Here is a 55748-nt window from a genome sequence, read left to right as displayed (position 1 = left end):
CGTCACGTTGACGACTCGCGCACCGTGCGCGGCCCGCAGCGCAGGAAGGAGCGCCAGGGTGAGCTGGAAGTTGCCGAGGTGGTTGGTCGCGAACTGCGACTCGTACCCGCGCGCGCCGCGCACCAGCGGACCCGCTCCGACGGTGACTGCCGCGCCGGCTTTGCTGAGTGCGCGCGTGGTCTCCAGTCCGATCCCGGCGTGGCCGCCGGTGACGACGACATTCGTGCCGGACAGGTCTATCCCGCGGACGACTTCGTCAGCCGTGGACGCGGCGGTGAACCCCGAGCCGAGGGGGTGTTGTTTCTGGGTCATGCCGCCAGTCTGCTCGGCGCGGTCCGGACTCTGAATAGTTGTCAGTTCGGATTTTTTGCGCGAGAGTACGGAGGTGGCGACGGATCAGCTGTCCGAGGTGTTCGACCTCGTCGAGGTGCGCGGCCTGATGTCGGGTGGCTTCGCGATGCGCGGTTCCTGGGTGACGCGCGGCCTGTTCAGCGAGCCGTTCAAGTTCATCGCGATCGTGTCCGGCCGAGCCCGCCTCAGCTCCGACGGCATCGAACCGATCGAGCTCGAGCCGGGTGACGTCGCCATCCTGAACAGCCGGTCCTGGCTGGAGCTCGAAGGCGGCGCCGGCGACGGACCGCGCCGCGAGATCGAGCCCGAACCTGGCTTTCCCTCGCCGCACCTGATCGGCGCCGACAGCGAGATCGACGACATCGTCATCGGCGGCCGCATCGAGCTCAACCCGGCCGGTCAGGCGTTGCTCTCGCAGGCACTGCCGCCGGTGGGGCACGTGCGCGGATCCGCCTCCTCGACGGCCAACCTGCGCGGGAGCCTGTACCGCCTGTACGACGAAGTGACGTCGAACCGACTGGGTTCCGCCTTCGCGATCCGGCAACACAGCCAACTCGTGCTGCTCGAGGTGTTGCGCGCATACCTTGACCAGGCCGACTTGCCGCCAGGCGGGCTCAGGGTGCTCACCGACGTACGGCTGAGGCCGGCGCTCAGCCTCATGCATGACGAGCCCGGGAAGTCCTGGGGGCTCGAGGAACTGGCGCGCGCCGCGGCGATGTCGCGGACGTCGTTCGCCGAACGGTTCCGGACCGTGGCCGGCGTACCGCCGCTGACCTATCTCAACCGCTGGCGGATGTTGCTGGCTCAGCGCGCGCTGCGGGACGACGACGTTCGCGTCGGCTCGCTCGCGTCCGACCTGGGATATGCGTCGGAGAGTGCGTTCAGTACGGCGTTCAAGCGCGAGGTCGGCGAATCCCCGTTGCGTTACCGGCATCGCGTGCGCAACGAGGTGCCGGAAGACTCGCCCGTGGAGTCAGCGATCTAAGGCGTCAGCGTCGGCGCCGCCAGCTCCAAGGTGGGCGTCGTCCCGCGGTAGGACTCCAGCCAACTGCGGAGCAGCTCGACGCGCGCGGCGTACTCCTCGTTGCCCTTGACTACCGGCGCCTGGTTGTACGGCATGGTGTCCGAGCTGCGCCGGAGCTTGACGTAGAGGCGGGACGACGAGAGCGCGTAGCGTTCCATGTCGTCCTGCAGAGCGCCGATGACCGTGATGTTGCGGTCGCGGCCGATCTGCTCGAACAGGGCGACGGCCTCGCGGCGGTGTTGGGACCCCAGGTTCCGGCCGAGCTCGTCGAGGATCAGCAGCAGCGGACGGTCCGAGCCACCGGCGAGCGCCGCGGCGCACACCAGCTTGACGGCCTTCTCGTCCATCTGGGCGGTGTTGCCCTTCACGTTGAACGCGGAGAACGGGCCGCCTTCGGAACGCCGCCACTTCGGCGTGACCGTCCAGCGCCACGGCTTGTCGGGCTCGGCAGGCGGGTCGGGCTCGGGGAACTCCAGCTTTGCGCCGTACCCGCCGTACTGCTGGTCGAGGCGGTCGAACTCCTGCGACACCAGGCGAAGTCGCGCTTTGATGCCGTCGGCAAGGGATGCGCGGTGCGCGCGGGCGGTGCTCTCGGCCTCGCCGAGTCCCTCGCGGGCGCGTTCGAGGGCGGCGTTGCGCTCGGCGCGCTGGCTGGCGATCTGCTGTTGCTGCAGGCTGTCGAAAGTCTCGTGCTGCGCGAGGTGGCTGCTCAGCGTCCGGTGCAGCGCCGGGACCAGGCCGACGCGGACGCCGAGCGTGCCGTTCGTCCAGCCGTCCGGGCCGTTCAGGATCTCCCACAGCTCGGTCGGGATCTCCTCGCGCGAGCGCGCGTTCGGGAAGCAGCGGCGGATGACGTCGTCGATCTGCGTGCAGGCCTGGTGGTTCCAGTCGGCCGTCGTACGGCGTTGTGCGTCGTCGGCCAGTCCGAGGATGAATTCCTCGGCCTCTGCCGGCGTGGATCCCCACGCGGTGGTGCGGGTCGCGAGGTCGAGTGACGTCTGCTCTTCGAGGAGCGTGAGCCGCCGGGCCATCAAGTCGTCGAGCAGGCGCTCGTGGTCGCGACGGGTGGCCTCGAGGTTCTTGAGCCGTTCGTCGCGGACGAGTTGCTGACCGGCTGCCGCCTCGGCGGACTCCTTCGCGGCCTGCAGTTGGGGCGCGAGCGAGTCGCGATCGGTCTCGTGTCGGTCGATCGACTCGCGCAGCGCAAGGATCTGCTCTTGCACCGACTCGGCGTCGGCGAGTGCGCGGGCGGCCGCCGTACGGCGCTCTGCCTGCTCGACTCGGGCACGCGCCTGTTCGAGGGCTGCGGCCGCGACGGCACGGGCCTCGACTGCGGCTTCGACGCGGCGGCGGGCAGCCTCGATCCGCGCCGTGCGGCCGGTCAGCGGCTCGTCGAACTGGCCGACGGCCACGACTCCGGCGACGTCGTCGATGTTCTCCTTGGTCGCACGCTCACCGATCGCCGCGAAGAACCCGTCCAGGTTGAACCGCTTGTCGGCCGACTTCGGTCCACCCTTGCCCTTGCGAGCCGCGCCGGGCCGATTCGCGAGCACCAGCAGGAATCCGGCGTACCCGGCGTCCGCCAACGCGGCCGACGCAACCGCGGCATCACCGAAGTCGATGACAACGGCCTCCCGGTACGGCGCGAGCCGCGGCTCCCACTCGGCACGCTCGGCTGTCGACAGCTCCGTGATGTCGGTGAGCGCACCACACTCGAGGCCTGCGTTCTCCAGCACCTGTTGCTGCGGGGCCGACACCGTCTGACCGCTCTCGGCCTCCCGCAGCTCAGCGGTCGCGAAGTCGACGGCGGACCGAGCCGCGTGGTCGCGCCCGATGTGCTCCTCGAGTACGGCGCGGGCCTCGTCCTGCTCCTCGCCGGCGGCAGCGAGATCGCGCCCGTCCGCCGAACGCCCCGCATCGAGGAGACGGCGGTGCTCCTGTCCCAGCCGCTCGAGCTGCTCGCGCACCGACCGTTGGGCCAGGTCGAGCTCACGGTCCCGCGCGTCCAGTTTGTCTCGCTCCTGACGGGTCAGCTGGACGTCCCGCAGTAGCACCTCCTCGTTGCCAAAGGCATCGATCTCGGCGTCGACCGCCTCCCGGCGCGCTTCCTGCTCGGCGATCCGTTCGTCCAGTACGGCGAGCTCCTGCAGGATGTCGCTGTTCCGCGCGTCGCCGTCGATCAGGTGCCGGGCGCATCGGGCCTGCCAGGACTCCTTCGCCGCAGCGAGCGCGTCCCGGGCAGCCGCGCGCTGCAGGATGCCGGCCTCGACTGCGGCCATCTCCTGCTCCCACCGCTGCAGATCGGCCGTCGCCTGCTTGGTCGCCTCGCGCTGAGTGTGCTCGGCGGACCGGTGTGCCTGCTCCTGCTCGAGCTCGTGGTCGAGGCCGGTGAGGGTCGCGATCGCGTTGAAGATGCGGGCCGGGCCGAGCTCGTTCAGCGGCTCGGCCAACAGGTTGGCGGTCGGGCTCGAACGGACCGACGTCGACAGGAACGACACGCAGCGGACCTGGCCGCCGTAAAGAACTGTGGACAGCTTGTTGGCGTGGAAGTCGGTGCGGCCGTTCGAGTGCGGCAAGGCGGCCCAGAGCGCGTCGGCGCCGGCGGCCCGCTCGGCCTCGGTGGCGCCGTACGGCACGTGCAGGCCGTTCTTCCAGCGCAGGTCGATGTACGACGCCTTGCGGTTGATCCGGATCCACACGGTGATCGCGGCGGCCTCGATCTCGGCGAGGTCGGTGAGGTCGGGCTCGGAGAACACGCCGACGATGTAGCCGCGGTCGACGTTCGACCAGTTGCCCTCCTGACCTGCGGCCTCGGCGGTGAACAGCAACTCGGCAGCACCGGGCGCACCGCTGGTCAGGCGCCATTGGTCGTCGGCGTGCAGCAGGCTGAGCGCCGCGATCCAGGACGACTTGCCCGCGCCGTTCGAGTCGGTCGGACCCTGGCCGGCCACTGTGACGAGCCCTTGGCCGACCATGGGAATCGGGTGCGTCGACAGGCGCGACAGGTCGACCACCTGTACGCCGAGCAACACCTTCGACCCGAGAATGTCGAACGGGCCGTCCTCCACCGGAGTGCTCATGCCATCCCTTCCCCGGTACGGCCGTCAGCCGCCTGCTCAGTCGGTGTCGTGCTGCTGGTTACTTCATCGGCCGGCTTCGTCCAGGTGCCGTTGCGGGCTCGGATGGCTTCGGCGATAGGGCTGGCTGGGGCCGCGGCCAGGATGAGATGGTCCTGGAGACGGCGGCGGGCTGCTGGTGTCATGCGCTGGAGTTGTGGGCCGGGAATGTAGCTGGGCCCGCCTGAGTGGTCGCCTGACAGTTGGATCAGCCCAGCTGCGCGGAGGCGCTGGAGGGCGAGGCGGCGTTCCTCGCTGCTGATCTTGGTGGTGCGCAGCTCGTCGACGGTGGTCGGGCGGGCCGACTTCCAGCTGTCGCCGGTCAGGATCCCTTCGCTGCGGGGGATCGCGACGGAGTGGATCAGTACGAGGACCAGTACTGCGCGGTCGACGACCGACAGCGGTTGCCAGCCTTGTGCGGTCAGCGTTGCCGCGATGTCGTCGGCGTAGCCGGAGGTCCAGTGGGTGCCGTCGACGTGGACCAGCGTCCGGCCGATGAGCTTGAGCATGCGTGAGACATGTCGACGTAGCGTCACGTCGCGCAGGGCGGGCAGTTGCACCTCGGCCACCGGGTGCGCGGCGTACTGGACTGCGCTGAAGGCAGCCAGCACCTCATCGCGGGCTCGATCGCTCAGGTCCTGCAGCAGCGGATCGAACAACGCATGCTGCTCACTCATCAGCAGCCTCCGACTCGGTAGCCGGCAGTGGGTCGCGTTCCGGCTCGGGAGGTGGTGCGTCGGTGAGGACTGCAGGTGGCGGATCGGGGAGGTGGCGGCAGAGGTCTCGGAGGGTGGAGAGGTCGGTCGCGGTCCAGGTGATGGTGCGAGGACCGAGGCGGACTTCGGCGGCCTTCTCGTTCCAGAGCAGCCAGTGGGTGGCGTGCAGGCGGCGGAGGCTTCCGATGATGAGGGTGAGGTCGCTGGACTGTTCCGGGCGGCCGCGCATTCCGGCGTACACGGACCTCACCTGCGCGAGCGTGCCGACGGAGCCCGGCCAGGCGGGACCGCTGCGGTCCGTCCAGCAGCAGGCGACGCAGATGGAGAGGACACGAGCCGTCTCGTTCGGTTGCTCGACGGCGACCGGGGGAGTGCCCAACTCCTCCAGCACCGTGTGACCGGCTCCCGACGGCAGCGTCGGCACGAGCCACACCGTGGAGCCGTCCGGCGACGCGGCGCGGGTTAGCCCGGCGACCGCGGGTGTGTCCGGTTCAACCTCCAGCGGGCCTGCCGACTGCACCTTCGCCCACCACAACGCGTTGAAGAGTCGGCGCTCCACGGCCTCCGAAGATGGCGTGCTCATCGCGTTACCCGCCGGAACACGCCCTCGGTCGCCCACGGTGTCCCCGCGCTCGGGTCGATCCGCATGCCGTCCGACCACACGAGCTCGTACTCGAGCTCGTCGTGCAGGTGCGCCGCCGTCAGCTCGGCCAGCACGCGGCGAGCCGTGATCCAGTCGCCGGCCTGGTCGACCACCTCGACGATGTCGACCGACGGGCGCCCGGCGAGCACGCGCTCGGCCTCGGCCCGCAGCTCTTCGCGATCCGTGGCCGCCGCTGACTCCGGGGCGACCGTGTCCTCGGTCGGCCGCGGCGGCGCCATCCGGGCGGACCCGGTACGGCGGCCCGTCTCGACGGCCTCCACCATTGTCTGCGGCGAGAAGTCCGGCGCAGCCGCGTCGAACAGCAGTCCGTCGAGGACACTCGCCAGTACGTCGGGCTCGCTGGTGCGCGTGAACGTGAGCCACGTCTCGATCGGCAGTAGTCCGAGTGCACGCGTCGTACCGGCTCGCTCGACCAGGCGGCCGGCGGCGAATTGTACTGCGTCGGCGTACGCGGCCAGCGCCATCCGGAGCGACGTACAGGCGCGGTGCAGGGCGGGCCAGCGCTCCAGGACGATCCGGTGGACCTTCTCGGCCTGCTCGATCAGGCGTTCGTTGCCCCAGGCGAGCTGTGCGTTCTCCCGCAGCTGGGCAGTGGTGCTGGTCGACACGAGGATCGCGAGCTCGTTGCCCAGCAGGCGGAACACCTTCGTGAGGCGCTCGATGGACGCCTGCCCGTCGTCCTCGGTCGCGCTGGGGTCGCTGACGCTGTGCGCCTCCAGGGTGAGCAGCTGGTGCAGCTCCGCCTGGCCGCCCTGCACGGACATCCGGCGCAGGAACATCAGCATCACGTACGGCGCGAACGCGGCGCGGTGCCGGAGCTCGTTCGGACGGTCGACGAGTTTGGTGATGGCGCCGTACTGCCTCAAGACGTCGAAGCGGCGGACGATCACGTCGTGCGGGTAGGAGCGGCAAGCGAGGGCGGCCTGCTCGACGGTGAGGCCGTCGCTGCCGGCCTCGGCGAAGGCGTCGAGGATGGCCTGGTCGACGTCGAGGAGGTCGGGGTCGACGATCATCGCGCCGGCTTCGCGGGCGAGTACGGCGAAGACCTGACGGTAGACGCGCAGTACAGCCGCCTCGGCCTCGGCGTCCAGCAAGGTCGCGTCCATCAGTACTCCTCCCGTGTGTGTGGCCCCGCGCGAGCGGAATCGGCAACAGGAGAAGGACTCTAACCACCGCCGGGGACAGACCAAAACTGGGTTGGGCGGCACCTGTGGACAAACGGAAAGACAGAGGGAGTGGGGTGTGCACCGACAGACCAAAACCGGGTTGGGCGGGGGTTGTGGACAAGTTGGGGTGTGGAAAAGCGGGTGACTGGGTGTGCGGGGGATGCCTACCATCCGAGCGTGAAGAGAATCCTTGGCTGAGCGGTCCAGGCAGACCGCGCTCAGACCACGGCGCCTTCGGGCGTTCGCCACGCCGGCGCGGACCCGCGACAGGGTCCCCGGCGCGCTTGCTGATTCTCTCCTCACGGAGCTGGCACATGACTGTGCACCGCATTGTCCCCGCGGCGCGCCCCATCGGCGCGCATCACCCCCGAGTCCGCGACCTGCTCGCCGTGCGCAAGGACGGCGTACCCGGCCGGATCATGATCGAAGGCACCTGGGAACACGACCGCCTGCTGACCACCAAGACCCCGATCGACACCTTCTTCTGGTGCCCCGAGACCGGTACGACGGCCGCCGCCGAGCGGATCGCCGAACGCGCGACCGAGGTGTACCGCATCTCGGAGAAGCTGCTCACCCGGCTGTCCCGCAAGACCCGGTCCGACGGCCTGATCTCGATCGTCCGGCTGCCCACCTGGCGACCGGAGACGTTCGAGTTCACCGGCTCCTCGCTCGTCCTGGTCGCCGACGGCGTCGAGTACGCCGGCAACCTCGGCACCCTGATCCGTACCGTCGACGCAGCCAACGCCGACTGCCTCGTCCTCACCCGCCGCCGGGCGCGGCCGAGCCACCCCGCGGTGTACTCGGCCAGCCGCGGGACCATCCTGTCGACCCCGGTCCTCGAGTTCGACGACATCGCCCAAGCGGCCGACTGGCTGTACGGCCACGGCTTCCGCATCCATCTGGCCGACCCGGCGGCGGCCGGCAGCTACCGCGGCGGCGCGTACGACGGCCCGACCGCGTTCGTCGTCGGCTCGGAAGGCAACGGCCTGTCGAGGGCCTGGCACGAGCAGGGCTGCGAGGCGGTGTCGATCCCGATGCTCGGTCAGGCGGACTCGCTGAACGTCGCGCTGTCCGCCGGCATCCTGCTGTTCGAAGCGCGGGCTCGGAAGGACGGGTGGTGACCGGCCAGGCACAATTGCACCGCCACCCGCCATCCGGAGACTGAGGAGTGACACGTGACGTTCGAGCCTGGAGAGGTCGTCGCCCCGGGAGACCCCCGCATCGTCCTGGAAGGCCAGTGGGGACACCAGCCGGGGCTGGCGATCACCGTCAACTCCGGCTCGCGGATCTCGTTCTCCTTCGCCGGCGAGCGGCTGCAGCTGCTCTTCGACACCGCCGGCCTTACCGTCGCGCCGCACCTGTGGATCACGGTCGACGACGGTGATCCGGAGCTGCACGTCGTGGACGGCCCGGTGATCGAGCTGTCCGCGCCCGACGGCCGGCACCAGGTCGAGATCGTGGTCAAGGACGTCAACGAGCACGTCAACCGGTGGAACCCCCCGTTCGACTGCGCGGTCGTGTTCGCCGGGCTGGTGCTCGACGTGAACGCGCGGCTGCGGCTGAGCGGTCGTCCGGGCGGTCCGCGGCTGGAGTTCTACGGCGACTCGATCACGCAGGGCGTGCTCGCGCTGAGCACTCATCCGGAGTCGGAGGGCGCCGACGGTACGGCGTCGTACGCCTATCTGACCGCGCGGGCGTTCGGCGCCACGTCGTACCAGGTCGGTTTCGGGCGGCAGGGGATCCTCCGGCCGGGCAACGGCGACGTGCCGCCCGGAGTGGAGTCGTTCGGCTGGAACTTCGCGGGCTCGCCGGCCGAACGGGTGGAGCCGTCTGACGTGGTCGTGGTCAACCTCGGTGTGAACGACGAGACGTTGGAGGCGGAGGAGTACGCCGGCTTCGTACGGCGGGTGCGGACGGCGTACCCGGAGACGACGATCGTGTCGGTGACCCCGTTCAACGGCAAGCACGCTGACGTGATCCAGGCCGCGATCAAGTCGCTCGACGACGCCAACGCGGTACTGGTCGACTCGACCGGCTGGATCACCGACGCCGACACGACCGACGGTGTCCACCCGTCCGTGGCCGGACACGCGAAGATCGCCGAGCACCTCGTCGCCGCTCTCGAGACCCACACCTCGCTGCGCCGCCGCTCCTGAGGGGCTTGCACGCCGGAACCGCTCTCCGCACGATGGCGGGTATGGCGGAGAACAAGTTCGCGAACGTGGACGAGTACATCGCGTCGTTCCCCCGCGACGTCCAGGAGGTGCTGGAGGAGGTACGGCGTACCATCCGCTCGGTCGTCCCGGACGCGGGGGAGAAGATCAGCTACCAGATGCCGACGGTCACGGTGGACGGGAAGGCGCTGATGTACTTCGGCGGCTGGAAGGGGCACGTGTCTGTGTACCCGATCCCGCCGGTCGACGACGAGCTCGCCGCGCGGATCGCGCCGTACCGCTCGGGGAAGGGGACGCTCAAGTTCCCGCTGAAGGAGCCGATCCCGTACGACGTCATCGCGCGCTTGACGGAGGCCTTCGTCGCGGCGCGGGCGCAGTAGTCAGCGGAGGAGCTCCTGTGGGTCGGGGGAGGGCGGGCGAGCCAGGGTCCAGTCGCTGAACTGTTGGTCGAAGCGGTACCAGAGGCCGTCGGGGCCCAGACGGAGCTGGATGCGCCCGGCGGTGACGCGATTGCCCTCGACGGTGCCGCCCAGCGCGTCGACTCCTTCGGCGAGGGCCTGCGGGTCGAGGTCGACGGGCATGTCGATGGTGGCAGCGAGCCCGCCAGGTCCGCCTTCGCGCCAGGCGACCGCCCAGCTGGTCAGTTGGCGCGCGGACACACCGGCTCGATGCGCGAGGTCGGCCAGCTCTGGGGTGCCGAGCAGACCGGCGGCCCGGCGGGCGAGATCCTGATCGGAGCTCAGCCGAAGCCCGCCGTCCCCGTCACCCGACGCAAACTCCCAGGCCCGCCGCGCCGCATCAGTTGCCAGCACCACCAGATCCCGCACATCCACACCAGCCGCCCGAGGCGGATCCAAAGCCTGCACCGCCGCCGGCACCCCCGCAGCCCCCATCGGCCGCGGAACGGCAGGTGGGGTGGCGGTGGGGTGTTTGGGGGCGAAGGCTTGCTTGGCGGGGAGGCCTGGGGGTGGGGGTTGGCGGACGGGGGTCGTTGAGGTTGTTGTGGAGCGGCGGGTGCGGAGGGTGGTGAGGAGGTCGTCCCGCGGGCGGCCTCGGAGGAGGAGCAGGGCGAAGGGGTCGTCGTCCAGGGCGTCGGCGATGAGGTAGCAGACGGCGGCTGAGTGTTTGCAGGGGACGGCGAAGTCGGGGCAGCTGCAGTTCGTGTGGACCTCGCCGGCGCCGGGGAGGAGGTCGAGGCCGGCGGCGTGGACGTCGTCGACGACCTCGGGCGGCAATTCGCCGTCGAGGAGGGCTGCTACTCGGCCGATCTGGGACGAGACCACGTCGAGTACGGCGTCCCACTCGGCGGCCGTGAAGGCGCGGATCCGGACCGTCACCTGGTACGGCGTGACGCGGCTGCCCTGCACCACGGCCTCGACCTCACCGGGTGAGACCGTCAGCTCGAGCACACTGCCGCGACGCGCGTACGAGCGGCCACGGGACAGCCGGTTCGGATCGAGCCGGGCCCGTTGCTCCAAGGCCTCTAACCACGCCCGCCCCCACCACGTCGCCCCGAACGGTCGTCGGCTCCCCGGCCCCTTGGCCGCCGGCAACCCCGCATCCTCACCCTTCCGCCGCCACCCCTGCCACGGCACCCGCTCATTCATCATCATCACCAACCACCACAGAACCCGTTGGGGGAGGTGATTTGCCTATTGCGGACGGGTTGTAGGCGCTGGCGGAGCCGGACTTTGCTGGGGTGGTCGAGAGTTCTACGAGTTCGGTGAGCTCGGCGTCCGACAGCTCGCTCAGCCAGGCCTCGCCGGAGCCGACGACCGCGTCGGCCAGGTTGCGTTTGGCGGCGATGACGGTGGAGATGCGGTCTTCGAGGGTGTTCTCGGTGACCAGGCGGTGGACCTGGACCGGCCGGTCCTGGCCGATGCGATAGGCGCGGTCCGTTGCCTGGTCCTCAACCGCCGGGTTCCACCACCGGTCGTAGTGGACCACGTGCGTGGCCTGGGTGAGCGTCAGGCCGACCCCACCCGCCTTCAGCGACAGCAGGAAGACCTGCGCCTCGCCGGACTGGAACTCCGCCACCAGCTGCTCGCGCTTCCGCACCCCGATGCCGCCGTGCAGGAACAACGACTTGATCTGCCGCGCCGCCAAGTGCGCCTCGATCAGCCGGCACATCTCGACGTACTGGCTGAAGATCAGGACCGACTCGCCCTCGGCCAGGATGACGTCGAGCAGCTCGTCGAGCGCGGCCAGCTTTCCGGAGCGGCGCTCCAGCGGACCCGGCTCGTGCAGGAACTGCGCCGGGTGGTTGCACACCTGCTTCAACTGCGTCAGCAGACTCAGCACCAGCCCGCGCCGCGCGATCCCCTCCGCCGACTCGATCTTGGCCAGCGTCTCCTTCGCAACGGCCTGGTACAGCGTGGCCTGCTCCACCGTGAGCGGTACGACGACGTCGTGCTCGGTCTTCTGCGGAAGCTCCGGCGCGATCCCGGGATCGCTCTTCCGCCGCCGCAGCAGGAACGGTCGCGTCACCCGCGCGAGCCGAGCCGTCGCCTCCTCGTCGTGGTACCGCTCGACCGGTACGGCGACATCGTGCCGGAACCGGTCGAGGGTGCCGAGCAACCCCGGCGCCGCCCAGTCCAGGATCGACCACAGCTCGGACAACCGGTTCTCCACCGGCGTCCCGGTCAGCGCGATCCTGGTTGCCGACGGCAACGTCCGCAGCGCGCGCGCCGTCCGGGACAACGGGTTCTTCGCATGCTGCGCCTCGTCCGCGACCGCGAGCCCCCAGAACACCTCGCCGATCACGCGGTGGTCCTGCCGCACGACGCCGTACGTGGTCAGGACCACCTCGTCCGGCGCGAGGTCGCTCAGCGTGCGGCCGGCGCCGTGGTACCGCCGGGTCGGGACGTCGGGCGCGAACCGCGCGAACTCCCGCTCCCACGTCCCGAGCAGGGTCGACGGGCAGACCACCAACGTGGGTCCGCGGCCGGGCAACGCCAGGTGCAGCGCGATCACCTGGATCGTCTTGCCAAGACCCATGTCGTCGGCGAGACAACCACCGAGCCCCAAGTCCGCGAGCTGAGCCATCCACGCGACACCGCGCCGCTGGTAGTCGCGCAAGGTCGCGTTCAGCCCGGTCGGCTGCGCGAGCGGCGCAGGCTCCTCGGAAGCCCGCAGCCGGGCGAGCATCGACGCCAGCGACCCGTTCGGATCGAACGCGACCAGCTCGCCATCGACCTCGATCGTCCCGGTCAGCGCGGCACCGAGCGCCTCCGCGCCGGTCAGCTTCCGCGTGCCGCCCCGCCGCAGCTTCCGCACCAGGTCGTGATCGACCCGCACCCAGCGCCCGCGCATCCGGATCATCGGACGCTTCGCCTCCGCGAGGGCTGCGACCTCCTGCTCGGTCAGCTCCTGCCCGTCCAGCGTCGGCCGCCAACGGAACGCCACGAGTTCGTTGAGGTTGAAGTCTGGCCCGGTCACCGCGCCCGGGGTCGGCGTCGCGACCGTGCCACGCACAGCCAGCTCGCCCGCGAACAACTCGGTCGGCCACAGCACTTCGATCCCAGCGCCCTCCAACGCAGTGCTGCCCTCGGCCAGCTCCTCGAGCGCCTCGTCGTCGACCTCGACCTTCGACGGCGCCGCATCACGCAACGCCGCCCCCAGCGGCGGCCAGACCCGAGCCCCACGCCGCAAGGCGAGCAGCAGATCGGTCTCCGCCCGCTCACCCAGCGCAGACAGTACGGCGGCAGGTGCATTCCACACGTCCTCGACGTCCACCAGCAGGCTCGGATCCATACCGCTCCGGAGCTGCAACACTGCCCGGAAGTCGGTGTCGTCCTCCGGCGGCTCGATCCGCAACACCAACCGCGAGCCGGCCTCCTCGCTCTGCGCCGTCTCCTCGAGCCAACCAGTCGGCCCGGTCACCTCGACCGGATCAACCGACGCGAAGGCAGCCGCACCAGCCCGTACGGCGCCCGCAGCCGCCGACGTTCGCACCAAGGTGTCCGCGAGAGCATCCCAGAACGCCCGCACCAACTGCTCCGGATCGACCAGCCGCACCGGTCGCGTCCCGTCGATCGGCAGCGCATGCGCGTACGGCGGCATCGATGCGCCCAGATTTTTCAACCAGCCGCGGTCCAGCGGATCCAGGGGCGCCACTCGCCAAGCGCCGTACCCACTCGGGCTGCGGTCCGGCACCAGCCGTCCCCGCGCGATCAACCCCAGCCCCGCCAACGCCGCAGTCCGCCAGACCTCCCAGCTCGCCGAGCCGCCGTCGGACCAGGTTACCGAGCCGCGGTCGGACCAGCTCGGTGAGCCGCGGTCCGAGCCGTCCCGCACCCGGTCAAGCACTTGCTCGATGGTCAGCAAGCGCGCCGGCACCGTCGTCCGCCGCACCTGCGACCCCTTCGGCAGCACCAGCGAGACCGTCCCGTCCGCGACCTCACCCACCGCCGCTAGATCGCCGTACAACGCCAGCCGGCCCGCGCGCGGCGGGTCGGCGGGGACGAAAACGGCGTCGAACATGCCCTGCACAGTACGCCGGACCACCGACAGATTCCCGCCCGTCACCCAGCCCCTGTGGACAACCCCGGACTTGACCTCAACACAAGTTCAGGTTGCAGCCTCGGAGATCCACAGCAAAGGGAGAAACCATGCGAGCAGCGATAGTCACCGAGTTCGGCAGCGCGGACGTCATCGAGACCCAGGACTGGCCGGACCCCGTCCCCGGCCCCGGTGAGGCACTCGTCGAGGTCGCGGTCGCCGACGTCATCTTCGTCGAGACCGCCATCCGCCAAGGCCACCACAGCCAGTACTTCGACGTGAAAACGCCTTACGTGCCAGGCAGTTCACTCGCCGGCACCGTTCGTGACGTCGGACCGGACGTACCGGAGAGCTGGATCGGCAAGACCGTCCTGGGCCGTGCCTCCGGCTTCGGCGCCCACGCCGAGCTTGCAGTGGCCACCGGCTTGATCGAGGTGCCACCAGAGCTCAACCTGGAGACCGCGATCGCAGTCGTCGGCGACGGTCAGACCGCACTCATGCTGGAGGACCTCGCGCCGCCGATGCAGGGCAAGGAGGTGCTCGTCACCGCCTCCGCCGGCGGCATGGGCCTGCTCCTGATCCAGCTCGCACACCGGGCCGGCGCACACGTCATCGCCGCCGCGCGCGGCCAGGCCAAACTCGACCTCAGCAAGGCCCAGGGCGCCGACGTAGTGATCGACTACTCCAAGCCCGGCTGGGAGAAGCTGGTGCTCGAGGCAACGAACAACCAGGGCGCGGACATCGTCTTCGAGGGCGCCGGCGGTCAGCTCGGCGCGACCGCGTTCACCGTGGTCAAGGACGGCGGCTGGTTCTCTGCCCACGGCGCCCCGAGCGGAGGCTTCGCCGCCTACGACCCCGACGAGGCAGTACGGCGCAACGTCACTGTGAAGGGCATCAACGACCTCAGAGCCGACACGACCACGACGACGATCACAAGCGCCGACGTGATCGCCAGAGCCGTAGCCGGCGACCTCAAGCCTGTGGTGGACAAGGTCTACGACCTGGACCACGTGGCTGACGCCCACAGGGCCTTGGAGCGGCGCACGCTACTCGGCAAGGCCCTGATCAGGGTCAGGAGCTAGTCGCCGACCGGCTGGTCGGAGTGGTCGGTGACAGCAGGCGGGGTCGGGCGGGCTGCGACGATGCGGTTGCGCCCGTCCCGCTTCGCACTGAGCAGTGCGTTGTCCGCCGCCAGCACCAGCTGGTCCATGGTGTCCGCGACATCCGGGTAGACCGCGGCGCCGAACGACGCCGGTACGCCGGTGATCACCGCAGTAGAAGCCGTGACCGTGTCCACTGACACGCTCAGCGTGCTGAGCCGGTCGCGGATTCGCTCGGCGACTTCGAGCACCTCAGTCTCCGAGGCACCCGGCAGCAGCACCGCCAGCTCGTCTCCGCCGACCCGTGCGACCAGGTCGCCCTGCCGGACTTCGGCACGCACGCTCTCACCGACCGCACGCAGTGCCTGGTCCCCAGCCGGGTGGCCGTAGGTGTCGTTGATCTCCTTGAACTTGTCCAAGTCGAGCATCAGCAGGCCCACCGAGCTGCGCAGCGTCTCCGCACGCGCCAGCTCAGCCGGTACGGCGCTGGCCCAGTACGCCGGAGTCGCCAGACCGGTCTTCACGTCCGTGCCGGCGGCCCGCTGGAACTGCGGCAGCAGCAAGTCGCGGTGCAGCGCGAGCACCGTCACCATCAGGATCGGCACCACCCACGGGTACGACGCCTGCAGCGCGGCAACCGCCACACCGAGTCCAAGACCGGCCACCACGACGAGCTGGTCGGCGAGGTCGCCCAGCGCGCCACGGGCGGTGGCGTCGGGGGAGGACAGCAGGATCGCGCCGATCACCAGCGCGAAGTTCACCAGCCACCAGGTCGCGGCCGCACCGATCACGACCAACAGCGTCCACGGCCCGGTCGGCACCCGCGGCTCGGTCAGCAGACCGCCTCCGCGCAGCACACCGGCGGCGGCAGCGCTGGCCAGGATGAACGTGCTCGCCGAGAACACCTTGCGGTGCGCGATGGTCCGCCCGTAGACCCGGATCCAGGAGTAGCCGTAGGACACGACGATCAGCGCGACCACCAGGCTGAGCGGGAGCAGCAGCAGGCCCGCGAAGACCCACAGGCTCTTCAGATTGGTGTACGGCGAAGTGTTCGCCGCCATCTCGCGTCGGCGCTCGATTCCGCGGGCAGACTCCAGGTGTAGCACCGAGGCGGCCGCCAGCACGGCGAAGGCGACCCACTCGGTCGGCCTGACGCCGGTTCGGGCGCCGGAGATCGTCGAGGCCAGAGCCAAGGCGGTGATCGTGACTGCAATCGCGTCCACGCCGAGCACATAGCTCAGCGCAGGACGGGGCAACGACCAGAGCTTCCATCGGCGGGGTGGCACCCAATTGCTCCGACCGATCAGAATCATGGTGGCCTCACACGGATCGACCTGAACGGTTATTCCGTAATAGTAACTGCCTGTTCACGCGAGGTCATCCCCAGGCCCGCGGAAATCCATCTGACGATGGCGACGGAAGGATCCAGCACCATGTCGAAGATCAGCACCGGCAACGAGTGGTTCAACGGCGGCAACGAGTGGTTCACCGGCCCCGGCAACGAGTGGTTCCACGGTGGGAACGAGTGGTTCCACGGCGGGAACGAGTGGTTCACGCAGAGTGGCAACGAGTGGCTGCGGCAGTCGGGTCGATCCGGTAACGAGTGGTTCACCACCGGTAACGAGTGGTGATCTGACGCTCATTGCCGAAATTTCTTTACCGACATTTTACGAAGCCCGTCCGGGGATATTCCCTGAATCTCCGGACAGCTCGTCCGGCGCCAATGTGGCGGCGCCGGTCCCGGGCCGGCGGGCCCGTGTCCAGGCGATGCCCGCCGCCAGGGCCGCCAGCGCGCCGACGGCGCCCATGACACCCAGCGCGAACGACGGCGAGTACTGGTCCGCGATCAGTCCGGCCAGCAGGATGCCGAGGCCCTGACTGCCCTTCAGCGCCATGCTGGCGACTCCGAAGGCCTGCCCGCGCTGGCCGTCCGGCACTGCCTGCACGAAGGCTGCGCTGGTCGGTAGGTGGTAAGCCGACGCCATGCCGGACAGGGCCCACAGTGCCACCGTCGGCAGCAGCCCTGGCGCGAAGAACGACGCGATCAGCGGCGCACAGGCCAGCACGGCCAGCGGGCCGAGGAATCCCATCCGTTTCTCCGGCGGCCACAACGTGATCAGCCACATGCCGGCCACAGCCCCGGCTGGGCTTGCTGCCAGCAGCAGACCCGCAGCCTCCGGCCCTCCACCGATCTCATGCGCGTAGGGGACGGCCAAGCCCTCTACGGTCACGTAGAACCCGGCGATCGTCGCCAGCACGATCAGCGCACGCAGCTTCGGCGTACGGACGACCAGGGTGAAGCCGGCGGTGAGGTCCTTGAAGTAGCTGCTCTGTGGCGCATTTGTGCCACGAGCTGGCACCGGGCGGCTCTTTACGCCAAAGGCGATGAGAGCTGCGGACAGCAGGAAGGTCGCGGAGTCCAGCAGGAGGCCGCCGGACGTGCCCACTGCGACCACGATCACGCCGCCGGTCCCGAAGCCCAGCACCTGGCTGAACTGGACGACCATGTCGTTCGCAGCCTTGCCCAGCACGTAGTGGTCGCCAGGCAGTACGGCGGGGAGCGTCGCGGCCCGTGCGGCGTTGAAGGGCGACCCGAACGCCTGCAGTCCGAGCAGGAGCACGATGACTACGAGCAGCGGCAGCGCCTGAATCGCCATGGCTGCAACGAGAACTGCCCGCGCCAGGTCGGTGACGATCATCACAGCGCGGCGGGGGTAGCGGTCGGCGAACCCGGCCAGCAACGGCCCGAACAGCAGGTCGGGCACGTAGGTCAGCGCATAGGTCAGTGCGGTGAGGCCGGCGGAGTTGGTGCGGTCGAAGACCAGCACGGACAGCGCGACCCGGGCCAGCTGGTCGCCCGCGACGGACAACACACCGGCCAGGAACAGCGCACGGAACTCCGCATGGCCGAAGACATCGCGCCAGCGGGCACGCTCGATCACCCCACCCTCCATACCAAGACCTTAACCACAATCCGTGTCCTGACACCTCCCGCCTGTAACTGAAAGGGTTTCCCTCCGCGGGATTCCGGCTGGTTCAAAGGTTTGTTCGCGGCGGATCAGTGCCAGATCGTGAACCCGGTGGCGCCCCGTTTGGATGAACGTTCTACTCTGGAGATCTCCGGTACCGGGGTCTGGGCGGGGCGGCCCCGACCCTGGTACCGGAGCTCTTCATGTCCGGCCCCTGCGGCGACCGAAAACTGTCGGTGGCGCCCGGTAGCGTTCTTCTTGCCAGGGGCGGCTCCTGGACGTGCTTCCTTCTCCTTCACCAGGCCAAGTAGCGCGTCCGCTCTCCGCCCCTGGCGCGTTCATCCACGAGCCCTGCCGGGAGGAGCCGTCATGCCGGACGAACACCCGCACGCCGCCGTACTGCTGCGCCGCCGCCGCATGGTCGACCCGGCCGGCCTGACTCCTCCAGTGCGGCGTTCTGCGTGGCAGTGGCTGCGTCGTCCGCTGACCATCCAGTCGGGGCTGTCCGCGCTGCAGGCTGACCTGGTCCAGCGCGGCTTCCTGCTGTCGGTCGGGCTGTACCGGCACTGTTCCGGCCTGTCTGCGCCCGCGCTCGCCGGGTTCGGTCGCGCGCTGCTCGACCTGCTCGACGCAGAGTCCGGCCACGACCAGCAGCACGTGCCGCTGTTCCGAGGCTTCCCGGAGAGCGTGCCGGGCAACACCGAGGCCTTCTACATCAACAGGATCTTCGCGCGGTTGCTGCAGGAGCCCGAGCAGCCCTGCGTGCTCTGCGGCGACGCCAAGTCGGTCCACGCGGTCTCACCCTGCGCCCACCTGGTCTGCCGGACGTGCTGGGACGGGGCCGACTTCAGTGCGTGCCCGCTGTGCCTGCGCCGGATCAACCCTAACGACCCGTTCCTGAAGCCGTCGTTCGACGATGTGCAGGCCGCGCACGTGCGGTCGGACCGCCTGCGGTTGCTGACCCTCGCTCCGGCAGATGCGCTGCAGTCGACAGTCACTGCTCTGCTGGAACGGCGTTCGCCGCTGTCCGCAGCCGATCGCGCCGACCTGCTGGTGTTGCTCGCCGACGCCGACCCGTCCTGGCTGCCCGACGAGATCCCGGTCCGGGAGACGCGTGCGCTCGTACTGGCCCGTTTCCTCGCCGACCACCCCGAGCTGATCGACCGCACCGGGACAGCCACCGACGTGCTGCGCCTGCTGTACGCGCTGATGGACGCCGATCCGGGCCTGCGGACGCCACCGCTCCGCCGGAAGTCGTTGCCGCGGGCAACGCGACGGCTCGTGCTGGCCCGGCTCGACCGGCTGCCGGCGGAGACGCTGATCGAGGACCTGCGCCGGCATGAGCGGGCCTGGAAGCGGATCGCGGAGAACCTGCACCCGTTCGAGTTCGCGACCCGTCATCCGCTTGCGGCGCTCGCGTTCGCGGTGCTCCGCCGTACCGATGTGGACCTGAGCACCGCGGCCGGGCGTGCCGTCGCGGCGGAGGCCGCGCGGCATCCCTTTGTGCGTTTGGAAGACGGGCGGCTGACGACCAGCACCTTCGCGTCCAGGGTCGAGGTCGCGTTGGAGTCCCGCCCAGCGCATGCGCTCGACCTGCTGCGGCAGCGGCCCGGAGACCTGGTACGGCGCCTGGTCCACCTGGCGCGCGTGCTGCCGGCCGATCAGCACGGTGCGCTGGTCGACGCGCTGACGACCGCGGTCTCGGACGTGTCGCCGGTGGTGCTGACGGCGGCGCTCGGCCAGGTCCGTACGCCGCCGGGCGACCTGCGGCTGTTCTTCCCGCGAGGTGGGAGCGCGCGGATCTGGACGAAGGTGGACGAGCGCGAGCCGCTGCCGGCCGAGCTGGCCTCCGCGCTGTCCGACGTGCTGGTCGGCGAAATGTTGCGACGGGCAACGGATCTGCCACGGTTGCGGCGGGTGTTCCTGGACGAGGAGTTGGCCCGGCTCGCCGCGCCCGGTTCGGAGCGGAGCGCGTCGTCGACGCTGCTGCGGATGACGCGGGGGAGCGCGGTCCCGATCCCGCAGGACGAGCTGCTGCGGTTGTTCCTGCACTGGGTCGAGCCGACCGGGCGGCGGGTGGATCTCAACCTGTCGGTCGCGGTGTTCGACCAGGAGTGGGGCTTCGTCGGGCTGTGCGACTACACCCGGCTGCGGTTCGACCAGGACGCGCTGGTGCACTCGGGTGACCTGACCTCGGCGCCGGGGCCGCACGGGTCGACGGAGTTCGTCGACCTGGACCTGCGGGCGGTGCGACGGGTCGGCGGGCGGTACGTGCTGCCGGTGGTGTTCAGCTACAACAACGTCCCGTTCGACGAGCTCGAGCGCGGGTTCGTCGGCGTGATGCGGCAGCCGACCGGGCTGTTCGACCCGGCCGCGGTCGACGACCGATTCGACCTGGCCGGTCCGGCCAAGATCCTGCTCCCGTTCGGCGTCGACCTGCAGACCAAGGACCTGCGCTGGTACGACGTCAACCTCAGCGCGGCCGGCTACGGCCACAACATCGCGCGGTACGGCGGTCACCTGGCGCTGATGGCGGCAACGATGGAGGACGTGCACGGCTCCGGCGACCGGGTCAGCCTGTGGGAGATCGGCTGCTGGCACGCGGCCGCGCGGACCGACGAGGTCGTTGTCCGCTGTGCGGACGGCTCGGTGGTCGGCTACCTGCGGGATCCGGCTGAGGATCTCTCGGTTTTCGCCCGCCGGCTGACCGCCCGCCTGCAGCCCGACCGCGTCTGGGACCAGGACGCGGCGGATCGCGCCGACTTCGCCGCCGTACTCACTGCCGACATCACGCCGCGCGTCGGTGCGCAGGTCTTCGCCCTGCATCCGCAGCTGCTGGACCCGGCGACCCACACGCTCATCGACGCGCCGCAGCTGCTGAGCGCGCTGGCTCCCGACACCCGGGCCCACGCTCCCGCCGCCCTGCCGAGCTGAGGATCGGCTGAGAGGACTTTGACAATTCTGTGACGCTGCGGGGCCGGATGCTTTGGCTGGCCGCGCTGCGGGGGTACAACGGAATTGACCGCGAAGGGAGCCACGAATGACGTATGACGTGGTGGTGCTCATCGAGCGGGAGATGAGCGAGGGCGACGCGCGCCGCGTTGCCGCCCTGCACGCAAGGTACGAAGAGCCAGTCGACTACCACCTGCTCGTCTCCAGTCATCCGGAGAGCGCGCTCGGTGGTCCGATGGCGTTGCTGGGGTCGACGTTCGCTGACGTGGCCGGGATGACCGGCTCCGCGGCCGTGGTCGGTTCCGCCACCGCGCCGTCGGCCCGGGTCAGCCCGCCGCCCGCGCCGAGCCGAACGCCGACAGCCACGCTGGCCGACCCCGATGTCGACCTGGCCTCGGTGATCGAACACAGTTCGCGCTACCTGCGGCAGGCCAGCGGCTACCCGGTCAACGTGGCGATCACGCACGGCGAGGTCCTGCTGGCGCTCCAGACCCTGGTCAAGAGCACCAACAGCCATGAGGTCGTCGTGGTGGCCTGGCCGGAGACCGCAGCCAGGTTCCTCTGCTCCGACTGGACCACCAAGGCCCGCAAGGCCCTCAAGGTCCCCCGCGTCCGAATCCTCGAGCACGACACCTGAGCCTGCTGGCGGGGTCTTTGACCACTGACGCGCTGTAACCCGCCAGCGGTCGAACAACCTGTCGCTGCGTCATCCACAGAATTGAACTCGCGTGCGCCAGGTGTCCGTGGGTGCGGCATGTTGTCGGGTGTGAACGGGAAGCTTGCAGTGATTGCCGCTGCGCGCGGCGGATGGTTCGACCGGGACGACGTACTAGCGGCGGGGTACTCCGATGCCGAGATTCGGAGCCGGGTGGCTGCCGGGCAGTGGGTTCGCCTGACCCGGGGTGCCTACGCCGAGCCGAGCCCCGAGGTCAAGTCGCTGGCGCCATGGGACCGGGAGGTCTGGCGGCACGTTCGTACGGCCAGGGCTGTCTACCGTCGGCTGCGCGGACGCGCCGTCGTGAGCCATCAGTCGGCACTGCTGTTGCACGGCATCGCGGTGTCGGAACTCGACTTGGCGCGGGTGCAGTTGACCAGGCTGAGGGGATGCGGTCGGTCCGGTGAGACAGTGTGCCAGCACGCGGCAAGCCCACCGGTCCGCGAGTGGGTCGAAGCCGGGGACGTACGGACAACGACACCCGCGCGGGCGGTTGTTGAGGCGGTTCGGGCGGCGGCCTATCCGGTCGGAGTGTCCGTGGTGGATCTGGCGCTGCGACTGCGAGTGGTGACGACGGAGCAGTTGACCGAGGCTCTCGACCTGTTCGCCGGCCGGGCCGGCATCCGGACGGCCACGCGGGCCGTGGAGTTCGGCGATGGCCGGGCGGAGTCGGTCGGGGAGTCGAGGCTTCGGGTGCTGCTGGCGAACCTCGGGTTCTCGGCCCCTGTCCCGCAGGCCGAGATCCGTGACCCCGGTGGCCACTTGGTGGCCCGAGTCGACTTCCTCCTGGACGACTGGGGCGTGGTGGTCGAGTTCGATGGCGCCGTGAAGTACGGCGATGGTTCTCCGGCCGCCCTCATCGCCGAGAAGGTCCGCGAGGACCGCCTCCGCGACCTCGGCTACGAGGTCGTCCGCGTCACCTACTCCGACCTTGCCCGCCCCACCGCACTCCAGACCCGCCTCAGCAGGGCCATCAACCGCTCGCGCCGGTCGTCGGTACTTGGTTATGTCACCACTAGCGCGCTGTAGCACGCCATCAGTCAAACAACCCGCCAGCTGCGGCGGGCGAGCAGATCATCGGGCCGGCTGATGCGGCAGCCGGACCGACAAGGTCGTCTCGCCTGGGTGGGACGTGATGGTGATCGTGCCGCCGTGGTGTTCGGCGATGATTCGCTGGGCGATGTCCAGGCCCAGGCCAGTGCCCTTGCCGACCTCCTTGGTCGTGTAGAAGGGCTCGAAGGCACGCGCGATCACCTGCGGCGGCATGCCGGGTCCGGTGTCGGTGAACTCGACGACGATCCGGTCGCCGTCGGTGCGCGTGCTGATCCGCAGCGTGCCGGTGCCCTCCATCGCGTCGACCGCGTTGTCGATCAGGTTCGTCCACACCTGGTTGAGCTCACCGGCGTACGCCTCGATCCGGGGGACGTCGGCGCCGTACGCGCGGATCACCTCGATCCCGTCGCGGAGCTTGTGGCCGAGCATGACGAGTGTGCTCTCGATGCCTTCGGTGACGTCGATCGTCTGCAGTGAACTGCGGTCCATCTGCGAGTACGAGCGGACGGCCGCGACGAGCTCGGTGATCCGCCGGGTCGACTCCTTCACCTCGCCGAGCAACGTCGACACGGCGAGCGTGCTCGCCACCCACTCGAGCCCAGGCTGCAAGGCCTCGCCGAGCACCTCGGCCGCACGCTCACACCACGCGACCGAGGCGCCGGCCGCGGCCAGCGGCGGCGCGATCAGCCAGTCCTTCTCGATTTCCTGCCGATCGAGCCACTCCGAGATCGTGTTCTCGGCGTCGGCCAGGTCGACAGGATCCGGCACCGCTGCTCCCGAGGAGGTCAGCTGGAGCCGCAGCTCGTCGAGCTCGCTGAACTGAGTAGCCGTGATCTCGCCTTCCGCGAGGCCTTGGAGGGCGGACAACAACGAGGCGGCAGCGGTGTCGAGGGCACTGACGGATCGCGAAGCCGCCGCGGCGGGGTTGTTGATCTCGTGCGCCAACCCGGCCGCCAGCGTTCCCAGCGTGATCAGCGCGTCCCGCTGCCGCGCGGTCGACTCGATCGCGCGCGCGGTCCCGTACACGCCCTTGATCAGGTGCCCGGCGAGCGGGAACCAGTCGTCGATCCGGTCCCGCAGTACGGCGGCCGGCACCCGGAGCACCCGTCCTTCGGCGATTCCGCGACCGCTCGCGAGGTAGACGCCGTGCTCATCCCAGGCCCGGAACCCACCGGCCCACCGACCCGGTACGTCGATCTTGCCCATCACGGTGTCCTCGCGCCCGATCTGGCGGTGCAGCGCGATCGCACCCTCCACGAGCACCCACCAGAAGTCGGCCGGCTCGCCCTCGTGGAACAAGGTCACGCCGGGCTCGACCGGGACCTCGGTGCTGCCCGCGATGAGCTCGCCCAGCTGCTCGTCGGTCACGCCGGCGAAGAGCGGGATCCCGCGCAAGTCCCCGGTGTCCATCAGACGGTCGCAAGGTAGCGGTGGACGAGGTAGACCGACATCGCGCCCTCGCCGACGGCGGACGCGACGCGTTTCATCGAGTCGAGCCGGACGTCGCCGGCCGCGAAGACTCCCGGCCGGCTCGTCTCCAGCGCGTACGGCGGGCGCGGCAGCTGCCAGCGGTCCATCGCGACCAGCTCCGGGCCGGTGACGACGAATCCCTTGCCGTCCCGGACCAGCGAGTCACCCAGCCAGTCGGTGCGCGGCGACGCCCCGGCGAACACGAACAACCAGCTCGACTGCACCTCCTCGACCCGTCCCGCGGAGCGCTCGACGAGAACCAGCGACTCCAGGTGACCGTCGCCGCCGCAGCCGATCACCTCGGTCCGGCAGCGGATCTCGATGTTCGGGGCGGCGGAGATCTTGTCGACCAGGTAGCGCGACATCGAGGTGGTCAGCGTTTCGCCGCGGACCAGGAGCACGACTCGCTTGGCGTAGCGGGCGAGGTTCAGCGCTGCCTGACCGGCTGAGTTCGCGGCGCCGACGATGTACACCTCGTCGCCCTGGCACTGAGTCGCCTCGCTGGCCGTCGCGCCGTAGTACACGCCGCGGCCGGTGAAGGCGCTGAGGCCGTCGACGTCCAGGCTGCGGTACGAGACGCCGGTCGCGACGATCACCGAACGGGCCTCGATCTCGCCGGACTCCTCGAGCAGTACGGCGTGCACCGGACCGCGGGACTCGAGTCCGACGACACTGCGTGCGAGCACCATCTCGGCACCGAACCGGGAGGCCTGTGCGACGGCCCGGGCGGCGAGGTCGGAGCCCGTCAGCCCGCGCGGGAAACCGAGGTAGTTCTCGATCGCGGCGCTCAGTCCGGCCTGTCCGCCGGGGGCCTCGCGCTCGACGATGACCGTGCTCAGGCCTTCCGAGGCCGCGTAGACGGCAGCGGCCAGTCCGGCGGGTCCACCGCCGACGATGCAGACGTCGTACAGCGGCTGCTCGGCGCGGGTTCGCAGGCCGAGGGCGGAGGCGAGGTCGATCGTGGACGGCGCGCGGAGGGTGTCGCCGTCGGGGACCAGGACCAGTGGCAGGTCGTTGTCGGAGGCATCGGCCAGGTCGCGGAGCCGCTTCCCCTCGGCGTCGCGCTCCACGTCGTACCAGCGGTACGGCACGTGGTTGCGGGCCAGGAACGTCTTGATCTCGTGGGCCCGGTCGGACCACCGGTTGCCGACCACCCGTACGTCGGAGGTGTGCTCGGGGTTGGCCTGCTGCCAGTCGCCGAGCAGGTCGTCGACGATCGGGAACAGCTGGTCCTCCGGCGGATCCCAGGGCTTGAGCAGGTAGTAGTCCAGACCGATGTCGTTGATCGCCTTGATGGCCACGTCGGTGTCGGCGTATGCGGTGAGCAACAAGTACTTCGCGGTGGGTGCTTGTTCGCGGGCGCGTTCGAGCAGTTCGATGCCGGTCATGCCGGGCATCCGCTGGTCGGTCGCGATCATTGCGATCGGCTGGTTACGCAACGCGAGTTTCGTCAACGCTGCCAGGGCTTGCGCGCCCGAGGTCGCCTTCACGACCAGGTAGTCGTCGCCGTACCGCCGGCGCAGATCACGGGAGATGGCCGCCGAGACCATCGGGTCGTCGTCGACGGTGAGAATCGCTGGCTTGGTCACCCGGTGCCCCCCACAGCAGTGAACCGATCACGCCAGCATGACACGCTACTGCCTAGTCGTCGATCAGTGCGCGAAGGGTTTCGCGGTCCTCGTCGGGGACGTAGCTCGCGTAGTAGTCGTACATGTTCTGCCGGGCGATCCGGGCCGCCGCGTGACCGTTGCCGGCGCGGATCGCGTCCACCACCTCGGCGTGGTGCTGGAGCGACTCGAGCATCAGGGCGCGGCTGTTGCCGGCGTGCGCGATCTTATCCGAGATCAGGCTGAGCACGACACCGCGGACGACCTCGTTGCAGGTCTGGATCAGTGAGTTGCGGCTGATCTGCGCGATCACGTCGTGGAAGGCCAGGTCGGCCTCGCCGAAGGCGGCGAAGTCGACGTCGATCGCGGCCCGCATGGCCACCAGCGTCTCCTCCATCTCGGTCAGCTGCTCGGGGGTGCGGAGCCGGGACGCGACCTGGATCGCGGCGCCGTCCATGATCATCCGGAAGCCGATCAGCTCGCTCAGGGTCAGCTCGTCGACGCGGGCCAGCCGGACCAGTTGCTTGCGCAGCGCGGCCTGCGAGAACGGCAGGATCTCCGGCCCGTTCGGGTCGCCCGGGCGGGACCGGACGACGCCGTTGCTCTCCAGCACCCGCAGCGCCTCGCGCACCGTCGACCGGCTGACCTCGAACTGCGCGACCAGCTCACGCTCGCTCGGCAGCCGCTGGCCGGGAGCGAGGTCACCGCGGATCAGCGCCTCCTCGACCTGCTCGACGATCCGCTGGTACGCGCGGACAGGCTGCACCGGCTCGAATCGCGGACTCTTGGTCATTCCGGAGCACCCCAATCGCTTGACAGACCCCTGCGTAGCGACAAACCTAGTGGACCACTGACACCTAGTCCACTGGTCGGACCAGTCACAGCTGTACGGCGAACTCGCCGGAGTGGCGTGGCCCCGTTCAGCGGACTCCGCACAGATCGCCAGAATGCGGCGAGCACACAGCCGGCAGCCCTGGAGGAGTTCGCGTGAAGTCGTCGTATCGGAAACGGGCGGTGGCGCTGGTCGCCTCCGCAGCTCTCCTGGTCCTGACCGCCTGTTCGGCCGGATCCACCGCGACGCCCGGCAGCTCGCCGGGTGGCGACCAGTCGCTGTCGATCGGCCTGGTCGCGGAGCCGGCCAGCCTCGACTTCACCACCACCGACGGCGCCGCGATCCCGCAGGCGCTGCTCGGCAACGTGTACGAGCGCCTGGTCAAGCAGGACGACTCCGGCAAGATCGTGCCGGAGCTCGCGAAGTCCTGGACGCTCTCGCCGGACCGCAAGACCTACACGTTCGACCTGGTCGACAACGCCAAGTTCACCAACGGCAAGCCGTTCACCGCGGCCGACGCGGTGTTCAGCATCAACCGGGTGAAGACCGCCTGGACGACCTCGCTGGCGGCGGCGATGGACGTCGTACAGGAGGCCAAGGCGCTGTCGCCGACGCAGTTGCAGGTGACGCTGTCGAAGCCGAGCAACGGCTGGCTGTTCCGGATGACGACCCGGATCGGCGCGATGTTCTCCGAGACCGGGGTGAGCGCGCTGGCGACCGCGCCGATCGGCACCGGGGCGTTCAAGTTCTCCAAGTGGAACCGCGGCGACTCGATCGTGCTGCTGCGCAACGACGACTACTGGGGCACGAAGCCGTTCTTCAACCAGATCACGCTGAAGTACTTCAAGGACGCGACGGCGCTGAACAACGCGCTGCTGACCGGGACGATCAACGTGATCGGCACCGTGCAGGCGCCGGAGGCGCTCAGCCAGTTCACCAGCAACGACAAGTACCAGGTGATCGAGGGGACGACGAACGGCGAGGTGCTGCTGTCGTTCAACAACTCCGAGCCGATCTTCAAGGACGTCCGGACCCGGCAGGCGATCCGGATGGCGATCGACCACAAGGCCTTGCTCGACACCTGCTGGGCCGGTCGCGGGAAGCTGATCGGCAGTATGGTCCCGCCGACCGACCCGTGGTACGAGGACCTGACGAACGTCGCGCCGTACGACCAGGCCAAGGCGAAGTCCCTGCTGCAGGCATCCGGCGCGGCGGGTAAGACGCTGCGGCTGCGGCTGCCCACGCTTCCGTACGCGATCTCCTGCGGCCAGGTGGTGAAGAGCCAGCTGGAGCAGGCCGGGCTGAAGGTCGCGATCGACCAGCAGGAGTTCCCGGCGGCGTGGCTGACCACGGTGCTGAAGAACGCCGACTACGACATGTCGATCATCGCGCATGTCGAGCCGCGGGACCTGGGCTCTGTCTTCAACGCCAAGTACTACACCCGGTACGACGACCCGACGCTGCAGCAGTACCTGGCCGCGGCCGACGCCGGGGACGAGGCGGCGCAGGTCGACAACATGAAGAAGGCGGCCCGGCGGATCTCCGAGCAGGCCGCGGCCGACTGGCTCTTCCTGCTGCCGAACCTGATGGTCGCGGACAAGAACGTGAAGGGCCTGCCGCAGAACGCCATCACCGAGAACTTCGACCTGACCAAGCTCGCCCGCTGAGGACCGGCCGATGATCCTGCGCCTGATCGAACGGACCGCGGTGCTCGTGGTCAGTCTCGCGATCAGCTCGGTCCTGGTGTTCGCGTTCATGGCCGTGCTGCCCGGGGATCCGGCGCGGGTTGCACTCGGTGTGAACGCGACCGACGAGGCGGTCACGGAGCTGCGCCGCCAGTTCGGCCTGGACCGGCCGCTGCCGACCCAGTACTTCGACTGGATCGGCGGGCTGTTCCGCGGGGACTTCGGGACGTCGTACGTGTCGAAGGCCGAGATCGGGCCGCAGATCATCGACCGGTTCCAGGTGACGCTGTGGCTGGTGCTGGCCGGGATGCTCATCGCGCTGCTCGTCGCGGTGCCCGCCGGCACGATCATGGCCGCGCGGCACCGCAACGTCTCCGGGCTGGCGCTGTCCGCGCTGTCGCAGGTGGGCGTCGCCGTACCGGCGTTCCTGGCCGGAATCATGCTGATCATGGTGTTCGCCGTGAAGCTCGGCTGGCTGCCCGCGAACGGCTGGACACCACCGGCGCAGGATCCGGGCATGTTCCTGCAGCAACTCGTCCTGCCGGCGTTGTCGCTCGGCCTGGTGCAAGGCGCCGTGCTGACTCGGTACGTGCGGAGCGCGGTGCTCGACGTACTGCGTGAGGACTATCTGCGGACCGCCCGTGCCAAGGGGTTGCGACCGTTCCCGGCGTTGTGGCGGCACGGGCTCCGCAACGCGGCGGTCCCGGTGGTGACCGTGCTCGGTCTTCAGCTCGCGACGCTGCTGATCGGCGCGGTCGTGGTGGAGCGGGTCTTCGTCATCCCCGGGCTCGGCAGCCTGCTGCTGGACGGGGTGTCGAACCGCGACCTGCTCGTGGTGCAGGACGTCGTGATGGTGCTCGTGATCGCCGTACTCGTGGTGAACTTCCTGGTCGATCTGCTGTACGTCGCCCTGGACCCGAGACTGCGGGTGGGGTCGCGATGAGGCGGCTGAACCCGAGCCTGATCGCCGGCGGCGCGATCGTCGGCCTGATCGTGCTGATGGCGCTGGTGTCGTTCGTCTGGACGCCGTACGACGCCACCCTCGTCGACCCCGCGGTCCGGCTGGCCGAGCCGTCCTGGGAGCACTGGTTCGGGACCGACAGGTTCGGCCGGGACGTGTTCAGCCAGATCATGGTCGGGTCGCGGACCACGCTGTTCGTCGGCGTCGTCGCGGTCGGCGTGGCGGCGGTGATCGGTGTGCCGCTGGGGATCCTGGCGGCGATGTCGAAGCGGTGGTCGAGCGAGGTCATCATGCGCACCAACGACCTGCTGCTCGCGTTCCCGGCGCTGCTGCTGGCGATCATGTTCGGCGCGGTGTTCGGGTCCAGCACGCTGACGGCGATGATCGCGATCGGCATCGCGTCGGTGCCGAGTTTCGCCCGGGTGATCCGGAGCGGGGCGTTGCAGGTGATGCGGACCGAGTACGTGCTGGCGGCCCGCGCGGCCGGGCGGCAGCCGTTCCCGATCGCCACCCGGCACGTGCTGCCGAACGTGTCCAGCCTGATCACCGTGCAGGCGTCGGTGTCGTTCGCGATCGCGGTGCTGGCCGAGGCGGCACTGTCGTTCCTCGGCTACGGGACGCCGCCGCCGACGCCGTCGTGGGGCCGGATGCTGCAGGAGAGCCAGGAGTTCCTGTTCACCGCACCGCGGCTGGCGATCTTCCCGGGCGTGGCGATCGCGATCGCCGTGCTGGGCTTCAACCTGCTCGGCGACGGGCTGCGGGACCGGTTCGACCCGAAGCTGGAGGACCGGCGATGAACGACGTACTCAGTGTTCGCGGGCTCACTGTCACCGTGCGGGACAAGACGCTGGTCTCGGATGTTGACCTGACCGTCGGGCCGGGGGAGCGGGTCGGGCTGATCGGCGAGTCCGGGTCGGGGAAGTCGCTGACCGCGTTGAGCGTGCTCGGGCTGCTGCCCGAGGACGTGACCGCCGCCGGGTCGGTCCGGGTGACCGGAGTCGACCACGACCTGATCGGCGCGGACGAACGGCGGATGTCGCGGGTCCGGGGCCGGCAGCTGGCGATGGTCTTCCAGGAGCCGATGACCGCGCTCAACCCGACGATGCGGATCGGCGACCAGATCGCGGAAGGCATGCTCATCCACCGGACGCGTTCGGGCCGGGGCACTGCCCGGGAAGCCGCGGCCGAGCTGCTCGACCGTGTCCAGCTGCCGACCGACACGCTGCGCGCGTACCCGCACCAGCTGTCCGGCGGCCAACGGCAGCGAGTCGTGCTGGCACTTGCCCTCGCAAATGATCCCGCCCTGCTGATCTGCGACGAGCCGACCACCGCACTGGATGTCACCGTGCAGGCGCTCGTCCTGGACCTGATCGTCAAGGGCGTGGTCGCCCGTGAGGCGGCTCTCCTGTTCATCACCCACGACCTCGCCGTCGTCGCGACCGTCTGCGAACGCGTCCTGGTGATGTACGGCGGCCGCGTCGTCGAGTCCGGCCCGGTCGGTGAGGTGTTCACCCGGCCGCGGCACCGGTACACCGAAGGACTGCTCGCGGCCTCGGACCTGGAGACGACGGATCGGCGGCTGACCACGATCCCGGGCAACGTGCCGTCGGCCGGCCAGTTCCCGTCCGGCTGTGTGTTCCGGACCCGCTGCCGCCATGCGACCGAGGTCTGCGCGACCACTCCGGACTGGAGCGGCACGGAGTCGACCGGATTCGCCTGCCACCACCCTGCGGAGGTCGCGCATGTCTGAGGTCGAGCCGGCCATCCAGCTGATTGACGTCGTGCGCAACTACACGCGTCCCCGGACGTCGCTGCTGCACGCGGCCCCCGTCGTCCACGCGCTGCGCGGAGTGAACCTCGAGGTCAAGCCGGGCGAGCGCTTCGGCATCGTCGGCGAGTCCGGCTGCGGCAAGTCGACGCTGCTGCGGATCATCGCGGCCCTCGACCAGGCCACCTCCGGCCACGTCGTCGTCGAGGGCACCGACATCACCCGGCTGCCGGAGCGCCGGCTGCGGTTCCTCCGCGAGAACCTGCAGCTCGTCTTCCAGGACCCGATGAGCTCGCTCGACCCGCGGATGCGGGTCCGCGACATCATCGCCGAACCCCTTGTCGTGCAAGGGCATCCGGCCTCCGGGCAGCGGGTCCGCGAGCTGCTCGAGGCAGTCGGGCTGTCTGCCGACGCCGGCGACCGGTACCCGCACCAGTTCTCCGGCGGCCAGCGCCAGCGCATCTCGATCGCCCGCGCGCTCGCCCCGCGGCCGCGGATCCTGATCGCTGACGAGCCGGTCAGCGCGCTCGACGTCTCGGTCCGCGCGCAGGTGCTCAACCTGATCTCCGACCTCGTCGACGAGCTGAACCTCACCCTGGTGTTCGTCTCCCACGACCTGTCCGTGGTCAAGCACGTCTGCGACCGGGTCGCCGTGATGAACGCCGGCCAGATCGTCGAGACCGGCTTCACCGGCGACGTCTACGCCGCGCCGCAGCACCCCTACACCCAGCGCCTGGTCTCGGCGATCCCGACTCTGCACCGGGCGCTGGCCGGAGCCACCACCACCGACCTCCTCGCAGCGAAGGGAGCATCCGGATGAAGTACCCAGCCGGCTTGCCGATCGGACAGACCTGGGTCGAGGCGCCTGCCACCGAGCCGGTGATCTTCCCGTACGACGGCTCGACGGTGACGGATGCCCCCGTCGGAGACGTGGACCTGGCGCGGCAGGCGCTCGACCACGCCCTCGCCGTACGCGAGGAGGTCGGCCGGCTTCCGTCGTACGTACGGCGGAACGCCTTGCAGAGCGTGCATGCGGCCATCTCGGCCGAGCGTGACGCGTTCGTCGACCTGCTGGTGCTGGAGACCGGGAAGCCGCTTGTCGACTGCCGGGTCGAGGTCGATCGCACGCTGTTGACGCTGGAGACCTCGGCCGAGGAGGTCGCGCGGCTGCACGGCGAGACCGTGCCGTTGGACCTGTTGCCGAGCGGGGACGGTCTGGTCGGGTTCTGGGTCCGGAAGCCGATCGGGGTGGTCATCGGCATCACCGGGTTCAACTATCCGTTGCTGCTGGCGTCGCACAAGATCGCGCCTGCGCTGGCGGCCGGGTGCCCGGTGATCGTGAAGCCGGCGCCGCAGACTCCGCTCGCGACGCTGTGGCTGGTGCACCTGATGCGGTCGGCGCTGCTGGAGGCCGGTGGGCCGGAGGCCGCCGTACAGCTGGTGACCGGGGGAGCCGATGTCGGTGTTGCGCTGACGACGGATCGCCGGGTCGGAGCGGTGTCGTTCACCGGATCCGCGGCCGTCGGGCACCGGATCGCCCGGGACGCGGCGCCGACGAAGGTGCTGCTCGAGCTCGGGTCGAACTCGGCGCTGATCGTTGCCGAGGACGCCGACCTCGACGCGGCCGCGGACGCGATCATCCGGGGCGGGTACTACGCGTCCGGGCAGGCCTGCATCTCGGTGCAGCGGGTGGTGGCCGTCGAGAGCGTGCGCTCCGCGCTGCTGGAGAAGCTGGACGAGCGACTGCCGTCGGTCGTGGTCGGCGATCCGCGCGACCCGGCGACGCGGGTGTCGGCGTTGATCGATCCGAAGTCGACGGCACGGGTTCGTACGTGGGTCGACGAGTCGGTCGCTGCTGGTGCCAAGGTCGCCTATGCCGCCGCGGCCTCGGCGGACCTGGGTCCGACTGTGCTCACCGACGTACCGGATGGTCAGTTGGCGTGGGACGAGGAGATCTTCGGGCCGGTGATCGCCGTACGGTCGGTGCCGGATCTGGAGACCGCGTTCGCCACGGTGAACGCGTCTCGGTATGGACTGCACGCGAGTGTGTTCACGTCCTCGCTGGACACCGCGTTCACCGCGATCGACCGGCTCGACGTCGGCGGGGTGGTGGTCAACGAGGTGCCCGGCTTCCGGTCCGACGTGATGCCGTACGGCGGTGTCAAGGACTCCGGCATCGGCCGGGAAGGACCGCGGTTCGCGATCGAGGAACTGACCACGACCCGGATGGCGATCATCCGCCCGAGGCCCTGACATGGACTACACGAACCTGTTCCGGCTCGACGGCAAGCATGCGCTGGTGATCGGCGCCGGCAGCGGCATCGGTCGCGAGAGCGCGTTGGCGCTGGCCGCGCACGGCGCCCGCGTGACCTGTGCGGATCGGGACTTCGCGGGAGCCAAGGAGACGGCGGGGCTTGGTGACGGGTTGACGCCGTACGCGCTGGACGTGCTGGACGATCCGGCGATCATCCGTGCCGCGGGCGAGCTCGAGCCGGTCGACGTACTGGTGTTCACCGCTGCGACCAACGTGCGGAAACGGATCCTCGACTACACCGGCGAGGAGTTCGACCGGGTGGTGTCGCTCAACCTGCGGGCGTCGTTCCAGCTGATCCGTGCCTTCGGCAAGCAGATGGCCGAGCGGGGGAGCGGCAGCATCATCGGGTTCAGCTCGATTCGCGGTACGACGGTGGAGCCCGGCCAGTCGGTGTACGCGGCCACCAAGGCCGGGCTGGTCCAGATGCTGCGGACCGCGGCCGCCGAGCTCGGCCCGAACGGCGTCCGCGTGAACGCGGTCGCCCCCGGCGTCGTCGAGACCCCGCTCACGGCCCAGATCAAGGCGAACCCGGCCTGGTACGACGCCTACGCGCAGAAGGGCGCGCTCGGCCGCTGGGCCCGCCCGGACGAGCTCGCCGGCGCCGTCGTCTACCTCGCCTCCGACGCCGCCAGCTTCGTCACCGGCAGCGTGATCGCAGTCGACGGCGGCTGGACCGCGGTCGACGGCCGCTTCGACCCACCGAACTAGGAGCTTGCATGAGTCTTGCCGACCTGAGTGCGACCGAGCTGCTGTCGAAGTACCGCGACCGTTCGCTGTCACCCGTCGAGGTGATCGAGGATGTGCTCGCGCGAGTCGAGCAGCTCGAGCCACAGATCTGTGCGCTCTACGCGCTCGATCCGGCCGGCGCCCGCGAGGCGGCTCTTGCGTCGGAGCGGCGGTGGCTTTCCGGCGATCCGGTCGGTGCGCTGGACGGCGTGCCGACGACGGTGAAGGAGAACATCGCGACGCGAGGGATCCCGGTGCCGCAGGGCACGGCGGCGACCGAGTTGGTGCCTGCCGCCGAGGACGCGCCTGCCGCGGCCCGGTTGCGCGAGGCAGGTGCCGTGATCTTCAGCAAGACGACCATGCCGGAGTACGGCATGCTGTCGTCCGGCGTCTCGACCTTCCATCACCTGACGCGCAATCCGTGGGACCTGTCGAAGACGGCCGGCGGTTCGAGTGCGGGGGCCGCCGCGGCTGCGGCAGCCGGGTACGGTCCGCTGCACATCGGCACCGACATCGGCGGCTCGATCCGGCTCCCAGCCGGCTGGTGTGGCCTGGTCGGGCTGAAACCGACGCACGGCCGGATCGCAGTCGGCAACCCGTACCCCGGCCGCGCGATCGGACCACTCACCCGTACTGCGTCCGACGCGGCGCTGGCCTTGTCGGTGATGACCGGCTACGACCCACGTGACCACACCTCACTGCCGATCCCGTCGGACAGCTACGAGGCCACCGTCGACGGACTGCGGGTGGCGTTGCTCCTCGACGCCGGCGTCGGTCTGCCGGTCGACCCCGACGTGACCGCGGCTGTCTCGGCGGCGGCCGCCGTACTGGAGAAGGGCGGGGCCGTCGTCGACCTGATCGACCCGATCATCACGCGCGAGATGCTCGACGGGCTGGACAGCTTCTGGCGGGTGCGGTCGGCGGCGGACATCGCCGCGCTGCCCGAGGACCGGCGGGCCAAGGTGCTGCCGGAGATCCGGTCCTGGGTGTCGACGGCGGGCGACCTGTCCGGGTTCGACGTGTTCCACGGGTACAGCCAGATGGGGGCGATGGCGGCGGCCGTGACCGCGGTGTTCCGGTCGTACGACGTGATCCTGTCGCCGGTCGCGCCGATCACGGCCTTCGCGGCGGAACTGGCGTATCCGACCGGCGATCCGTCGAAGCCGTTCGAGCACATCGGGTTCACGGTGCCGTACAACATGTCCGCGCACCCGGCGACCACGGTGAACGTCGGGTGGTCGGCGTCGGGGCTTCCGATCGGGGCGCAGGTCGCCGTACCGCATCATCGGGATCTGGTTGCGCTTGCGCTGGCGTCGTACCTGGACAGCCAGCAGGCCGAGCGGCGAGACTGGCCGACGGGGTCCGATGGACAGCTACGACGAGGTGACGACACCCCACGCTGACCAGCTACAGCGCGGGTTGATCTCGCACTGCTACCGCATGCTCGGCTCCATCACCGAAGCCCAAGCGGTCGCCGCGCGGTCTTCCGACCTGGCGGATGCCACGATCGCGTGTCTGTCCCAGGCCGGCGAGCGCCCGTTGCCGACCGACCTGGCTGCCGCCAGCGACGACCCCGAGGGCGAGCTCCACCAACTCCCCGAGGTGCTGTGGCTCGAGCCCATCCCGGACGACCTGACCGACGGCCGCCCGATCGGCATCGAGTACGTCGCCGCACTCCAGCGGCTGCCCGCCCGGGAACGCGCCGCTCAACTGCTGCACGAGCTCGAAGGCTGGTCCCCGAACCGCATCACCGACCTCCTCGGCCCCGTCTCCCGGGTCCACCTCAGCCCGCAAGCGCATCCGCCGCCCGATCCTGTCCTGCTGGCGGCCTACCGCGAGGCCTTCGAGCAGTACGACGTACCGGCCATCACCGGCTTCTTCACCGACGACACGGTCTGGGAGATGCCGCCGTTCACCTCCTGGTTCCGCGGCGCCCGCAACATCGGCCGGCTTATCTCCACCCACTGCCCCGCCAAAGGCCCCGGCGACCAGCTCCTCGTCCCCCTGAAAGCCAACGGCCAACCCGCCTTCGCCGTCTACATGCGCGACCCCACCGACAACGTCCACCGCGCCTTCCAGCTCCAGGTCCTCACCCTCACCGCCACCGGCATCATCCACGCCATAGCCTTCTTCGACCTGACCCTCTTCGAAACCTTCAACCTCCCCGACCTCCTCACCACCCTCCCCAAATCCCCCCACGAGCCCCAACCCACCCTCCACGTAGGCCGAGCCGGCAAACACCAGGACTAGCGGACCACGGCGTCGAGCTTGGCGACCGCCTTGGCCGTGAAGCGGAGGAACTCGGCGTCGGACATCCCGCCGGCGTCGAGGTGCAGTACGGTGCCGTCTCTGACGACGTACGCCCGGTACTGCGCGAGAGTCTGGTTCTCGAAGGTCAGGTCGAACCGGATGGCGACGCCGTCGGCCAGGCCAGGCATCGGCAGTTGCCTCGCCGTGACGCTTGCCGAATCCGTCTGGTACTTCGGGGTTATCTTGAAGCTGTCGCACTGAGCCAGGGCGTCTGTCACTGTCTTCACCAGCGGCAGTTGATCCTTCGGCCAGGACCAGACGTCCTCGGAGAGGGTCTTGCCTCTGGGATCGGTGAAGAACTGACCCCTGACGGCCGTTGACGGTTTACCCAGGTCGGCGACTGCGTGACGCGTGGCCAGACAAGCCGGTGGGTCGTAGTCGCCTGCGTGTGCCGAATCACCAGGGCGTGGATCCACTGCCGTGCCGCCGTCCCAGCCCCTCGGCATGTCCCGCACCGTGAGCGCTGCTTTCAGGGCTTGTGCTTCGGACAGCGGCACAACAGTTTCCGGTGGCGCGCTCTGAGGTGGTGGGTCCCCGTCGCACCCGGTCAGAGCAAGTACGCAGGCAACAGCGAGCGCTACCTGTCGCATGCTTTCCCCCGCTCGGTTGGTTCAGTGCCCCGTCGATTGGCTTAGTAGTCGCCGTACACCTGGACCTTGGTGCTCGTCCCTACTGCCTCTGCTTTGTTGGCTATCAGTAGTCGCCGTATACCTGGACCTTGGTGCCGATCGGGGTTTCCTTGAAGATCTGGGTGATCTCCGGGCGGGTTACGCGGACGCAGCGGTGGCTGGCGGGGTAGGGCCTGACGAGGGAGTTGACGCGGGAGCCGTGCAGGGCGATGCCGGGGCGGTCGCGGAGGAAGTAGAGCGAGTCGTACATGTACGACTCCGGGTAGAGGCTGCTCTCGTGCGCGCCGGCCCACTTGCGCCAGACCTTGCCGGTGCGGTTCGGGGTTTCGTAGCCGGGGGCACCGGTCGAGACCCAGACGATCCGCTTGTAGGCCTTGCCAACGATCTGGTACGCGACCTGGCACGTCTTGTTCACGTAGATCCCGGGCTCGCGCGTCGGCACCGGCTTCCGGGCGGCGTTGAGCACCGAGTATGCGTCGGCCAGGGTGAGGCCCTTGCGGCTCACCGGCATCCCGTGCGTCTCGCGCCACGCGCACAGCGCCTGCTTCGCTCGCACGGTGATGTCACCGTCGACATCACCCACCGGGTACCCGAGCTTGTCGAGTTGCCGCTCCACCCGCAGCGCGTAGTACTGCGGCTTCTGCTTCACCTTGGGCTTCGGCGTAGCCGTCGTCGGCTTGGCGGTCGGGGTGGCCGACGGAGTGGCTGACGGCGTGGCGCTCGGCGTGCTGGACGGCGTACTGCTGGAGGAGGACGACGGGGTGTCCGAAGGACTGGACTCGCTCGCAGCCACGTCGGAACAGCCGACGAGAACGAACGACAGTACGACCGAACCGGCAACGAGACCACGTCGACGAGACACGATTTCCCCTCTCCCTCAGCATTGTCAGAGTCGCAGAACCGCGCTGCTCGAGCCTGCAACGAAACGCCGAGACTAGTGCTCCAAGGGGTTCCCCAGCCGTGCCGTTACCCACCCCGTCACCGAACCGTTGCCGACCACCCACCAAAAGCAACACCCCTGTACCAGTACCCATCCCGCCCCTTCCCACCCGCCAGGCACCTCAGCCAGCCCCCACCAATCTAGTTGCCCACCGCTCCTAAACCCCGCAGAGCGGCTACGCCGTCCAACAACCCCAGATCACCCAATGCGCTACGGCGGACCACAGCCCCAGGCCGCGGGGTGCGGTGCGCCGGACGACTGCCGGAGGTCGCGGAGTGCGCCACGGCGGACTGCTGCCCCAGATCAGGGAGTGCGGAACAACGGACCATGGCTCCAGGCCGCGGAGTGCGGGTCCGCGGGGCTACTGCCGCATGTTGCGGGGGTGCGGTGCGGTGGACCAGAGCCGCAGGTCGCGGGGTGCGGTATGCCGGACCACGGCCCGAGGCTGCGGGGTGCGGTACGGCGGACTACAGGCCCAGGTCGCGGAGGAACTGGGGCTTGTAGGCCTGCATGACGACGTACCGGGGGTCCGGCACCTCCATGCCGGCATTCTTCGCCGCGTCGCTGGCGGCGTCGTGCTCGCCGACCGGCACCTCGGGGTCGGCCCACTCCTGCTCGGCCGCGTTCCACCGGGTGATCGTGTACTCGGCGGAGAGTTTGTCCTCGGCGACGAGGTCCTTGACCGTGCGCTGGGCCTCCTGCGCGTCCTCGAGGGTGTGCGTGTAGAGCAGCATCCGGTTCCCGTCCCGGGTGACGGTCACCTGGCGGCCGAGCCGCTTGCGCGCGTCGTCGTCCAGATCCAGTGCCCGCAACCGCTCCCAGAACGACAGACCGTGCTCATCGCTCCCGAGCTCGACCTCAACCCGAAACTCCTCATCCGCCATGCCACTCACCCTACCGACCACACCACCCCGCCGTCCCGCCCGGTCGTCCCGTCCACAGTCCCGCCCGGTCGCCACCCCCGTCGTCCCGGCCGGTCTCCACACCCGGTCGTCCCGCGCCCGCCGTCCCGCGCGGTCGCCGCCACCCCGGTCGCCACGCTCCGAGGTCCCGCTCGGTCGCCACGCTCCGAGGTCCCGCTCGGTCGCCACACCCCGCCGTCCCGTCTGGTCGTCTCGCCCAGCCGTCCAGCGCGGTCGCCATGTCTGGTCGTCTCGCCCCGCCGTTCAGCGCGGTCGGCACGCCCGATCGCCACGCGCGGTCGCCGGGCCGGGTCCCCACGCCCCGGTCCCACGCCCCCGGTCCCCACGCCCCGGTCCACGCCCGATCGGCCCCCACCTATCTCGGAGTAGGGAGTCGAGTGCGGATCTCGCCGATCCGGTTCGTCCTGCGTTCTCCTGGCTGTTTGGGTGCCCAGCTCTGCCCAGGCCGCCCGCGTGCGAGAGGCGGGAGGGGAGAATGGAGGTTTTTCGATCGACTACAGTTCTTAGTCATGGAGCTGAGGCATCTGGAGCACTTCGTCGCGGTGGCCGAGCAGAAGCACTTCACCAGGGCCGCCGAGGCGATGTCGATCTCGCAGTCCGGCCTGTCCGCCTCGATCCGCGCCCTCGAACGTGAGCTGCGCGCCTCGCTCTTCGTACGCAACACCCGCAGCGTCGAGCTCACCGAGGCCGGTCGCGCCCTGCTCTGCGAGGGCCGCCGTGCCCTCGCCGCTGCCGAAGCGGCCAAGGACGCGGTCGCTGCAGTGCAGGGGCTGCTCCGCGGTCACCTCACGGTCGGGCTCGAGCAGTGCCTGGGCGTGGTCGACGTACCCGCGCTGCTGGCCAAGTTCCGCTCCGCTTATCCCGGCGTGGAGATCGAGGTACGCCAGGGCGGCTCGACCCCGATGCTCGACGAACTCGCCTCCGGCCGCCTCGACCTCGCCTTCGTCGCTACCGCCGGAGACCCGGTCGACGGCCTCGACCTCCGCCCGCTGTCCAAGGAGTCGATGGTCCTCGTCTGCGCCCCCGACCACCGGCTCGCCACGGCGACCGCGGTCTCCCTGACCGACCTCGCGGGCGAGTCCTTCGTCGACTTCGACCCGACCTGGGGCGCCCGTTCCATCTCCGATCGCGCCTTCGCCGCCGCCGGCGTCGCCCACCCCGTCACAATCGAGGTGAACGACGTACACACCCTTCTGGCCCTGGTCGCTCACAACCTCGGCGTGGCCCTCGTACCCGAACGCATCTCCGCCAAGCGCGGCGACCACGCCACCGTCCCGCTGGTCCCCGGAAGCGCCGCCGACTGGCAGGTCTCAGTAGCCGTCCCTACCAGCCCCGCCGCCTCCCTAGCCGCCGACGCACTTATCGGCATGCTCCCCACTACCGCCGTCCACGCGTAGCACGACTCCTGGCAGGCAGTCACCCGCAACGCAGGTTCACGACGCGGGGCTCCAAGCCGTCCCCGCTTAGTGGGAGCTCTCGTACTGCAGGTCGCGATGCTGCGGCTTGAATCAGTCGCGGTTTGGTCAGTGCTCACGCGTGCTGCAGGTCGGCGACCCTGAGGCTGTAAGCCGTCGCAGCTTTGAGGCCGCTCATGCGTCCTGCAGATCGCGATGCTGCGGCTTGAATCAGTCGCGGTTTGGTCAGTGCTCACGCGTGCTGCAGGTTCGCGGTGCTGAGCCTCTTAGTCGTCGCGGCTTGGTCGGCGTCACGCGTACTGGAGGTTAGCGACCGTGATCCGGCCGTCCGTCACCGTGAAGTCGTAGTGCGCTCGCCAGCCCTCGGAACCCTCGGGTGCCCAGTGCACCAGCAACTTCTGCCCGTCGGCCCGCTGCTCGACCACCTCGACCACGCGTAGCGTGCCGCCGATGACCTCGTTGCGCGCCCAGATACGAATCGCGTCGTGCCCGGCGATCGTCCGCGACACGTCGACGATCCGCCCATCCGGGTGGAACGCATTCACCAGCCCGTCGAGATCACCCCGCCCAACCGCATCCACGTACGCCTGAGCCGCCGGCATCACTGCCGGCCTCCCGGCTGTCCCCGAGGCGGTTGGGCCTGCGGGAGTTGGGGCTGAGGTTGTCGACTGGGGGATTGTCGGCTGGGCGACTGTCGGATTGTCGGCAATCGGATCGTCGGCTGACGATGCCCCGCCTCCGCACGCGGTCAACAAGAGGATTGCCGACAATCCGACGACGAGCGGCCTCACCGGGCGTCCTGGAGCAGGGTCGCGCCGACGGGCTCGATCCGCGCGAGTACGGCGTCGACGCGAGCCAGCGTGTCCGGATGCAAGGTGATCTCGGCCGCGGCCAGGTTCTCCACGATGTGCGCCGGCGTACGGCTGCCCGGAATCGGCACGACTGCCGGATCCTGGTGAAGCAACCACGCCAACGCCAACTGACTCCGCGTGATGCCAAGATCCACGGCCAGCGCTTGCAGTGCGGCGTACGACTGATTGTTCGCCTGCAGACTGTCGGCACCGAACCGCGGCGCGTTGTTCCGGAAGTCATCAGCGCTGAGCTTCTGCACGGTCCCGGTCAAGAACCCAGCCCCCAGCGGACTCCAAGGTACGACGCCCACGCCCAGCTCCCGCGCGACCTCAAGAAGCTCCGGATCCACCGGCCGCCACATCGACCACTCGGTCTGCACAGCAGCGATCGGATGTACGGCGTACGCCCGCCGCAGCTCGTCCGGTGTCACGTTCGACACCCCGAGCTGCCGAACCTTGCCGTCAGCAACAAGCTCGGCCATCGCACCGACAGAGTCCTCGATCGGCACCTGTGGGTCGGGGAAGTGCAGGTAGTACAGGTCGATCACGTCGGTCCCGAGGTTGCGCAGGCTGTCCTCGGCGTACGTCCGGATGTACTTCGGCTCCGCGTTCACCAGCAGTTCCTCGAACGCGAACCCGACCTTGAGCGGATGGGCCTGCGCGCCATCAGCCAGCTTGAGACCGAACTTGGTCGCCAGCGTGATCTCCGAACGCCGGCCACGGATCGCCCGCCCGACCAACCGCTCGTTGTGGCCGGCATCGCCGTACGCGTCACTGGTGTCAATGAACGTCCCGCCGTTGTCGATCGCCGCCTGCAGTGCCGCGACCCCGCGGTCGTCGTCGATCTCGCCGTACATGCCGGGGGAGAGCACCATCGCGCCGAACCCGATCGCCGGCACCTGAAGTTCGCCAAGACTGCGAAGTGTTGTCATGGCTTCAGCTTTGGTCCGGGTCCGCGGCGCCGTCCAAGACCTGTTGGTATAACCATTGGTTATGGACGCCCACCTGCGGGAACTCCGGTACTTCGTCGCCACGGCCGAGGAGCTGACCGTGACAGCCGCGGCCGCCCGGCTGTTCGTCTCGCAACCCGCGCTGTCCAAGCAGTTGCGAGCACTCGAACGCCGCCTCGGCTTCGATCTGTTCGTCAGGCTGCCCCGCGGCCTCGCGCTGACGGACCAGGGGAGCGCGCTGCTTCCCGTCGTACGCACGATGCTCGAGACCTGGGACCGCGGGTACACCGAGGCGCGCTCACTCAGCCATCCTCAGCAACTGATTGTCGGAATGCAGACAGCCGTCGGTCGCGACCTGCAACGCCCAGCCGTCGCCCGTTTCCGCGAACGCGCACCCGGATGGACGGTCTCGCTGCGGCTTGTCGGCTGGGACGACCCCACCGCCGGCCTGGCCGATGGCACCAGCGACGTCGCCTTCCTCTGGCTCCCACTCGGCCTCGACGACATCGCCACCCGAGTCCTGGTCCGCGAACCCCGCTGGGTCGCCCTCCCCGCCGGGCACCCCTTGGCCGACCGCGACGACATCCCGTTCGCCGAATTGCTGAACGAACCTTTCGTCGCCCTCCCCGCAGCAGCCGGTCCGTTGCGCGACTTCTGGCTAGGCCTGGACGCCCGCGCCACCCCACCAACAATCGCCGCCGAAGCCACCGCCGCCGACGAAGTCCTCGAACTGGTCAACGCAGGAGTGGGCGTAGCCCTCATAGCCGAAGGCAACGCCCACCTCTACGAACGCCCCGGCCTGGCGTTCCGCCCGGTCCCGGACCTTCCACCCGCCGAGCTGGCCATCGCCTGGCGCCGCAACGATCGCCGCGACATCATCCACCTCTTCACCGACTCGATCGAATGAGACTCGTGCAGATAGACATGGCTCGATAGCGTCTTCTCATGGCGCGGAAACCCGATCCCCAGGTGCCGGCTGAGATCCTCGAGCAGTTCAAGCAGCTCATCGGCGGCCTGGATTCCAACGACCTACACGGACTGCTTCCGCAGGTCCTGGCGGCAGCTGGCGTCGATCCGTTCACCAAGACACCAGTGCAGTCTCGCCGACGACCACGCCGCGACGACGTGGTCACCTACCGGGTGCGCGTCGACCTCGCTGGGACCAAGCCCCCGCTGTGGCGCCGGCTGGAACTCGCCTCAGACATTTTCTTGAACGAGTTCCACGACGTCATTCAGACCGCCTTTGGCTGGACTGACAGCCACACTTGCACGAGTTCGCCTCGGGCAAGGATTTCTACCACGCCATGGCCGAGCACTACCTTTGCCCGTTCCAGGCCGACGAGGGCGAGCCCGGCGTACCCGAAGCCGACGTACGCCTCGACGAGCTACTCGCGAACCCTGGAGACAAGCTGTTCTACCTGTATGACTTCGGCGACGGCTGGATGCACGTCATCAGGCTCGAATCCGTGCACCCACGGGATGCTTCCGCCCCTCGGGCTGTCTGCACCGACGGCCGGCGTTCTGGCCCGAGCGAAGACTGCGGCGGGGTGTACGGCTACGAGCTGATCACGGCTGCTCTCGATCCCGCTCATCCCGAGCATGCTGAGGCGGTCATCGACTATGCGCAGATGTACGGCGACGTCGTCGAGCCTGGCCACGCGCCGATCCCGTTCGACCGCGACGAGATCAACCACGCGCTGGCCCGGCCCGGTCAAGGTGAAGCAGATCTTCCCGGACCGCTCGGCGAGCTCGCTGTCTCGCTAGGCTCGGTCGCCGCGAGATGCCGCTTCGAGCAGCTGATCGAGGATGCAAAGCTGGACGCCACTGTGGTGATAGACGCGGATATCGCGGCGCGAATGGTCTCGCCGTACAGCTGGCTGCTCGATCGTGTCGGAAGTGACGGCATCAAGCTGACCAGTGCCGGCTATCTGCCGCCACACCACGTCGAAGCGGCAATGGCAGAACTCGGGTTGAGTGATCAGTGGATCGGCAAGGGCAACCGCGAGATCCAGACCCTGCCGGTCCTGGACCTCCGGGAAACGGCGCAGGCCATGGGCCTGCTGCGCAAGTACCGCGGGACGCTCGTACTCACGCCGCGGGGACGTGCCGTCCGCGATGACCCGCTCGCCTTGTGGTGGCATCTGGCCGAGAAGATGCCACCAGCCTCCAAGGACGCCTGCGAAACCCAGGCCGGACTGATCTTCCTGACCGCCATTGCCGCCGGGTCGGCCGAGGACGCGGACACGACGGTTGCCGTGCTACTCACCGCGATCGGCTGGGGGAGCCTGGATGGGACGCCGATGACACGATGGATGGCGAACGACGCCGCCTGGGACACCAAAGCGGTCCTGCGTCGCCTCGGCGCTCTCGTCGGCGACCCCAGCCACCGCAGGTCGGACATCGCCACACCGGAGGGAGTGACGTTCGCCCGGGCGGCCCTGCGCACTTGGCCCGGAACGACCTGACCCGGCGGCCGGCCGTCGTACCGGCTCGTCACCTGTACGACGGCCGTGAGCCACTACCAGGCGTAGTCCTCGGGGGCGGTCTTGTAGCCCGGGAAGATTTCGTCGAGGCGGGCGAGGGCCTTGTCGTCGAGCTTGATGTCGACCGCGCGTACGGCGGATTCCAGCTGCTCCATCGTCCGCGGCCCGACGATCGGCCCGGTCACGCCCGGCTGGTGGAGGAGCCACGCCAGGGCGAGCTCGCCCGGCTCGTGGCCGAGCTCGTCGGCGAACGCCTCGTACTGCTCGATCTGCGGACGCAGCTTCTCGAGGGTCTCCTTGGCCCGGCCCTCCAGCCGCCGTACGCCCTCGTTCTCCTTCCGGATCACGCCGCCGAGCAGGCCGCCGTGCAGCGGCGACCACGGGATCACGCCGAGCCCGTAATGCTGAGCCGCCGGCAGTACCTCACGCTCGAGGTCGCGCACGATCAGGTTGTACAGCGACTGCTCGCTCACCAGGCCGGTGAAGTTGCGCTTCTCCGCCGCGGCCTGCGCCTGCGCGATGTGCCATCCCGCGAAGTTGCTGGATCCGGCGTACAGGATCTTCCCCTGCTGTACGGCGACCTCGATCGCCTGCCAGATCTCCTCCCACGGAGTCGCCCGGTCGATGTGGTGGAACTGGTACAGATCGACGTAGTCCGTCTGCAGCCGCTTCAGGCTCGCGTCGAGCGCCCTGCGGATGTTGAGCGCCGACAACTTGCTCGTGTTCGGCCAGTCCGCGCCCATGTCGCCGTACACCTTGGTGGCGAGCACCGTCTTCTCACGGTTCTTGGGATCCTTCGCGAACCACTCCCCGATGATCTCCTCGGTCCGCCCCGGGTAGATCGCCCGCCCGTACCCGTTGGCGGTATCGAAGAAGTTGATCCCCTTCTCATGCGCCGCATCCATGATCGCGTGCGCATCCGCAACCTCGGTATGAGGCCCAAAGTTCATGGTCCCCAACACGATCCGACTGACGTTCAGCCCTGTACGCCCAAGATAAGTGAAGTCCATACCCCCACCCTCCCGCGCACCCGCCCACACTTCCAACAAAAGAATCAACTCAAACGCATCACTCAACCTTCTGAGTCGGGATCAAGGAAGGTAGTGCGGGCGGGCATCAGCGGTCGGTCAGCTGGGTGATCGCCTCGAACACGACCTCGGTGGCCCGCGGAGTGGCAACCACATCGACGAGGCGGACCGACGGGTACTTTCTCCAGCCGGCGGCGCGTGCTTCAGCAAGCTTGGGCTTCAAGGCTGGCAACGCTTCGAGCCTTCGTCGCTGCAGCGTCGATCCGCGCGGCGATCCTTAGCCCTGCGTCGGCATCCCTTCGGTCGATCATGTCGCCGAAGTAGAAGACCAAGTACGCCCTGCTGGTCGGGCTGTTCGAATTGAAGTTCAGTACCCAAGCGGCAGTCGGACGGCCTTCGATCTCGTACCAGCCACCGACGCCGGGCGTAGCTCCTCTACCCCAAGACGGCTTGACGCCTCGCGCATCTACGTCCGCGAGCAGCCTCTGACCAGAGCGATCTCCGGAGCAGTACACCGCGCTCGCGTCGCCTCCAGGAACGACTCCCGCGTCCACTGATGCCCGCTGACGTTCTTGGCGCCAATCGCGGCGGTCGTCCTGCCGACCACTCGAGGAACATAGGCAACAGCCGTGCTGGCAACGAATTGGCGAAGCTCCACACCGAGAACCTCGGCCGGACTCATCTGCTCGTTGAGAAACTCGATCACTCGCACGAGCTCCGGCGGCAGTACGTCTGCGACGAAGATCATGCGGATGCGTCCGGCGATGAGGTTCGAGTCCACCGCGGACCAGAACTCGTCCGGCTCCAGCCCAGGTCGCAGCTCGCCGAGCAAAGCCCCGACTGTGGTGTCCTCCGCCGTGGCCCGACCTTCGAGCGCCTTGAGCAGAACGAGTTCGTCTCCAGCCTTCAAGAAGATCCCAGTCGCTCCCACCGCCACCTCCCCAATTGAAGCCCAGGCTAGACCTGGAGATCGCTCGAGTGGGAGTTCTCAGCACCTTCTCGGAGGCGTTCAGGCGACGACGGAAGCCGCCTGGAAGACTTCGGTGGGCATCGGGTGGGTTAGTTGCCAGGTGATAGCGATGGGGCGGCTGCCGGTGTGGGTGGTATAGGTCGCTGAGCCTAGGAATAGGTACGGGGATGTGCCTAGGTCGGTGCGATTGTGTTGGCGGGCGAAGATGAGGATGTTGGTATCCAGCGCACGGTGGTTGAGGTAGCGCTGGCCGGTGGGGGAGTCGACGGAGGTGTTGCTCTGAGACTCCCAGTGGAAAAGCGTCGGACTTATCGCGTAGTCGCGGTACATCGTTGTGGGGGAGTAGTCGGCTTCGGACTTTGTCAAGGTCACGAGGAAGGCGTCGACCTTGCGTTGCTGCTCGAACAGGACGCCGGACTGGAAGGTGCTCGGTCGGCGTTTCAAGTTTGCGTAGTCGAGCGCAGCAAGGATCTCCTCACGCTGATAACGCGCGTGGACCCGAAGCGGCAGATCGCTCAGTCGGCCGGACAGTCGCAGGGTGCGGTGGCGAGCATGATCCATCGCGAAGTCGATAACCTCGATCAGTTCATCGCGCAGGGCCGACTCTCGCTGGAGTGCGTTGAAGCCGTCGGAGTAGGAGGCGAAACCGCCACCATCCGGCCAAAGCGAGAAGAAGAGCATTCGGGCGAGGGAGCGCTCCGTCGTGCCCAAGTCGTCGTACGACGGTGCGTCGTCATGAAGCAGCCGTCGGTAGGTGAGGAGGCGCTCACGGTCGTCGACATGTGCGAGTGCACGGACGCGTCGCAGGAGCGTGGCCTCGTGGTGTGAGCCCTCGCGGGTACGCAATCCTGCTTCGCGGCGTAGGGCGGTCCAGCTGCGGCCGGTTCGTAGGACGTCGCTGAGTTCGGTGCCCGACTCCTCGAGGAACGTCGGCAGGTTCTGGTCGCCGTGCGCTCTGAGCTCGCTGACCATGTCTCGCCACCGACCAGCCACCTGAGTACGGAGATTGGAGAGCACCACGTCCTGCGCGACCTTGTCTAGGACGATCTGACAACCAGCCGGGAGGAACGGAAAGCCCTGCTCTACCTGGCGTTCCAGGCCCTTGCGGGTATCGCCAGTCAACGCGCGGAAACGCTTGTCGAAGCGGAACTCCTTGCGCTGATGACCGACGAAGTCGAGTGCAGTGAGAACGGGCTTTCCCTCTGCCTGGCGTAGACCGCGGCCCAGTTGCTGAAGAAATACCGTTGGGCTCTCGGTTGGGCGGAGGAATAGGACCGTGTCGACTTCAGGGAGATCGAGGCCTTCGTTGAAGAGATCGGCAGCAAACAGAGCGTTGACTCGGCGCTCTTTCAGGTCGCGCAAAGCCGTATCGCGCCCGGCCGTCGGCGTCAGTCCGGAGACGGCGCGGGCCGGGATTCCCGCCTTGGTGAAGACTTCGGCCATGTACTCGGCATGCGCGACCGAGACGCAGAAACCAAGCGCTCTCATCGCCCGCACGTCAGTCAGTTTGTCTTCGACTTCGCGCAGCACGATGGCGGCGCGGCGGTCGTTGCCGGTGTACAGCTCCTCGAGCTGTAGTTCGTCGTACCGGCCGCGCTTCCACGTCAGGTCGGCGAGGTATGTGCCGTCGGCGATGCCGAAGTAGTGGAACGGGCAGAGCAGGTCAGCTGAGAGTGCGTCCCACAGCCGCAGCTCGACGGCTGTTCGACCGCCGAAGTAGCTCTGAAGATCGAATCCGTCAGTACGCTCAGGCGTCGCGGTGAGCCCGAGCAGCTCTCGAGGTTGAAGGTGTCTGAGCAAGCGTCCATAGGTTGGTGCCGCAGCATGATGGAACTCGTCGACGACGACAACGTCGAACCAATCCGACGGCATCGTCGTCACGTCGTACGACGTCAGCGCCTGAACAGATGCAAACACGTGCCGCCAGCGCTCCGGCCGCGTACCGGAGTGATACTCCTCGCCGAACGATGCATCAGCTAGGACTTCTCGGTAGGTTCGCAGGGACTGCTGCAGGATCTCTCGGCGATGCGCGACAAAGAGGAGAGACGGTGCCGGCTCACCCCGCTTGGCTGCGGCGTCACGAAGGCGGCGATAGTCGAGTGCCGCGATCACTGTCTTGCCTGTTCCCGTTGCTGCCACCACCAGGTTGCGGTGCCGATCGTGCACCTCGCGTTCGACCTCGATCTCCTCAAGCATCTCGGCTTGATAAGGCCGTGGTCGCACCTCGAGGCCAGCAAGCGAGATGGTGACCCGATCCGATGCGGTCCGGTTGCCCAGTGCGGCTAGGGCGTCATCGAGTCGATCGCGGTCGCGTTGCGGGTCGTAGAGCTCGAACGTTGAGTCGTTCCAGTAGGTATCGAAGGTTGCGCGGAACTTGTTGAGGAGGTTCGGTGTAGCGATTCGCGACAGCCGAACGTTCCATTCGATGCCATCTAGCATCGCCGCTCGGGACAGGTTCGAAGAGCCGACGTACGCCGTGTCGAAGCTGGTGTTGCGTCGAAACAGCCAGGCCTTCGCGTGGAGTCGGGTTCTCAGTACGTCGTACTGGATCTTCACCTGGGCGCCGAAGTCGTTGACCAGCCGATCGAGCGCTGGCCGATCGGTAGCACCCATGTAGGTGGTCGTGATGACGCGGAATGGGGCGTCGCGGAGTCGGAGTCGTTGCAGCTCCGGCTCGAGCAAGCGAAGTCCGTACCACTTCACAAACGCGCAGATCAGGTCGACCTCATCCGAGGTGTCGATCTCTGCGCGGAGTTCAGGTCCAAGCGACGGCTCGCCGTGGGCATTGGTGAGCAAGGCTGCGTCAGATAGTGGCGTGCTCGGACGGACGCCGCCGAACGAGTTGGCACCTGGCGCCGCTGGGGGATGCAGCGCATGCAGTTGCCGCGGTTGGCCTTCGGGGAGTGAATCGCTGTGAGCCGCAAGCTGCTGTAGCAGGTCGTTGATCAGCGCAACTCGTTGGCCCTGATCTCGCGTACTCGCCAATGCGCGCAGTACGGCGTCCTGCACATGCCGAGCGAGGACCTCCGGCTGGTCGGCATCGTCAATGCTGTGCAGTACTGCGACCTGCCCATCCGCCTGGCTGATCGCCTCAAGCAGACCGTTCGTGACCAGTGCGTCGTAAATCCCTGGCTCCATCTAGCTATCACCCCTCGCGAAGGAGCTTGCCAGACCGCGCCGACAATCCATGACGTTCCACCGAGCGTGTCCTGTACCTCCTCCATGGGCTGACCGCTAAAGTCCTTTGTGATCGCGGTAAGGCGTCCCAGACGCACCGACGCTCCCCTTCGATGGGGGAGGTCGGCTGGATGTGGCCTGGCGATCCAGGAGCCCAAAGGATGGCTCGCGGCCGTGGTGATGTGCCGCTCTTCAGTGTCTGTTCGTCGCCCAGAACCTCGCGAACGCAGGCCGGGCGTGACGGACTGTCCAGTTAACCCACTAGTTTGGAGAGCAGCGTGAATGACTTGGCCGAAGTACGCGCCAGACGGGGGCGCAACCCGCACTTCGTCAACGTGGACGTGGCCCAGCGAGAAGTCGGCTACCTGGAGCTGTCTAGCGCCGGCGAGATCGTAAAATCCGTGGTGCACGAGGAGACAGATCCCGGCCATCAGGCCTTGATCGACGATCTGTGGCGTCTGGCGGCACCGTTCGTCAGCGCAGCCGCAGACTGCGCGGCCCCACGGCAGCAGTGATTTTCTGCGGTAGGCGTACCTCGCCCGGGTGCGCCTACCGCAGATGCTGGTGCAGTTAGTCCAGCAGGTAGGCGTTGATCTCTTTGACCTCGGCGGCGAGTTCCGGGAATTCGAGCACCTCGGTGCCGGCGGCCTCAAGGATCTCCACGCCCTCGCAGTCGACGAAGATGGAGGGTTCTCGCCAAGCCAGGACGACTCGGGGGATGCCCGCGGCAAGGATTAGTTGGGTGCAGGTTTGGGGGCGGGATGCTCGTTGGCTGCAGGGCTCGAGGCTGGTGTAGATGGTGGCTGCGCGGAGGCGGGGGTCGTCGGGGGCGATCTTGGTGAGGGCGATTTCTTCGGCGTGGTCGTGGGGGTCGGTTTCGCGGGAGTAGCCGGTGGCGAGGACTTCGCCTTCGGCGCTGACGATGATGGCCCCGACACAGAAGGCGGTGGGGGAGGGCGGGCAGGATCGGGAGAGGTCGATCGCCTGTTGGAGCCGAGCGCGATCGTCAGGCTTGGACATCGCTGGTGCTCCTCGGCAGGTAGCGGAGAAGGACGACGTCTCCGATTTGCTTGACCTCGGCGAGGTTCATCCGGTGAGAGGGACTCTGCGGGAATGCTGCGTCGCCCACGAATCGGGGAGCGCTGCTGTCGCCCACGAAGAAGGGGGCGATGACGAGGTGGATCTCGTCAGCGAGGTTGGCGGACAGGAATTGGGTATGCATGGTTTCCGCCGCCCTCGACCATGAGGCGCTCGATGCCGCGGTTGGCGAGGTCGTCGAGGATGAAGCCGAGCTCGACCGTGGCGCCGGCATCTACGAGTGCTGACCTGGTCGACGGATTCTGTGGTCTTGTCGACTGCCGACGTTGGGACGTAGACCACCTTCTCCACGTCGCCGGTGCTGAAGAATTTCGACGAGGGATCAAGATCCCCGCTGGCGCTGATGGTCACCTTGACAGGAGATTCAGTCAGGCCGGCATCTGACCGTTGCTTGCGGCGATCGTCCGAGCGAACCAGAAGCCGAGGGTTGTCCCGGCGGATCGTGTTGGCGCCGACGAGGATGGCATCGACTCCGGCACGTACCTCGTCGACCCTGTCGAAGTCCTCGTCGTTGGAGAGGAGGAGACGCTCGTCTGTGGGGTCGTCGATATAGCCGTCGATCGACGCTGCCACCGACAGCAGTACGTAAGGGCGCTCAGTCACGCGGATCTCCTTGCTCGGACTCGACGAGGTTGTCGATCATGTACACGAAATCATCCGTCACTCGCTCGACCGCAGTCGGTTCGGCATCGCCGTCGAGTTCCGCGCAGGCGGTGAGCGTTGCCCGAGTGGCCTCGGCCATCCAGCTCGAGAGCCGAGGAACTCGGAGAGTCTGATGGTAGATCGCCTTCGCCGTGCCGCCGCTGGCGCCAAGGGGCAGGATTCGCTTGCCCATCGACATGGCGAGGTCCGCCTCTGCTTGGGTGCCACCTCCACCGCCGACGATGACGACATACTCGGCGTCGAAGATCACATTGCGGCGGCCGAAGATCGCAACTGCTCCGCGCAGTCCCGGCGGTTGATAGTGATCCGCGATGTGCGTGATCACCTCGATCCCGATGCCGATCGGACCATGGTTGACGAGTAGGCGTCGGATCATCACCAGGCGGGCCAACGAGCGCACAGCCGCGTCGATGATCCGAGAATTTGTCTCAGGCGCTCTGCTGCCGCAAATCGCGATCCGCGCACTTGACGAGTCAGATCCATCGACTCGCATGCGAGTTGGTTCGGCGGGCGCCGCCATGCTCCTTGCGAGTTCTCGTTCGTCGCGGATAGGCGAGACGAGAGCATCTGCCGGTGCCAAACCCATGAGGATCCGCGCGTTGTCAGGCATCTGAAGGCCCTCCGCGATGCGCGTCAGCACGTTGATGTCGGAGACCTGACCGTGGCGCGTGCCCCGTATCCAGTTGGATACATATGATCGGTCGTGCTCGGTCAGAAGGGCGAGCTGAGTCTGAGTGCAATCGTAGAAGTCGATCAGATAGCTCCGAAACAGCTCGGCGATTATCGCCGTGCCAACGCGACCTGTACGTCGGCCTTCTTCCAGAACGAGACCGGCACGGTGCCTGGATCGAACACCCGTCGACGAGTCACAGACCTCCCCAAATGCGGACCTCCACCCACTGAGCGTAGCGGCGTGCTCCCAGGGTGTGGGATGAGTCCACGGGTTGAGTCAATTTCGCGCAGGCGCAGTCATCGCCAGCATGAGTTCGTCGAGCCTCGACAATCGACCAGCTGAGCAGCGGGGGTCGGTGTGCTGGTCCTGACGCCCGCGCCGGCCCCCGCCTTCCACGTGAGGAAGCCACATGTCCGTCGTACAGCAATTGAAAGAGCAGCTACACCACATGTCCATGGAGGCCAATCGAGCGGCCGGCAGCCTTGGCGGCTTCCAGAACAACTTCGGCCAGAGCAGTGCACAGGTCCAGGCCCTGATTGCGGGATCGGCTACCAGAACTGATCGCGATATCTGTGAGTTGCTGGATGCGGCCGGCAAGGCCGTCGGTGACGCGGTCCAGGCACTACAGATGGCCGCGGCAGGCTGCGCTAGTTACGCGCATCAGATCTAGGTCGAATGCCCTCCGAACTGCAGCGGGTTGCCCGGGGACTGATCGAGTGCCTCGATCAGGTGCCCTCGATGGTGAGCTATCTCCAGCGGCTCGCTGCGCAGTGCCGAGACAACGCGTCATTCATTGCGAACCATCTGTCTGGAAACGCCGCTGCTCGGCAGGCGGCATACCAGCTAGCAGCCGCGGCCGATGCCTGCGAGCGGGCGGCGCATCTGGCCGCTGGGACGCCTCCGAAGGCTCGCGGGTGGGCGGATCTAATGGTCAGCGGTGAACGAACGGTCCCTGCTCGACCGAGCTCGACACGACCAGGCACACCTGATGGACCGGCTAAGCCGAGCGTGCCGATCATCGAGTTGTCAACCGAGGAGCCGGATCACAAGGAGCTTCTGAGCAGGCCACCGCCTGACAGCACCATCAGGGTCGATGAACAGTTTCTTTACGACACCGATCGCGCCGGTCGTGTGGTTCGAGCCAAGGCGGTGCTTGATGTTCTCGACTTGAAGCATCCTCGTGACACGAGGGCACAGCGGGCTCTCGATGACAAGCTTCCCGGCGACCATGCTGGGCACATCTTTGCCAGGATCTTCCGCGGTCCGATCGGCAAGATGAACCTGACGCCGATGGTCGGCAACAGCGTCAACCTGAGTGCGTACAAGAAAGCTGAGAACGCGTGGCGAGCGGCGCTGGAGGCTGGTTCGGAGGTCGAGGTGCAGATTGACCTGGTGTATCGCTCCGACAAGAATCGTCCAGACTTGATTGCCGTCAGGTACTCGATCGACAGTGTTGTGACGCAGCTGACCATCCGGAACGCCCGGCAGGGCAGACGAGGAAACACAGATGCCGGTTCCTGATCAAGCAGCTTTGGAGACCATCGGGTCGGCCATGGTGGAGGTGGTTCCCGAAGGGTGGGCGAAGGCTTCGCTGAAGGTTTCTGCGGTGGCGGCGACCATGGAGACTCAGCTGGCGGTCGAGATGCTGGATGGGTCGGTTGATGCAGGGGCGAGCATCGATGTCGACGCGCAGATGGCTTGTGACGACCTGCGCGATGCGATGTACGAGGAAGGTAAGGGGACCTGGTACAACGCGGTGTTCAGCGTGACCCCAGGCGGTGGTCTCGAGGCTGAGTTCGACTACGACACGCCGCCGTTCGAGGGTGGTGGGACGCCGGATCTGCTCGAGGATGACCAGCGCGCGTATCCACGCGACGCGGCGCACCTCCCCGCCTGGCATCCGTCCCGGGCAGAGGTCTGACGGCCGCGTCGATTCGATCAATCAGCAGGGCGGGCCGGTTGGCCCGCCCTGGGTTTGTTTGGTCAGTTGTGGTGGTGGTCTAGTTGGGCTCGGATTTCTCCACCGGGGAACGCGCTGCTGTGGACGTTGGCGTAGGTGGTGCCGTTGCGGATGGCTTTGACGAAGTCGTCGAATTGGCCGGGGAGTAGGGATTGTCCGGCTGGGCCGATGATGTCGGCGGGGCGGATTGTGCCGGTGATTGTGGCGGGGGCCGCGGGGCAGGGTTGGGTGCCGGCGGGGCCGTTGCCGAGGTTGGTGCAGAGGAAGACGCTGATGCCGCCGCTCTGGGCCTTACCGCCGAAGTGGATGTGGGCCTGTGAGACCGTGCCTTCCAAGGCGGAGTAGCTGAGGCGCCAGGTGATCCGGTCGTTGCGGTCGTCGATCTGGGCCTGGAACCGGCCGGTGCCGTCCGTCGAGATCGGGGCCGGGTCTTCCTCGTAGCCGGACAGTTGTTCGCGGACCGTATTGCCCGAGTCGTCACGGCCTGCGGTCGCCACACTGCCCGATGCCGTGGCTACTACCCCGATCGCAATGGCCGCAGCCAGTAGATGTGCTCTTCTTGCCACCATGTGCTCCTCCCTCACCGAGGCGTACGTCGATGGTGTGACTGTCGTCACACTCCGATGAACGGTGCGGAGGGCCGGGCGGTTCAATTGGGGCGCCGATGAGGTATGCGCCGGTCACAGCTCCCGGATGGCCAGTAGCTGCAACACGTCCGGATGGATGAGCGGGCGGTACTGCGTCATTGCGACTTGGGCAGCTCGGAGTCGTCGATCGGCTTGCTGAGATCGAGGCCGAGTTCGGCGGCGACGTCCTCGATCGGGACCGAGGGCTGCGGATTGGCAAGGCGATGGCGGACGACCGAGTAGCTGGAGTCGAAACCCTCCTCGTCGGTGGCTACTTCTACGAGGGCGCGCCAGACCTCGAAGGGGATGACGACGGCCTCGGGCTGGCCGGCGTCGCCGAAGATCAGCGGTTCGACCTCACCGGAGCGGAAGAGCTCCAGAAGGTTGGGCAGGTGCTTCGAGGCATCCGCGGTCGTGAGGACCCGGACGCGGTCGCCGTTGGGGAGGAGGTGCTCGGATTCCATGGCAACAGCCTAGGAAGGATGGCTGGTGTCTCGCCGGAGTTATCCACAGGGTTCTGCGTGACCTTGTTGGCGCGGTTTAGGCGGCGCGGTGCAGGTTAGAGGTCTCGGATGGGTGGTGTGCCGCGGCGTGGGGTTGTAGGTGGGCGTTGGGTTGGCGATCGCCCGGCCGCGCGGGCGGGTGCGACGCCTGAGGCGGCTGCGAGGGCCTTGCGGAGGTCGGGTGGGAGGGGCTGGCGGATGGGGGCGATGCCGGCTGGCTGGGCGGTGGCGCGCGTCGTCCGCGATCTCACGCCAGTCTCGCGGCCGAGGCGGCGGGCCGCCTCGTCAAAAGGGCGGTCGTCCTTGCGATGCGCGAACGCGACGACCTCGCGGTACGGCGGGCCGCCGTCGTCGGACTCGAATTCGCGGTAGATCAGTCGGTGCGACGGGCCGAGCTCGATGTTGTGGCGCGTCTCGGGGACGACGTCGAGCTTGATCTCGGCGCAGTCGCTGAGGTCGTGCCGGCGGTGCCCCAGCCGCTTGCCATCGAAGTCTTCCTCACGGCCATCCGCCACGGCGCGGAGCCCTTGTTTCAGGGCCTGGAACTCGCGGTGGCGCAGGCCGCCAGGCTGTTGGGTCTTGGCTGCTTGGCTTAGCCTGGATCCACCGATGGTTTGAGGTGAGTTGGGTGGGGTGTGCGTGCCGTAACGCGAGGATGCCCTTGCGGGCTGGGAGATTGGGACTTG

At 68.4% G+C, this 55748-nt stretch carries 51 protein-coding genes and 2 pseudogenes; 26 read left to right on the top strand and 27 right to left on the bottom strand.

The window, feature by feature from the left end; all coding sequences use genetic code 11:
• Positions 1 to 385: 385 nt before the first annotated feature.
• Entirely contained in the window at positions 386 to 1336 is a 951-nt protein-coding gene (locus tag ACIBGM_RS44725) for an AraC family transcriptional regulator (protein ID WP_360527289.1), read from the top strand.
• Here ACIBGM_RS44725 and ACIBGM_RS44720 read toward each other — a convergent pair.
• The 4 genes from ACIBGM_RS44720 to ACIBGM_RS44705 are packed head-to-tail and all read right to left on the bottom strand — an operon-like array spanning position 1333 to position 6977.
• The gene (locus ACIBGM_RS44720; protein ID WP_396389043.1) at positions 1333 to 4455 is read right to left on the bottom strand and encodes a chromosome segregation ATPase; all 3123 of its coding nucleotides are present in this window, start codon (positions 4453 to 4455) and stop codon (positions 1333 to 1335) included. The two genes, ACIBGM_RS44725 and ACIBGM_RS44720, sit on opposite strands and share 4 nt — an antisense overlap.
• The gene (locus ACIBGM_RS44715) at positions 4452 to 5168 is read right to left on the bottom strand and encodes a hypothetical protein (protein ID WP_396389042.1); all 717 of its coding nucleotides are present in this window, start codon (positions 5166 to 5168) and stop codon (positions 4452 to 4454) included. The genes ACIBGM_RS44720 and ACIBGM_RS44715 overlap by 4 nt, the downstream gene beginning before the upstream one ends.
• On the bottom strand, positions 5161 to 5790 hold the full coding sequence (locus tag ACIBGM_RS44710) for a hypothetical protein (RefSeq protein ID WP_396389041.1): 630 nt from the start codon (positions 5788 to 5790) through the stop codon (positions 5161 to 5163). Before ACIBGM_RS44710 ends, ACIBGM_RS44715 begins: the two co-directional genes overlap by 8 nt.
• Entirely contained in the window at positions 5787 to 6977 is a 1191-nt protein-coding gene (locus ACIBGM_RS44705) for a hypothetical protein (protein ID WP_396389040.1), read from the bottom strand. The genes ACIBGM_RS44710 and ACIBGM_RS44705 overlap by 4 nt, the downstream gene beginning before the upstream one ends.
• Positions 6978 to 7351: 374 nt before the next feature.
• On the opposite strand from ACIBGM_RS44705, the gene ACIBGM_RS44700 reads away from it, so the two are divergent.
• The 3 genes from ACIBGM_RS44700 to ACIBGM_RS44690 are packed head-to-tail and all read left to right on the top strand — an operon-like array spanning position 7352 to position 9591.
• Positions 7352 to 8158 carry a TrmH family RNA methyltransferase gene (locus ACIBGM_RS44700; RefSeq protein WP_396389039.1) on the top strand — a complete coding sequence of 269 codons (807 nt, stop codon included), beginning with the start codon at positions 7352 to 7354 and terminating at the stop codon, positions 8156 to 8158.
• Between the two features lie 54 nt (positions 8159 to 8212).
• Entirely contained in the window at positions 8213 to 9193 is a 981-nt protein-coding gene (locus tag ACIBGM_RS44695) for an SGNH/GDSL hydrolase family protein (protein ID WP_396389038.1), read from the top strand.
• 41 nt (positions 9194 to 9234) lie between these two features.
• Complete coding sequence (locus ACIBGM_RS44690; protein ID WP_396389037.1) at positions 9235 to 9591, top strand: iron chaperone; 357 nt, start codon at positions 9235 to 9237, stop codon at positions 9589 to 9591.
• Here ACIBGM_RS44690 and ACIBGM_RS44685 read toward each other — a convergent pair whose 3' ends face one another.
• Positions 9592 to 10818 carry an SWIM zinc finger family protein gene (locus tag ACIBGM_RS44685; RefSeq protein ID WP_396389036.1) on the bottom strand — a complete coding sequence of 409 codons (1227 nt, stop codon included), beginning with the start codon at positions 10816 to 10818 and terminating at the stop codon, positions 9592 to 9594.
• Entirely contained in the window at positions 10811 to 13693 is a 2883-nt protein-coding gene (locus tag ACIBGM_RS44680) for a DEAD/DEAH box helicase (protein ID WP_396389035.1), read from the bottom strand. Before ACIBGM_RS44680 ends, ACIBGM_RS44685 begins: the two co-directional genes overlap by 8 nt.
• A gap of 128 nt (positions 13694 to 13821) precedes the next feature.
• Between ACIBGM_RS44680 and ACIBGM_RS44675 the strand changes: the two genes are divergently transcribed.
• Positions 13822 to 14793 (top strand): zinc-binding dehydrogenase, encoded by a 972-nt coding sequence (locus ACIBGM_RS44675; RefSeq protein ID WP_396389034.1) that lies wholly within the window; start codon positions 13822 to 13824, stop codon positions 14791 to 14793.
• Here the strand turns inward: ACIBGM_RS44675 and ACIBGM_RS44670 are convergent.
• A complete protein-coding gene (locus ACIBGM_RS44670) occupies positions 14790 to 16067 on the bottom strand; it encodes a GGDEF domain-containing protein (protein ID WP_360527322.1) in 1278 nt (425 codons plus the stop codon). The genes ACIBGM_RS44675 and ACIBGM_RS44670 overlap by 4 nt on opposite strands.
• A 177-nt stretch (positions 16068 to 16244) precedes the next feature.
• Here ACIBGM_RS44670 and ACIBGM_RS44665 point away from each other — a divergent pair, with 177 nt between their 5' ends.
• Positions 16245 to 16442 (top strand): DEAD/DEAH box helicase, encoded by a 198-nt coding sequence (locus tag ACIBGM_RS44665; protein WP_360527325.1) that lies wholly within the window; start codon positions 16245 to 16247, stop codon positions 16440 to 16442.
• A gap of 36 nt (positions 16443 to 16478) precedes the next feature.
• Here the strand turns inward: ACIBGM_RS44665 and ACIBGM_RS44660 are convergent, their stop codons facing one another.
• Positions 16479 to 17765 carry an MFS transporter gene (locus ACIBGM_RS44660; protein ID WP_360527328.1) on the bottom strand — a complete coding sequence of 429 codons (1287 nt, stop codon included), beginning with the start codon at positions 17763 to 17765 and terminating at the stop codon, positions 16479 to 16481.
• Positions 17766 to 18149: 384 nt separating this feature from the next.
• Here ACIBGM_RS44660 and ACIBGM_RS44655 point away from each other — a divergent pair, with 384 nt between their 5' ends.
• The 3 genes from ACIBGM_RS44655 to ACIBGM_RS44645 all read left to right on the top strand — a co-directional run bounded on the left by ACIBGM_RS44655 (position 18150) and on the right by ACIBGM_RS44645 (position 22476).
• Positions 18150 to 20714, top strand: coding sequence for an MXAN_6230/SCO0854 family RING domain-containing protein (locus ACIBGM_RS44655; protein ID WP_396389033.1), 2565 nt, complete (start codon positions 18150 to 18152; stop codon positions 20712 to 20714).
• 106 nt (positions 20715 to 20820) lie between these two features.
• Positions 20821 to 21369: a hypothetical protein gene (locus tag ACIBGM_RS44650; protein ID WP_360527334.1), complete on the top strand. Its 549-nt coding sequence runs from the start codon at positions 20821 to 20823 to the stop codon at positions 21367 to 21369.
• Positions 21370 to 21498: 129 nt separating this feature from the next.
• Positions 21499 to 22476, top strand: a complete 978-nt coding sequence (locus ACIBGM_RS44645; protein ID WP_396389032.1) for a type IV toxin-antitoxin system AbiEi family antitoxin domain-containing protein — start codon at positions 21499 to 21501, stop codon at positions 22474 to 22476.
• 45 nt (positions 22477 to 22521) lie between these two features.
• Here the strand turns inward: ACIBGM_RS44645 and ACIBGM_RS44640 are convergent, their stop codons facing one another.
• The 3 genes from ACIBGM_RS44640 to ACIBGM_RS44630 are packed head-to-tail and all read right to left on the bottom strand — an operon-like array spanning position 22522 to position 26370.
• Positions 22522 to 23910 carry a sensor histidine kinase gene (locus tag ACIBGM_RS44640; RefSeq protein ID WP_396389031.1) on the bottom strand — a complete coding sequence of 463 codons (1389 nt, stop codon included), beginning with the start codon at positions 23908 to 23910 and terminating at the stop codon, positions 22522 to 22524.
• On the bottom strand, positions 23910 to 25559 hold the full coding sequence (locus tag ACIBGM_RS44635; protein WP_360527343.1) for an FAD-dependent oxidoreductase: 1650 nt from the start codon (positions 25557 to 25559) through the stop codon (positions 23910 to 23912). The genes ACIBGM_RS44640 and ACIBGM_RS44635 overlap by 1 nt, the downstream gene beginning before the upstream one ends.
• 52 nt (positions 25560 to 25611) lie before the next feature.
• Positions 25612 to 26370, bottom strand: coding sequence for a FadR/GntR family transcriptional regulator (locus ACIBGM_RS44630; protein WP_360527346.1), 759 nt, complete (start codon positions 26368 to 26370; stop codon positions 25612 to 25614).
• A 194-nt stretch (positions 26371 to 26564) separates the two neighbouring features.
• Here ACIBGM_RS44630 and ACIBGM_RS44625 point away from each other — a divergent pair, with 194 nt between their 5' ends.
• The 9 genes from ACIBGM_RS44625 to ACIBGM_RS44585 are packed head-to-tail and all read left to right on the top strand — an operon-like array spanning position 26565 to position 36113.
• Complete coding sequence (locus ACIBGM_RS44625; RefSeq protein WP_360527349.1) at positions 26565 to 28076, top strand: ABC transporter substrate-binding protein; 1512 nt, start codon at positions 26565 to 26567, stop codon at positions 28074 to 28076.
• 10 nt (positions 28077 to 28086) lie between these two features.
• Complete coding sequence (locus tag ACIBGM_RS44620) at positions 28087 to 29037, top strand: ABC transporter permease (RefSeq protein WP_396389030.1); 951 nt, start codon at positions 28087 to 28089, stop codon at positions 29035 to 29037.
• Entirely contained in the window at positions 29034 to 29852 is an 819-nt protein-coding gene (locus ACIBGM_RS44615; protein WP_396389029.1) for an ABC transporter permease, read from the top strand. The genes ACIBGM_RS44620 and ACIBGM_RS44615 overlap by 4 nt, the downstream gene beginning before the upstream one ends.
• Complete coding sequence (locus ACIBGM_RS44610) at positions 29849 to 30805, top strand: ABC transporter ATP-binding protein (RefSeq protein ID WP_396389028.1); 957 nt, start codon at positions 29849 to 29851, stop codon at positions 30803 to 30805. The genes ACIBGM_RS44615 and ACIBGM_RS44610 overlap by 4 nt, the downstream gene beginning before the upstream one ends.
• On the top strand, positions 30798 to 31643 hold the full coding sequence (locus ACIBGM_RS44605) for an ATP-binding cassette domain-containing protein (RefSeq protein ID WP_360527361.1): 846 nt from the start codon (positions 30798 to 30800) through the stop codon (positions 31641 to 31643). The genes ACIBGM_RS44610 and ACIBGM_RS44605 overlap by 8 nt, the downstream gene beginning before the upstream one ends.
• Positions 31640 to 33076 (top strand): aldehyde dehydrogenase family protein, encoded by a 1437-nt coding sequence (locus tag ACIBGM_RS44600; protein ID WP_396389027.1) that lies wholly within the window; start codon positions 31640 to 31642, stop codon positions 33074 to 33076. Before ACIBGM_RS44605 ends, ACIBGM_RS44600 begins: the two co-directional genes overlap by 4 nt.
• A gap of 1 nt (position 33077) precedes the next feature.
• A complete protein-coding gene (locus ACIBGM_RS44595) occupies positions 33078 to 33845 on the top strand; it encodes an SDR family NAD(P)-dependent oxidoreductase (protein ID WP_396389026.1) in 768 nt (255 codons plus the stop codon).
• Positions 33846 to 33853: 8 nt separating this feature from the next.
• Positions 33854 to 35266, top strand: a complete 1413-nt coding sequence (locus ACIBGM_RS44590) for an amidase (protein WP_396389025.1) — start codon at positions 33854 to 33856, stop codon at positions 35264 to 35266.
• Complete coding sequence (locus ACIBGM_RS44585; protein WP_396389024.1) at positions 35229 to 36113, top strand: hypothetical protein; 885 nt, start codon at positions 35229 to 35231, stop codon at positions 36111 to 36113. The genes ACIBGM_RS44590 and ACIBGM_RS44585 overlap by 38 nt, the downstream gene beginning before the upstream one ends.
• Here ACIBGM_RS44585 and ACIBGM_RS44580 read toward each other — a convergent pair.
• From ACIBGM_RS44580 to ACIBGM_RS44570, 3 genes are all read right to left on the bottom strand, one after another.
• Positions 36110 to 36400: a hypothetical protein gene (locus tag ACIBGM_RS44580; RefSeq protein ID WP_396389023.1), complete on the bottom strand. Its 291-nt coding sequence runs from the start codon at positions 36398 to 36400 to the stop codon at positions 36110 to 36112. The two genes, ACIBGM_RS44585 and ACIBGM_RS44580, sit on opposite strands and share 4 nt — an antisense overlap.
• Before the next feature lie 466 nt (positions 36401 to 36866).
• On the bottom strand, positions 36867 to 37664 hold the full coding sequence (locus ACIBGM_RS44575) for a L,D-transpeptidase (protein WP_396389022.1): 798 nt from the start codon (positions 37662 to 37664) through the stop codon (positions 36867 to 36869).
• A 545-nt stretch (positions 37665 to 38209) separates the two neighbouring features.
• On the bottom strand, positions 38210 to 38626 hold the full coding sequence (locus ACIBGM_RS44570) for a hypothetical protein (RefSeq protein ID WP_396389021.1): 417 nt from the start codon (positions 38624 to 38626) through the stop codon (positions 38210 to 38212).
• Positions 38627 to 39174: 548 nt separating this feature from the next.
• Here ACIBGM_RS44570 and ACIBGM_RS44565 point away from each other — a divergent pair.
• Positions 39175 to 40062 carry a LysR family transcriptional regulator gene (locus tag ACIBGM_RS44565; RefSeq protein WP_360527385.1) on the top strand — a complete coding sequence of 296 codons (888 nt, stop codon included), beginning with the start codon at positions 39175 to 39177 and terminating at the stop codon, positions 40060 to 40062.
• A gap of 308 nt (positions 40063 to 40370) precedes the next feature.
• Here the strand turns inward: ACIBGM_RS44565 and ACIBGM_RS44560 are convergent, their stop codons facing one another.
• Both ACIBGM_RS44560 and ACIBGM_RS44555 read right to left on the bottom strand, forming a co-directional pair.
• Entirely contained in the window at positions 40371 to 40682 is a 312-nt protein-coding gene (locus ACIBGM_RS44560; protein WP_360527388.1) for a nuclear transport factor 2 family protein, read from the bottom strand.
• A 185-nt stretch (positions 40683 to 40867) separates the two neighbouring features.
• Positions 40868 to 41863 carry an aldo/keto reductase gene (locus ACIBGM_RS44555; protein WP_396389020.1) on the bottom strand — a complete coding sequence of 332 codons (996 nt, stop codon included), beginning with the start codon at positions 41861 to 41863 and terminating at the stop codon, positions 40868 to 40870.
• Between the two features lie 61 nt (positions 41864 to 41924).
• Between ACIBGM_RS44555 and ACIBGM_RS44550 the strand changes: the two genes are divergently transcribed.
• From ACIBGM_RS44550 to ACIBGM_RS44540, 3 genes and pseudogenes are all read left to right on the top strand, one after another.
• The gene (locus ACIBGM_RS44550) at positions 41925 to 42788 is read left to right on the top strand and encodes a LysR family transcriptional regulator (RefSeq protein ID WP_396389019.1); all 864 of its coding nucleotides are present in this window, start codon (positions 41925 to 41927) and stop codon (positions 42786 to 42788) included.
• Between the two features lie 38 nt (positions 42789 to 42826).
• Positions 42827 to 43135: pseudogene (locus ACIBGM_RS44545) on the top strand (hypothetical protein); the annotation flags it as partial.
• Positions 43136 to 43146: 11 nt separating this feature from the next.
• Positions 43147 to 44346 (top strand): plasmid pRiA4b ORF-3 family protein, encoded by a 1200-nt coding sequence (locus ACIBGM_RS44540; RefSeq protein WP_396389018.1) that lies wholly within the window; start codon positions 43147 to 43149, stop codon positions 44344 to 44346.
• Between the two features lie 53 nt (positions 44347 to 44399).
• Here the strand turns inward: ACIBGM_RS44540 and ACIBGM_RS44535 are convergent, their stop codons facing one another.
• The 4 genes from ACIBGM_RS44535 to ACIBGM_RS44520 form a co-directional block, all read right to left on the bottom strand.
• Positions 44400 to 45374 (bottom strand): aldo/keto reductase, encoded by a 975-nt coding sequence (locus ACIBGM_RS44535; protein WP_396389017.1) that lies wholly within the window; start codon positions 45372 to 45374, stop codon positions 44400 to 44402.
• Positions 45375 to 45480: 106 nt separating this feature from the next.
• Entirely contained in the window at positions 45481 to 45624 is a 144-nt protein-coding gene (locus tag ACIBGM_RS44530) for a hypothetical protein (protein ID WP_396389016.1), read from the bottom strand.
• A gap of 234 nt (positions 45625 to 45858) precedes the next feature.
• Entirely contained in the window at positions 45859 to 46323 is a 465-nt protein-coding gene (locus ACIBGM_RS44525; RefSeq protein ID WP_396389015.1) for a hypothetical protein, read from the bottom strand.
• A gap of 78 nt (positions 46324 to 46401) precedes the next feature.
• Positions 46402 to 49500 carry a DUF3427 domain-containing protein gene (locus tag ACIBGM_RS44520; protein ID WP_396389014.1) on the bottom strand — a complete coding sequence of 1033 codons (3099 nt, stop codon included), beginning with the start codon at positions 49498 to 49500 and terminating at the stop codon, positions 46402 to 46404.
• A 317-nt stretch (positions 49501 to 49817) separates the two neighbouring features.
• Between ACIBGM_RS44520 and ACIBGM_RS44515 the strand changes: the two genes are divergently transcribed.
• Positions 49818 to 50054 (top strand): hypothetical protein, encoded by a 237-nt coding sequence (locus ACIBGM_RS44515; RefSeq protein ID WP_396389013.1) that lies wholly within the window; start codon positions 49818 to 49820, stop codon positions 50052 to 50054.
• A 55-nt stretch (positions 50055 to 50109) separates the two neighbouring features.
• Here ACIBGM_RS44515 and ACIBGM_RS44510 read toward each other — a convergent pair whose 3' ends face one another.
• From ACIBGM_RS44510 to ACIBGM_RS44495, 4 genes and pseudogenes are all read right to left on the bottom strand, one after another.
• Positions 50110 to 50559: a deaminase gene (locus ACIBGM_RS44510; protein ID WP_396389012.1), complete on the bottom strand. Its 450-nt coding sequence runs from the start codon at positions 50557 to 50559 to the stop codon at positions 50110 to 50112.
• Positions 50546 to 50761 (bottom strand): dihydrofolate reductase family protein, encoded by a 216-nt coding sequence (locus ACIBGM_RS44505; protein WP_396389011.1) that lies wholly within the window; start codon positions 50759 to 50761, stop codon positions 50546 to 50548. Before ACIBGM_RS44505 ends, ACIBGM_RS44510 begins: the two co-directional genes overlap by 14 nt.
• 167 nt (positions 50762 to 50928) lie before the next feature.
• A pseudogene (locus ACIBGM_RS44500) lies at positions 50929 to 51210 on the bottom strand (RibD family protein); the annotation flags it as partial.
• A 22-nt stretch (positions 51211 to 51232) separates the two neighbouring features.
• Entirely contained in the window at positions 51233 to 51940 is a 708-nt protein-coding gene (locus ACIBGM_RS44495) for a hypothetical protein (RefSeq protein WP_360527448.1), read from the bottom strand.
• A 442-nt stretch (positions 51941 to 52382) separates the two neighbouring features.
• Between ACIBGM_RS44495 and ACIBGM_RS44490 the strand changes: the two genes are divergently transcribed.
• The 3 genes from ACIBGM_RS44490 to ACIBGM_RS44480 all read left to right on the top strand — a co-directional run bounded on the left by ACIBGM_RS44490 (position 52383) and on the right by ACIBGM_RS44480 (position 53894).
• Positions 52383 to 52643 carry a hypothetical protein gene (locus tag ACIBGM_RS44490; RefSeq protein WP_360527451.1) on the top strand — a complete coding sequence of 87 codons (261 nt, stop codon included), beginning with the start codon at positions 52383 to 52385 and terminating at the stop codon, positions 52641 to 52643.
• Between the two features lie 338 nt (positions 52644 to 52981).
• Entirely contained in the window at positions 52982 to 53494 is a 513-nt protein-coding gene (locus tag ACIBGM_RS44485; protein WP_396389010.1) for a DNA/RNA non-specific endonuclease, read from the top strand.
• Complete coding sequence (locus ACIBGM_RS44480) at positions 53481 to 53894, top strand: hypothetical protein (RefSeq protein ID WP_360527457.1); 414 nt, start codon at positions 53481 to 53483, stop codon at positions 53892 to 53894. Before ACIBGM_RS44485 ends, ACIBGM_RS44480 begins: the two co-directional genes overlap by 14 nt.
• A gap of 62 nt (positions 53895 to 53956) precedes the next feature.
• On the opposite strand, the gene ACIBGM_RS44475 is transcribed toward ACIBGM_RS44480, so the two are convergent.
• The 3 genes from ACIBGM_RS44475 to ACIBGM_RS44465 all read right to left on the bottom strand — a co-directional run bounded on the left by ACIBGM_RS44475 (position 53957) and on the right by ACIBGM_RS44465 (position 55577).
• Entirely contained in the window at positions 53957 to 54502 is a 546-nt protein-coding gene (locus ACIBGM_RS44475) for a CHRD domain-containing protein (protein WP_360527460.1), read from the bottom strand.
• 173 nt (positions 54503 to 54675) lie between these two features.
• Complete coding sequence (locus ACIBGM_RS44470) at positions 54676 to 55023, bottom strand: hypothetical protein (RefSeq protein ID WP_396389009.1); 348 nt, start codon at positions 55021 to 55023, stop codon at positions 54676 to 54678.
• Positions 55024 to 55118: 95 nt separating this feature from the next.
• Positions 55119 to 55577 carry a hypothetical protein gene (locus ACIBGM_RS44465; RefSeq protein WP_396389008.1) on the bottom strand — a complete coding sequence of 153 codons (459 nt, stop codon included), beginning with the start codon at positions 55575 to 55577 and terminating at the stop codon, positions 55119 to 55121.
• Positions 55578 to 55748 lie beyond the last annotated feature (171 nt).

The organism is Kribbella sp. NPDC050470, from assembly GCF_044458365.1.
GTDB lineage: Bacteria > Actinomycetota > Actinomycetes > Propionibacteriales > Kribbellaceae > Kribbella.
Note: the sequence above shows the minus strand (reverse complement) of the source record. Positions and strands in the feature narration are given on the sequence as shown.

Coding starts and splice junctions, on each gene's coding strand:
- ACIBGM_RS44520 (WP_396389014.1), bottom strand. CDS start 49,500: ATGGAGCCAGGGATTTACGACGCACTGGTCACGAACGGTCTGCTTGAG.
- ACIBGM_RS44555 (WP_396389020.1), bottom strand. CDS start 41,863: ATGACAACACTTCGCAGTCTTGGCGAACTTCAGGTGCCGGCGATCGGG.
- ACIBGM_RS44685 (WP_396389036.1), bottom strand. CDS start 10,818: ATGAATGAGCGGGTGCCGTGGCAGGGGTGGCGGCGGAAGGGTGAGGAT.
- ACIBGM_RS44475 (WP_360527460.1), bottom strand. CDS start 54,502: ATGGTGGCAAGAAGAGCACATCTACTGGCTGCGGCCATTGCGATCGGG.
- ACIBGM_RS44660 (WP_360527328.1), bottom strand. CDS start 17,765: ATGGAGGGTGGGGTGATCGAGCGTGCCCGCTGGCGCGATGTCTTCGGC.
- ACIBGM_RS44710 (WP_396389041.1), bottom strand. CDS start 5,790: ATGAGCACGCCATCTTCGGAGGCCGTGGAGCGCCGACTCTTCAACGCG.
- ACIBGM_RS44535 (WP_396389017.1), bottom strand. CDS start 45,374: ATGGACTTCACTTATCTTGGGCGTACAGGGCTGAACGTCAGTCGGATC.
- ACIBGM_RS44590 (WP_396389025.1), top strand. CDS start 33,854: ATGAGTCTTGCCGACCTGAGTGCGACCGAGCTGCTGTCGAAGTACCGC.
- ACIBGM_RS44550 (WP_396389019.1), top strand. CDS start 41,925: ATGGACGCCCACCTGCGGGAACTCCGGTACTTCGTCGCCACGGCCGAG.
- ACIBGM_RS44620 (WP_396389030.1), top strand. CDS start 28,087: ATGATCCTGCGCCTGATCGAACGGACCGCGGTGCTCGTGGTCAGTCTC.
- ACIBGM_RS44585 (WP_396389024.1), top strand. CDS start 35,229: ATGGACAGCTACGACGAGGTGACGACACCCCACGCTGACCAGCTACAG.
- ACIBGM_RS44605 (WP_360527361.1), top strand. CDS start 30,798: ATGTCTGAGGTCGAGCCGGCCATCCAGCTGATTGACGTCGTGCGCAAC.
- ACIBGM_RS44510 (WP_396389012.1), bottom strand. CDS start 50,559: ATGTCCAAGCCTGACGATCGCGCTCGGCTCCAACAGGCGATCGACCTC.
- ACIBGM_RS44470 (WP_396389009.1), bottom strand. CDS start 55,023: ATGGAATCCGAGCACCTCCTCCCCAACGGCGACCGCGTCCGGGTCCTC.
- ACIBGM_RS44720 (WP_396389043.1), bottom strand. CDS start 4,455: ATGAGCACTCCGGTGGAGGACGGCCCGTTCGACATTCTCGGGTCGAAG.
- ACIBGM_RS44630 (WP_360527346.1), bottom strand. CDS start 26,370: ATGACCAAGAGTCCGCGATTCGAGCCGGTGCAGCCTGTCCGCGCGTAC.
- ACIBGM_RS44560 (WP_360527388.1), bottom strand. CDS start 40,682: ATGCCGGCGGCTCAGGCGTACGTGGATGCGGTTGGGCGGGGTGATCTC.
- ACIBGM_RS44595 (WP_396389026.1), top strand. CDS start 33,078: ATGGACTACACGAACCTGTTCCGGCTCGACGGCAAGCATGCGCTGGTG.
- ACIBGM_RS44705 (WP_396389040.1), bottom strand. CDS start 6,977: ATGGACGCGACCTTGCTGGACGCCGAGGCCGAGGCGGCTGTACTGCGC.
- ACIBGM_RS44665 (WP_360527325.1), top strand. CDS start 16,245: ATGTCGAAGATCAGCACCGGCAACGAGTGGTTCAACGGCGGCAACGAG.
- ACIBGM_RS44650 (WP_360527334.1), top strand. CDS start 20,821: ATGACGTATGACGTGGTGGTGCTCATCGAGCGGGAGATGAGCGAGGGC.
- ACIBGM_RS44505 (WP_396389011.1), bottom strand. CDS start 50,761: ATGCATACCCAATTCCTGTCCGCCAACCTCGCTGACGAGATCCACCTC.
- ACIBGM_RS44615 (WP_396389029.1), top strand. CDS start 29,034: ATGAGGCGGCTGAACCCGAGCCTGATCGCCGGCGGCGCGATCGTCGGC.
- ACIBGM_RS44480 (WP_360527457.1), top strand. CDS start 53,481: ATGCCGGTTCCTGATCAAGCAGCTTTGGAGACCATCGGGTCGGCCATG.
- ACIBGM_RS44600 (WP_396389027.1), top strand. CDS start 31,640: ATGAAGTACCCAGCCGGCTTGCCGATCGGACAGACCTGGGTCGAGGCG.
- ACIBGM_RS44655 (WP_396389033.1), top strand. CDS start 18,150: ATGCCGGACGAACACCCGCACGCCGCCGTACTGCTGCGCCGCCGCCGC.
- ACIBGM_RS44610 (WP_396389028.1), top strand. CDS start 29,849: ATGAACGACGTACTCAGTGTTCGCGGGCTCACTGTCACCGTGCGGGAC.
- ACIBGM_RS44640 (WP_396389031.1), bottom strand. CDS start 23,910: ATGGACACCGGGGACTTGCGCGGGATCCCGCTCTTCGCCGGCGTGACC.
- ACIBGM_RS44490 (WP_360527451.1), top strand. CDS start 52,383: ATGTCCGTCGTACAGCAATTGAAAGAGCAGCTACACCACATGTCCATG.
- ACIBGM_RS44675 (WP_396389034.1), top strand. CDS start 13,822: ATGCGAGCAGCGATAGTCACCGAGTTCGGCAGCGCGGACGTCATCGAG.
- ACIBGM_RS44690 (WP_396389037.1), top strand. CDS start 9,235: ATGGCGGAGAACAAGTTCGCGAACGTGGACGAGTACATCGCGTCGTTC.
- ACIBGM_RS44565 (WP_360527385.1), top strand. CDS start 39,175: ATGGAGCTGAGGCATCTGGAGCACTTCGTCGCGGTGGCCGAGCAGAAG.
- ACIBGM_RS44680 (WP_396389035.1), bottom strand. CDS start 13,693: ATGTTCGACGCCGTTTTCGTCCCCGCCGACCCGCCGCGCGCGGGCCGG.
- ACIBGM_RS44570 (WP_396389021.1), bottom strand. CDS start 38,626: ATGGCGGATGAGGAGTTTCGGGTTGAGGTCGAGCTCGGGAGCGATGAG.
- ACIBGM_RS44715 (WP_396389042.1), bottom strand. CDS start 5,168: ATGAGTGAGCAGCATGCGTTGTTCGATCCGCTGCTGCAGGACCTGAGC.
- ACIBGM_RS44700 (WP_396389039.1), top strand. CDS start 7,352: ATGACTGTGCACCGCATTGTCCCCGCGGCGCGCCCCATCGGCGCGCAT.